The organism is Novosphingobium sp. PC22D, from assembly GCF_002556635.1.
In the GTDB taxonomy this organism is placed as follows: Bacteria; Pseudomonadota; Alphaproteobacteria; order Sphingomonadales; family Sphingomonadaceae; genus Novosphingobium.
On record NZ_MWMO01000016.1, the window covers coordinates 1 to 57,671 of the forward strand.

Annotated in this window: 56 protein-coding genes and 3 pseudogenes; 42 read left to right on the forward strand and 17 right to left on the reverse strand. The window is 58.2% G+C overall.

All coding sequences use genetic code 11. The annotated features are described in order from the left end of the window. The first annotated feature begins 92 nt into the window (after positions 1–92). The 5 genes from B2G71_RS19020 (at position 93) to B2G71_RS23815 (ending at position 10,366) form a co-directional block, all read left to right on the forward strand. Positions 93–1,460 carry a hypothetical protein gene (locus tag B2G71_RS19020; protein WP_240530235.1) on the forward strand — a complete coding sequence of 456 codons (1,368 nt, stop codon included), beginning with the start codon at positions 93–95 and terminating at the stop codon, positions 1,458–1,460. Further along, on the forward strand, positions 1,460–5,008 hold the full coding sequence (gene pglX / locus B2G71_RS19025) for a BREX-1 system adenine-specific DNA-methyltransferase PglX (protein ID WP_098108303.1): 3,549 nt from the start codon (positions 1,460–1,462) through the stop codon (positions 5,006–5,008). The genes B2G71_RS19020 and pglX overlap by 1 nt, the downstream gene beginning before the upstream one ends. Beyond that, positions 5,001–7,508, forward strand: coding sequence for a BREX-1 system phosphatase PglZ type A (gene pglZ, locus B2G71_RS19030; protein WP_098108304.1), 2,508 nt, complete (start codon positions 5,001–5,003; stop codon positions 7,506–7,508). Before pglX ends, pglZ begins: the two co-directional genes overlap by 8 nt. 7 nt (positions 7,509–7,515) lie before the next feature. Then, complete coding sequence (gene brxL / locus B2G71_RS19035) at positions 7,516–9,618, forward strand: BREX system Lon protease-like protein BrxL (protein ID WP_098108305.1); 2,103 nt, start codon at positions 7,516–7,518, stop codon at positions 9,616–9,618. A gap of 304 nt (positions 9,619–9,922) precedes the next feature. Further along, positions 9,923–10,366 (forward strand): hypothetical protein, encoded by a 444-nt coding sequence (locus B2G71_RS23815; protein ID WP_141521614.1) that lies wholly within the window; start codon positions 9,923–9,925, stop codon positions 10,364–10,366. A 36-nt stretch (positions 10,367–10,402) separates the two neighbouring features. On the opposite strand, the gene B2G71_RS19040 is transcribed toward B2G71_RS23815, so the two are convergent. The 3 genes and pseudogenes from B2G71_RS19040 to B2G71_RS19050 form a co-directional block, all read right to left on the reverse strand. Beyond that, positions 10,403–10,684 carry an addiction module antidote protein gene (locus tag B2G71_RS19040; protein WP_098108306.1) on the reverse strand — a complete coding sequence of 94 codons (282 nt, stop codon included), beginning with the start codon at positions 10,682–10,684 and terminating at the stop codon, positions 10,403–10,405. A 2-nt stretch (positions 10,685–10,686) separates the two neighbouring features. Beyond that, positions 10,687–10,977, reverse strand: a pseudogene (locus B2G71_RS19045) (type II toxin-antitoxin system RelE/ParE family toxin). Positions 10,978–11,020: 43 nt separating this feature from the next. Beyond that, a complete protein-coding gene (locus B2G71_RS19050; protein ID WP_098108307.1) occupies positions 11,021–11,632 on the reverse strand; it encodes a recombinase family protein in 612 nt (203 codons plus the stop codon). 93 nt (positions 11,633–11,725) lie between these two features. On the opposite strand from B2G71_RS19050, the gene B2G71_RS19055 reads away from it, so the two are divergent. From B2G71_RS19055 to B2G71_RS24565, 5 genes and pseudogenes are all read left to right on the forward strand, one after another. Continuing rightward, positions 11,726–14,629, forward strand: a complete 2,904-nt coding sequence (locus B2G71_RS19055; RefSeq protein ID WP_098108308.1) for a Tn3 family transposase — start codon at positions 11,726–11,728, stop codon at positions 14,627–14,629. Between the two features lie 36 nt (positions 14,630–14,665). Then, positions 14,666–15,094: a hypothetical protein gene (locus B2G71_RS19060; protein ID WP_141521615.1), complete on the forward strand. Its 429-nt coding sequence runs from the start codon at positions 14,666–14,668 to the stop codon at positions 15,092–15,094. Then, complete coding sequence (locus B2G71_RS19065; RefSeq protein WP_240530236.1) at positions 15,076–15,546, forward strand: hypothetical protein; 471 nt, start codon at positions 15,076–15,078, stop codon at positions 15,544–15,546. The genes B2G71_RS19060 and B2G71_RS19065 overlap by 19 nt, the downstream gene beginning before the upstream one ends. Positions 15,547–15,607: 61 nt before the next feature. Beyond that, a pseudogene (locus B2G71_RS19070) lies at positions 15,608–15,889 on the forward strand (transposase domain-containing protein); the annotation flags it as partial. Positions 15,890–16,273: 384 nt separating this feature from the next. Further along, positions 16,274–16,452: pseudogene (locus tag B2G71_RS24565) on the forward strand (IS630 family transposase); the annotation flags it as partial. 54 nt (positions 16,453–16,506) lie between these two features. Here the strand turns inward: B2G71_RS24565 and B2G71_RS19080 are convergent. Then, positions 16,507–17,850 carry a hypothetical protein gene (locus B2G71_RS19080; RefSeq protein ID WP_098108310.1) on the reverse strand — a complete coding sequence of 448 codons (1,344 nt, stop codon included), beginning with the start codon at positions 17,848–17,850 and terminating at the stop codon, positions 16,507–16,509. 236 nt (positions 17,851–18,086) lie between these two features. Here B2G71_RS19080 and B2G71_RS19085 point away from each other — a divergent pair, with 236 nt between their 5' ends. Further along, positions 18,087–18,353 (forward strand): hypothetical protein, encoded by a 267-nt coding sequence (locus B2G71_RS19085; protein WP_240530237.1) that lies wholly within the window; start codon positions 18,087–18,089, stop codon positions 18,351–18,353. Continuing rightward, on the forward strand, positions 18,353–20,380 hold the full coding sequence (locus B2G71_RS19090) for a hypothetical protein (RefSeq protein ID WP_141521616.1): 2,028 nt from the start codon (positions 18,353–18,355) through the stop codon (positions 20,378–20,380). The genes B2G71_RS19085 and B2G71_RS19090 overlap by 1 nt, the downstream gene beginning before the upstream one ends. 76 nt (positions 20,381–20,456) lie before the next feature. On the opposite strand, the gene B2G71_RS19095 is transcribed toward B2G71_RS19090, so the two are convergent. Continuing rightward, on the reverse strand, positions 20,457–21,452 hold the full coding sequence (locus B2G71_RS19095; RefSeq protein WP_098108312.1) for a glycosyltransferase family 2 protein: 996 nt from the start codon (positions 21,450–21,452) through the stop codon (positions 20,457–20,459). A 14-nt stretch (positions 21,453–21,466) separates the two neighbouring features. Further along, entirely contained in the window at positions 21,467–21,967 is a 501-nt protein-coding gene (locus B2G71_RS19100; RefSeq protein WP_240530238.1) for an acyltransferase, read from the reverse strand. A gap of 224 nt (positions 21,968–22,191) precedes the next feature. Between B2G71_RS19100 and B2G71_RS19105 the strand changes: the two genes are divergently transcribed. The 4 genes from B2G71_RS19105 (at position 22,192) to B2G71_RS19120 (ending at position 26,207) form a co-directional block, all read left to right on the forward strand. Beyond that, the gene (locus tag B2G71_RS19105) at positions 22,192–23,310 is read left to right on the forward strand and encodes an acyltransferase (protein WP_168176412.1); all 1,119 of its coding nucleotides are present in this window, start codon (positions 22,192–22,194) and stop codon (positions 23,308–23,310) included. Next, positions 23,307–24,782 (forward strand): flippase, encoded by a 1,476-nt coding sequence (locus B2G71_RS19110; protein WP_098108315.1) that lies wholly within the window; start codon positions 23,307–23,309, stop codon positions 24,780–24,782. Before B2G71_RS19105 ends, B2G71_RS19110 begins: the two co-directional genes overlap by 4 nt. Before the next feature lie 97 nt (positions 24,783–24,879). Beyond that, on the forward strand, positions 24,880–25,473 hold the full coding sequence (locus B2G71_RS19115; RefSeq protein WP_206049460.1) for an acyltransferase: 594 nt from the start codon (positions 24,880–24,882) through the stop codon (positions 25,471–25,473). Then, entirely contained in the window at positions 25,470–26,207 is a 738-nt protein-coding gene (locus B2G71_RS19120; RefSeq protein WP_098108316.1) for a glycosyltransferase domain-containing protein, read from the forward strand. The genes B2G71_RS19115 and B2G71_RS19120 overlap by 4 nt, the downstream gene beginning before the upstream one ends. Positions 26,208–26,226: 19 nt before the next feature. On the opposite strand, the gene B2G71_RS19125 is transcribed toward B2G71_RS19120, so the two are convergent. From B2G71_RS19125 to B2G71_RS23820, 6 genes are all read right to left on the reverse strand, one after another. Then, a complete protein-coding gene (locus tag B2G71_RS19125; protein WP_141521617.1) occupies positions 26,227–26,985 on the reverse strand; it encodes an SGNH/GDSL hydrolase family protein in 759 nt (252 codons plus the stop codon). Positions 26,986–27,013: 28 nt separating this feature from the next. Beyond that, on the reverse strand, positions 27,014–28,069 hold the full coding sequence (rfbB, locus tag B2G71_RS19130; RefSeq protein ID WP_098108318.1) for a dTDP-glucose 4,6-dehydratase: 1,056 nt from the start codon (positions 28,067–28,069) through the stop codon (positions 27,014–27,016). Beyond that, entirely contained in the window at positions 28,062–28,919 is an 858-nt protein-coding gene (gene rfbD / locus B2G71_RS19135; RefSeq protein WP_098108319.1) for a dTDP-4-dehydrorhamnose reductase, read from the reverse strand. Before rfbD ends, rfbB begins: the two co-directional genes overlap by 8 nt. Then, entirely contained in the window at positions 28,916–29,461 is a 546-nt protein-coding gene (gene rfbC, locus B2G71_RS19140; protein WP_098108320.1) for a dTDP-4-dehydrorhamnose 3,5-epimerase, read from the reverse strand. Before rfbC ends, rfbD begins: the two co-directional genes overlap by 4 nt. 12 nt (positions 29,462–29,473) lie before the next feature. Then, positions 29,474–30,343 (reverse strand): glucose-1-phosphate thymidylyltransferase RfbA, encoded by an 870-nt coding sequence (rfbA, locus tag B2G71_RS19145; RefSeq protein ID WP_098108321.1) that lies wholly within the window; start codon positions 30,341–30,343, stop codon positions 29,474–29,476. A 318-nt stretch (positions 30,344–30,661) separates the two neighbouring features. Beyond that, complete coding sequence (locus B2G71_RS23820) at positions 30,662–30,916, reverse strand: hypothetical protein (RefSeq protein WP_141521618.1); 255 nt, start codon at positions 30,914–30,916, stop codon at positions 30,662–30,664. Between the two features lie 142 nt (positions 30,917–31,058). On the opposite strand from B2G71_RS23820, the gene B2G71_RS19150 reads away from it, so the two are divergent. From B2G71_RS19150 to B2G71_RS19185, 8 genes are all read left to right on the forward strand, one after another. Beyond that, positions 31,059–31,991 (forward strand): M48 family metallopeptidase, encoded by a 933-nt coding sequence (locus B2G71_RS19150; protein ID WP_168176413.1) that lies wholly within the window; start codon positions 31,059–31,061, stop codon positions 31,989–31,991. Positions 31,992–32,080: 89 nt separating this feature from the next. Beyond that, a complete protein-coding gene (locus B2G71_RS19155) occupies positions 32,081–32,875 on the forward strand; it encodes a hypothetical protein (protein ID WP_141521620.1) in 795 nt (264 codons plus the stop codon). A gap of 32 nt (positions 32,876–32,907) precedes the next feature. Then, positions 32,908–33,525, forward strand: coding sequence for an O-antigen ligase family protein (locus B2G71_RS19160; RefSeq protein WP_168176414.1), 618 nt, complete (start codon positions 32,908–32,910; stop codon positions 33,523–33,525). Continuing rightward, positions 33,522–34,235, forward strand: a complete 714-nt coding sequence (locus tag B2G71_RS19165; RefSeq protein WP_141521621.1) for a hypothetical protein — start codon at positions 33,522–33,524, stop codon at positions 34,233–34,235. The genes B2G71_RS19160 and B2G71_RS19165 overlap by 4 nt, the downstream gene beginning before the upstream one ends. 157 nt (positions 34,236–34,392) lie before the next feature. Further along, positions 34,393–35,559 (forward strand): nucleotide sugar dehydrogenase, encoded by a 1,167-nt coding sequence (locus tag B2G71_RS19170; RefSeq protein WP_098108326.1) that lies wholly within the window; start codon positions 34,393–34,395, stop codon positions 35,557–35,559. A gap of 31 nt (positions 35,560–35,590) precedes the next feature. Beyond that, positions 35,591–36,607, forward strand: coding sequence for an SDR family NAD(P)-dependent oxidoreductase (locus B2G71_RS19175; protein ID WP_098108327.1), 1,017 nt, complete (start codon positions 35,591–35,593; stop codon positions 36,605–36,607). A gap of 354 nt (positions 36,608–36,961) precedes the next feature. Then, entirely contained in the window at positions 36,962–38,239 is a 1,278-nt protein-coding gene (locus B2G71_RS19180) for a nucleotide sugar dehydrogenase (RefSeq protein ID WP_098108328.1), read from the forward strand. Next, complete coding sequence (locus tag B2G71_RS19185) at positions 38,236–39,483, forward strand: glycosyltransferase family 4 protein (protein WP_098108329.1); 1,248 nt, start codon at positions 38,236–38,238, stop codon at positions 39,481–39,483. Before B2G71_RS19180 ends, B2G71_RS19185 begins: the two co-directional genes overlap by 4 nt. A 4-nt stretch (positions 39,484–39,487) precedes the next feature. Here B2G71_RS19185 and B2G71_RS19190 read toward each other — a convergent pair whose 3' ends face one another. Then, positions 39,488–40,027 (reverse strand): hypothetical protein, encoded by a 540-nt coding sequence (locus tag B2G71_RS19190; protein WP_098108330.1) that lies wholly within the window; start codon positions 40,025–40,027, stop codon positions 39,488–39,490. 380 nt (positions 40,028–40,407) lie between these two features. Here B2G71_RS19190 and B2G71_RS19195 point away from each other — a divergent pair, with 380 nt between their 5' ends. From B2G71_RS19195 to B2G71_RS24570, 14 genes are all read left to right on the forward strand, one after another. Next, positions 40,408–40,983 (forward strand): polysaccharide biosynthesis/export family protein, encoded by a 576-nt coding sequence (locus B2G71_RS19195; RefSeq protein ID WP_168176415.1) that lies wholly within the window; start codon positions 40,408–40,410, stop codon positions 40,981–40,983. 11 nt (positions 40,984–40,994) lie between these two features. After that, complete coding sequence (locus tag B2G71_RS19200; protein ID WP_168176416.1) at positions 40,995–43,220, forward strand: polysaccharide biosynthesis tyrosine autokinase; 2,226 nt, start codon at positions 40,995–40,997, stop codon at positions 43,218–43,220. A gap of 80 nt (positions 43,221–43,300) precedes the next feature. Beyond that, positions 43,301–44,491 (forward strand): glycosyltransferase, encoded by a 1,191-nt coding sequence (locus B2G71_RS19205; protein WP_098108333.1) that lies wholly within the window; start codon positions 43,301–43,303, stop codon positions 44,489–44,491. 271 nt (positions 44,492–44,762) lie between these two features. Further along, complete coding sequence (locus B2G71_RS19210; protein WP_098108334.1) at positions 44,763–45,332, forward strand: recombinase family protein; 570 nt, start codon at positions 44,763–44,765, stop codon at positions 45,330–45,332. Positions 45,333–45,454: 122 nt separating this feature from the next. After that, positions 45,455–46,276, forward strand: a complete 822-nt coding sequence (locus B2G71_RS19215; RefSeq protein ID WP_053556532.1) for an IS5 family transposase — start codon at positions 45,455–45,457, stop codon at positions 46,274–46,276. Positions 46,277–46,362: 86 nt separating this feature from the next. Next, positions 46,363–47,208 carry a hypothetical protein gene (locus B2G71_RS23825; RefSeq protein ID WP_141521622.1) on the forward strand — a complete coding sequence of 282 codons (846 nt, stop codon included), beginning with the start codon at positions 46,363–46,365 and terminating at the stop codon, positions 47,206–47,208. Positions 47,209–47,494: 286 nt separating this feature from the next. Further along, the gene (locus B2G71_RS19225; RefSeq protein ID WP_098108336.1) at positions 47,495–47,755 is read left to right on the forward strand and encodes an AbrB/MazE/SpoVT family DNA-binding domain-containing protein; all 261 of its coding nucleotides are present in this window, start codon (positions 47,495–47,497) and stop codon (positions 47,753–47,755) included. Further along, on the forward strand, positions 47,739–48,143 hold the full coding sequence (locus B2G71_RS19230; protein ID WP_168176419.1) for a type II toxin-antitoxin system VapC family toxin: 405 nt from the start codon (positions 47,739–47,741) through the stop codon (positions 48,141–48,143). Before B2G71_RS19225 ends, B2G71_RS19230 begins: the two co-directional genes overlap by 17 nt. After that, positions 48,140–48,382, forward strand: coding sequence for a hypothetical protein (locus tag B2G71_RS19235; RefSeq protein WP_098108337.1), 243 nt, complete (start codon positions 48,140–48,142; stop codon positions 48,380–48,382). Before B2G71_RS19230 ends, B2G71_RS19235 begins: the two co-directional genes overlap by 4 nt. Positions 48,383–48,409: 27 nt before the next feature. Then, positions 48,410–49,672, forward strand: a complete 1,263-nt coding sequence (locus B2G71_RS19240) for a hypothetical protein (RefSeq protein WP_098108338.1) — start codon at positions 48,410–48,412, stop codon at positions 49,670–49,672. Then, positions 49,632–50,210: a hypothetical protein gene (locus tag B2G71_RS19245; protein WP_141521623.1), complete on the forward strand. Its 579-nt coding sequence runs from the start codon at positions 49,632–49,634 to the stop codon at positions 50,208–50,210. The genes B2G71_RS19240 and B2G71_RS19245 overlap by 41 nt, the downstream gene beginning before the upstream one ends. A 26-nt stretch (positions 50,211–50,236) precedes the next feature. Then, positions 50,237–51,184: a site-specific integrase gene (locus B2G71_RS19250; protein ID WP_098108394.1), complete on the forward strand. Its 948-nt coding sequence runs from the start codon at positions 50,237–50,239 to the stop codon at positions 51,182–51,184. Then, positions 51,184–52,020: a GIY-YIG nuclease family protein gene (locus tag B2G71_RS19255; protein ID WP_098108340.1), complete on the forward strand. Its 837-nt coding sequence runs from the start codon at positions 51,184–51,186 to the stop codon at positions 52,018–52,020. Before B2G71_RS19250 ends, B2G71_RS19255 begins: the two co-directional genes overlap by 1 nt. A gap of 120 nt (positions 52,021–52,140) precedes the next feature. Next, entirely contained in the window at positions 52,141–52,488 is a 348-nt protein-coding gene (locus B2G71_RS24570; protein WP_229710496.1) for a hypothetical protein, read from the forward strand. A gap of 3 nt (positions 52,489–52,491) precedes the next feature. Here B2G71_RS24570 and B2G71_RS19265 read toward each other — a convergent pair whose 3' ends face one another. Further along, positions 52,492–52,839, reverse strand: coding sequence for a hypothetical protein (locus B2G71_RS19265; RefSeq protein WP_098108342.1), 348 nt, complete (start codon positions 52,837–52,839; stop codon positions 52,492–52,494). 85 nt (positions 52,840–52,924) lie between these two features. Here B2G71_RS19265 and B2G71_RS19270 point away from each other — a divergent pair, with 85 nt between their 5' ends. After that, entirely contained in the window at positions 52,925–53,491 is a 567-nt protein-coding gene (locus B2G71_RS19270; protein ID WP_098108343.1) for a UPF0149 family protein, read from the forward strand. A gap of 42 nt (positions 53,492–53,533) precedes the next feature. Beyond that, entirely contained in the window at positions 53,534–54,166 is a 633-nt protein-coding gene (locus tag B2G71_RS19275) for a hypothetical protein (RefSeq protein ID WP_141521624.1), read from the forward strand. An 18-nt stretch (positions 54,167–54,184) separates the two neighbouring features. Here the strand turns inward: B2G71_RS19275 and B2G71_RS19280 are convergent, their stop codons facing one another. Then, positions 54,185–54,652, reverse strand: a complete 468-nt coding sequence (locus B2G71_RS19280; protein WP_098108345.1) for a hypothetical protein — start codon at positions 54,650–54,652, stop codon at positions 54,185–54,187. A gap of 9 nt (positions 54,653–54,661) precedes the next feature. Then, a complete protein-coding gene (locus B2G71_RS19285; RefSeq protein ID WP_098108346.1) occupies positions 54,662–55,186 on the reverse strand; it encodes a helix-turn-helix transcriptional regulator in 525 nt (174 codons plus the stop codon). A gap of 677 nt (positions 55,187–55,863) precedes the next feature. Here B2G71_RS19285 and B2G71_RS23830 point away from each other — a divergent pair. Then, positions 55,864–56,556 (forward strand): hypothetical protein, encoded by a 693-nt coding sequence (locus B2G71_RS23830; protein ID WP_141521625.1) that lies wholly within the window; start codon positions 55,864–55,866, stop codon positions 56,554–56,556. On the opposite strand, the gene B2G71_RS19290 is transcribed toward B2G71_RS23830, so the two are convergent. Next, entirely contained in the window at positions 56,553–57,350 is a 798-nt protein-coding gene (locus B2G71_RS19290; RefSeq protein WP_098108347.1) for a hypothetical protein, read from the reverse strand. The genes B2G71_RS23830 and B2G71_RS19290 overlap by 4 nt on opposite strands. Before the next feature lie 130 nt (positions 57,351–57,480). Between B2G71_RS19290 and B2G71_RS23835 the strand changes: the two genes are divergently transcribed. After that, positions 57,481–57,669: a hypothetical protein gene (locus B2G71_RS23835; protein WP_141521626.1), complete on the forward strand. Its 189-nt coding sequence runs from the start codon at positions 57,481–57,483 to the stop codon at positions 57,667–57,669. Positions 57,670–57,671: the final 2 nt, after the last annotated feature.

Here is a 57,671-nt window from a genome sequence, read left to right on the forward strand (position 1 = left end):
CGTCGTCTTCATTCCCGTACCAATCCATCAGCTCGGGAGTAGCTTAGCATCCTGTCCAAGAAACCGGCACCACCTCTGCCTTCCAGGTCCTGGTGGACAAAGTCTACACCAGCCTGCCGGTCCTGCGCGGCGCGACCTACACCGAAGCTGACCTTGGGCGCGCAGGCTGCGTCGATGGCGGACTTTTTGGCGGCGAAGGCAGCGGCCTGACCGAAGCCGAGCAGGACGTATTGAACCATGCCCAAGCCCAGATGCGCCTTGGCACACGGGTCTCGGCCAAGGCTTTGGTCGAGAAATTCGGCGCCAAACCCTATGGCTGGCCCACCATCGCGGTCCTGTGCCTGACCGCGAGCCTTGTCGCACGCGGCAAGCTTGAGGCGCGCGCCGACAGCAGCGTGCTGGAAGGGGATGCCCTGATCCAGGGGCTGCGCAACAGCCATGCGCTTGGAAATATCCTCCTCTCGCCACAGATCGAATTCACCGCCGCCCAGATCCGAAAATCGCGCGAACTGTTTCAGGAGCTGTTCGATCTTCCCGCCTCGGGGAATGACGCGCGCAGTCTGGGTGCGGAGTGGCAGACGCAACTGCGCAAGCTGCTTGGTGATGTCGAGCAGGAGAGTCGCGCCATTGCAGCCTATCCCTTTGCCGCCGCCCTCGATCCCCTGCGCACCTTGTTGGATGGGATGCGCGATCAGTCTGCCACCTGGTTCATCACCGGCCCGATAGGGCAGGAAGACCAGCTTCTGGATGCAAAAGAGGATGTCTTCGACAAAGTCCGCAGCTTCATGCGCGGGCCGCAAAAAGCCATCTATGATGAAGTGCGTTCTTTCCTGACCAGGCAGGAACAGAACCTTGGCTATGCCGAAGGCACCACCTCCGACAAGCTGCGTCAGGTTCTTGAGGATCCGCAGTGCTACAAGGGCACCGCGATTCAGGAACTGAAGACGGATTTCTACGCCCTGAAGGAGCGTATCGAGCAAACCGTTCTGGCTGAGCGCACAGCTGTCATCACGGCGATTGACGAGGTTGCCGGAAAAGTCGCCCAGACTTCGGAGTTTGGCGCACTGCCGCCCGAACAGCAGGCGCGCATCCGCGAAGAGCTTGTATCGCGGAAATCAGGCCTAGCCGCACAGAGCCTGATCCCGGCCTTGCGCCATCTGGTGACTGAAGTGCGTTCCAACCTTCTGGCAGACACGCTGACGCGCATTGCTGAACTGACATCTGCACCAGCTCCGACGCCCGCGCCCCAGCCCGAACCTTCCGGTGGCGTAGCCGAACCTCAGCCAGCGCCATATGTGCCACCGGTACCGGCCAAGCCCCAATATATCAAGGCGCAGTCGATCACCGTCCCCTTCGCGAAAACCTATCTCGAAGATGAGGACGATGTGACCCGCTACCTTGATGAGATGAAAAAGACCCTGCTGGCCGAGATCGGCGCGGGCAAGAAAGTGATTGTCTGATGGATACCAACGCCCTGAAGAAATTTGCGCAAAGCGCGCGCAACCTGCTGATCGATCAGGTCACTGCCCGGCTGGACATGGTGCTGGCCGAAGGCGCAGCGGCTCGCCGCGAGCATCCCAAGGCGATTGCGAAGCTCGAGGCCGCCGCCAACAGCAACCGCGCCCACGTGATCGAGCAAGCAGCCTACACCTGGTTCAACCGCTTCACCGCGCTGCGCTTCATGGATGTCACGGGCCTGACCAACCCGCGCGTGGTGTCGCCTGCCGATGGCGCCACCCGGCCAGAGATCTTGGCGGAGGCGATGGCAGGCAACCTGCCGGATCGCGCCCGGCCTGAGATTGCCGAATATCTGAACGGTACACGCCCCGCCCATGATGGGCAGGCGGAGGCCTATCGGCTGCTGCTGATCCATGCCTGCAACGAATGGCACGGCGCGATGCCCTATATGTTCGAGCGCGCCGATATGCTCGACCGGGCCGAGGATTATACCGAGCTGCTGATACCCGACGATCTTCTGTCGCCGGACAGCATCCTCGCCCGCCTGCGCGAGGTGATGACCGAGGACGCCTGCGAGGATGTCGAGATCATCGGCTGGCTCTACCAGTTCTACATCTCGGAGAAGAAGGCCCAGGTTTTCGCGGGCCTGAAGAAGAACCAGAAGATCACGGCAGAGAATATTCCGGCGGCGACACAGCTGTTCACGCCGCATTGGATCGTGCGCTATCTGGTGGAGAACTCGCTGGGGCGGCTGTGGCTGCTGAACCGGCCTGGCTCGGGGCTGGCGGCGAAGATGGACTATTACATCGCGCCGGAGGAGCCGGAAACGGATTTCCTGCGCATTCAGCGGGCCGAGGATATCTGTATCTGCGATCCGGCTTGCGGGTCGGGTCATATGCTGACCTATGCCTTCGACCTTCTTTATGAAATCTATGCCGAGGAAGGCCATGACGCGGCCGAGATCCCAGGCCTAATCCTGCGGCACAACCTGACCGGCATCGAGATTGACGACCGCGCTGGCGCCTTGGCGGCCTTTGCATTGTCAATGAAGGCTGCGGCAAAGCTCGGGCGGCGACGGTTCCTGCGTATGGAGGAAAAGCCCGACGTAGTGGTGCTGCAGGATGTCCGCTTCCCCCCCGCTGAAATGCAGGACGTCGCCGCCGTGGTGGGCAAGGATCTGTTCACCGACGAACTGCGCGAGACCCTCGGGCAATTCGAGCAAGCGAAGAACTTCGGTTCGCTGATCGTGCCGAAGCTGCGCGACCCGATCGAGACGCTGCGACTGGTGGCGGCGCGGGATTTCGGATCTGACTTACTGCTGAAGGAAGTGCAGGCGCGCGTTGTAGCCGTGCTGAGCATGGCTGAGGCGCTTTCGCCGAAGTACCACGTTGTGGTGGCCAACCCTCCCTACATGGGCGGCAAAGGTATGAACGGAAAATTGGGCGACTTCGTTAAGGCCAACTATCCCGATAGCAAGTCCGACCTCTTTGCTGTGTTCATGGAGCGAGCGCTTGGGCTTTGCGCTAAGCGCGGCCTGATGGCGATGATAAACATGCAGTCGTGGATGTTCCTGTCATCTTATGAAAAACTACGCGGGACGTTGTTGTCGAATGCAACGATCTTATCCATGGCCCACATCGGCGAGCGCGGTTTTGATACAATTGGCGGTGTTGTAGTTTCGACAACGTCTTTCGTGATTAAAAATGCTCATGACGAGGGCAGGAGGGGTGAGTTTATACGCCTTGTCGAAGGCGATTCCGAAAGGGAAAAGGTCTTACAGCTGCGGGAGGCGATCCAAAATCCGAACTGCGGCTGGTTCTATCGCGCCTCGGCAGATGACATTGCTAAGATTCCTAGTAGCCCGATCGTTTATTGGCAAACTGAACGTTTCTACGAACTGTTTCGTACGCTAAATGGTCTCAGTCAAATAGCGAAGCCGAGGCAAGGTGCTACGACCTCAGACAATGACCGTTTCTTACGATCTTGGACCGAGGTCTCTTGTCAAAGAATCGGGTTTGGGCATGCAAACAGAGCATCCGCTGCTGCTGCCGCGCAGAAATGGTTTCCCTACAATAAAGGCGGAGAGTTTCGTCGCTGGTATGGGAATCAAGAATTTATCATTAATTTCAAAAATGATGGAGAGGAAATTAAGGAGTTCCATGAGGAACTAAATAAAACACGCCCCGGAGGTCGCCTAAAAAATCAAGATCATTACTTTAGTCAGAGCGTAAGTTGGTCGAAAATATCAACGGGGTCTTTTGCAGTTAGATATTTTCCTGAAGGGTTTATCTTTGATGTCGCCGGATCGGCCGTTTTTTTCGAAAGCAGGGAAGATTTTTCATATTTCACGGGGTTACTGAACTCCGCCGTAGTAACATCGGTTTTGCAAGCATTGTCACCAACTCTCAATTTTGAAGCTGAACATCTGAGTAAAATACCTGTTCTACCCGCTAAGAATCGAGCCGCAGCAGCATCGCATGCATCGGGAATCGTAGAAAGAATCATAAATTGCAGTAAGGCGGACTGGGACGATTATGAAACATCTTGGGATTTCACAACGCTGCCGCTGCTCTCGCCCGATCACCGGGCCGGGACGCTGGAGGCCAGCTACGCCAATCTCCGCGCCCACTGGCAGGACATGACTGACGAAATGCACCGGTTGGAGGAAGAGAACAACCGCATCTTCATTGACGCCTATGGGCTCCAGGACGAACTCACCCCCGAGGTGCCGATCGACGAAATCACTCTCACTTGTAACCCGGCCTATCGCTATGGCGTGAAGAACACCGAGGAGGACCGAGAGGCGCGGCTGCGTGAGGATACGGTCGCCGAGTTCCTCCACTATGCCGTGGGCTGTATGTTCGGGCGCTACAGCCTTGACGCGCCCGGCCTGATCCTCGCCAATGAGGGCGAGGGGATTGAGGAGTATCTGGCTCGCGTGCCGGAACCCAGCTTCGCGCCCGACCGCGACAATGTCATCCCGGTCCTCGATGCCGACTGGTTCGTCGATGACATCGTCACTCGCGCTCGCGATTTCCTGCGCGTCACCTTTGGCGATGCGAAGTTCCGCGAAAACCTTGCCTTTGTGGAAGCCGCCCTCGGCAAGGATCTGCGCAAGTGGTTCACGAAGGACTTCTTCGATTACCACGTCCGCCGCTACAAGAAACGCCCGATCTACTGGATGTTCTCCAGCCCCAAGGGCAGCTTCAATGCGCTGATCTATATGCACCGCTATCGGCCGGATACGGTCTCGGTGGTGCTGAACCAGTATGTACGCGAGTTCATCCACAAGCTGGAGGTCGAGCGCGCGCAGCTGGAGAAGCTGGCCCTCGATCCTGCGGCTACACCCGCCCAGCAAACGAAGGCACAGAAGGAAACGACCACGGTGATCAAGCAGATCGCCGAGCTGACCGAATGGGAACGCGATGTCGTCTATCCGATGGCGCAGCAGAAGATCGCCATCGATCTCGACGACGGCGTGAAGCGCAACTATCCGCTGTTCGCCGGTGCACTGAAGCCGATCAAGGGGCTGGAGGCTGCGGATGACTGACCGCATCACCGCCGGTCTGATGCGGCTCTATGAGGATCAGGGCCATCGCATCGTCTTCTGGTATGACGCCTCCCGTGATTTGCGCGAGGCGTTCGATGCGGTTGACCTGCCCGGCGTGACCAAGCTGGAGATCGCCAATAATGAGTTCGGCCTGAAATATCGCATGCTGCGGCGGGAGCCGAAGGCGCGCTTCCTGCTCTACAAGGACGGCCCCGAGCCGCCGATGGTGGAAAACTGGCTGCTGGATGTGCAACTGGCCAGCGCCGTGTTCCGCGCCGATCAGGCGGCGATCTGGGTGGCTGATTTGGGCATCCCGGCGAAACACGAAGCCGCCGTGCGCGACCACGCCGAATTCTACCGTTCGGGCAAGCGGCTGGAAGCGTTGCGCGCCATCGAGCGCGAGCGGCCATCGCAAAGCGCCAACGATGTCCGCCGCAAGATGCTGGCGGTCTGCGCCGGTGTGGATGGTGATCTCGATACGGTGATCGAGGCGTTGCTGGCCGAACTAGCTGACGGCCATGATGATGTGTTGAAGCTGGTGGATCGGGTCGGGCTGGCAGAGTTCTTCTGGAAGGAAGTGACAGCGCGTTATGGCTATGCGGCGGATGCGCCGGATTTTCAGGATTTCGCCATCACGCTGTTTTCCAGCGCTTGGGCGCGGGCCATGGGAGAAGCTGCCCCCCTGAACACCGATGCCGCGCTGATGTTCCGCCGCTGGAGCGCGTCGCGCCGGTGGGGTGAAGCGTTCGAGAAGCTGTCGGGCGATTATCAGGATGTGCTGAAGATCAGGGACAATCTGGCTTCCCGCGATTTCCGCACCCTCATCCCGCATGATCATTTCGAGGAAGTGGATCGGCGGATCGTCGTCGCCATCGTTGAGGGGCTGGCCCGACAGAGCCTGTCCGCGACAGATGTGCTGAAATGGGTGCGCGATCGCCGCCAGAGCCATTGGTTTAGTCGTTACGCGGATGTCTATCAGGCCATTGGCTATGCGACCGAGTTTCAGCAGGCGCTGGCCGAAGCTGATTTGACGATGATCAGCCTGTCCGATGGTGTGAAGCGCTATTCCACAAGTTGGTTCCGGCTGGACCAGCTTTATCGCAAGTTCATCTATCACATGCAGAAAAGCGGCCAGTCAGGGCTGCTGTCAGCGCTCTATGAGGCGGTTGAGAACCGCTACACCACGAATTTCGTGCTGAAGCTGAACGATGCCTGGCAGGATCAGGTTGCTCGTCTGACCGATTGGGTGGTTCCAGGCTTCCCGCGCCAGATGGATTTCTACCGGGAACAGGCCGCCGAGTTTCGCCGCAAGGACCAAAAAGTCGTGGTGATCATCTCGGATGCGCTGCGATACGAGGTTGCCGAAGAGGCGCTGCGAGAGATCCGCAAGCTCAACCGGTTCGATGCCGAGCTGAAACCGATGATCGGGGTTCTGCCCAGCTATACCCAGCTCGGCATGGCGGCGCTGTTGCCGCACCGGCAACTGGCGATCCGCGACGACAATGATCTGGTGCTGCTGGACGGTGAAAGCACCATGGGGGCCGCCGCTCGTGAAAAGGCGCTGGCGGCAGGCAGGGCAGGGGACCGGGTAAAGGTTCTGGCGGCAAAGGACTTCATGAATCTGGGATCGTCCGAGGGCCGGGATCTCTTCCGGGATCATGATGTCCTGTACCTCTATCACAACCAGATTGATGCGATCGGCGACAAGCTCGCCACCGAGGAAAATGTGCCGGCGGCGGCGGAAACGGCCATCGAGGATCTGGTGAAGCTGGTTCGCAAGCTGACCTCGGCCAACTTCTCGAACATACTGATCACCGCGGATCACGGGTTCCTGTGGCAGCACAGGGCTCTGGAGGAGAGCGGCTTTGCACTGGGCGAGCCGGAAGGCGAGGTGGTGACACGCAATCGTCGTTTCGTGATCGGACGAGGGCTCGGCAGCACGGGTGGTATGAAGAAGTTCACGGCCGCCGAGCTTGGCCTGGGTGGAGATCAGGACATCCTGATCCCCAACTCCATCAACCGTCTGCGCGTCAAAGGGTCGGGCAGCCGCTTTGTCCATGGCGGAGCAAGCTTGCAGGAGATCGTCCTGCCGGTGCTGCGCGTCGGCAAGCAGCGCAAGGAAGATGTCGGGCAGGTGTCGGTGCAGATCATCCCGCCGGCCCGTGCCCAGATCACCACAGGGCAGATCCAGATGACATTCTATCAGGCCGAGCCGGTGACCGATAAGCAGCAACCCCGACAGGTCCATGCGGCGATCTTTGCCGGAGATGGCACGCTCATCTCCGACGAAGTCGAGTTGGATTTCGATTTTGTGTCCGAGAACCCGCGCGAGCGCGAGCTATCGCGCGGCTTCCTTCTGTCCAAGTCAGCAGACGCCTATAACAATCAGACGGTCTTCCTGAAGCTGCGTACGCGCATCGGCAAGACCAGCCATTTCGACGATCACGCTTCGCAGCCCCTGCTGCTGAAACGCGGGATCAGCACAGACTTCGATTTCTGAGGTGCCGATGTCGACCCTTGATGACAAGATCAACGAGCATTTTGCCGGTTTCGTAGTCCGCAAGGACCTGGTGAAGGCCGTGAAGGGGAACGCCATCGTTCCCACCTATGTGCTCGAATACCTGCTCGGCCAATATTGCGCGACCGACGACGAAGCCTCGATCGCGACAGGCATAGAGACGGTCAAGGATATCCTGCGAAAGCATTACGTCCATCGGTCCGAAGCAGGCTTGGTCCAGTCGACGATCAAGGAGCGTGGCCGCTACAAGGTCATCGATCAGGTCAGCGTGGCGCTGAACGAAAAGACCGATGCCTATGAGGCGGTGTTTGAGAACCTCGGGATCAAGCGGGTCGCGATCGACAGCGCCACGGTTAAAGCGCATCCCAAGCTGCTAGTGACGGGTATCTGGTGCATCGCCGATGTGCAGTATGAGTTTTCGGAAGACAGCCGGATATCTCCCTGGATCATCGACACGCTGAAACCGATCCAGATCGCCCGCGTCGACTATGATGGCTATCGCGAAACACGCGGCAAATTCACCACCGACGAATGGATCGACCTGCTGATGCAGAGCATCGGCTTTGATCCGTCCATGTTCGGACGCAGGTCAAAGCTTTTGCAGCTGTTGCGCCTAATCCCATTCGTCGAACGAAACTACAATCTCATCGAGCTCGGGCCGAAGGGGACGGGCAAGTCGCATATCTATTCCGAGTTCTCACCCCACGGCCAACTGATCTCTGGCGGCGAAGTCACGGTTCCCAAGCTCTTCGTGAACAACTCCAACGGGCGGATTGGCCTGGTCGGGTATTGGGATGTCGTGGCCTTCGACGAATTCGCCGGGCGCGAGAAGACGGCCAACAAGGCGCTTGTCGACATCATGAAAAATTACATGGCGAACAAGCAGTTCTCACGCGGGGTCAACCCGATGGGAGCGGAAGCGAGCTTCGCCTTCGTGGGCAACACAGAGCACAACGTTCCATGGATGCTGAAGAATACTGACCTGTTTGAGGCGCTCCCGCCGCAGTTCCATGACAGCGCGTTTATCGATCGACTGCACGCGTATTTGCCTGGGTGGGAAGTAGGCATCATCCGGGGCGAGATGTTCACTTCCGGCTATGGCTTCATCGTCGATTATCTCGCCGAAATCCTTCGACACTTACGCGCCGAGGACTTCTCACACCGGCCGGATCAGTTCTTCACCGTACCTGTTCAGACCCATATCCGGGACCGCGCGGCGATCAACAAGACGATGTCCGGGCTTCTGAAGCTGATTTTCCCGAATGGCGGCGAGACGGAAGCGGAAGTCGAAGAGCTTCTGAGATTTGCTATTGAATGCCGCAAGCGAGTGAAAGATCAGCTCTTGCGAATCGACAGCACTTTCGAGACGGCCAATTTCTATTACATTGCTCAGGATAGCTCAAAGCACATTGTCACGACGCTGGAGGAAGAGGAGTTTTCTCAATTATACCATCGGCGATCTGTTGGTCATGGCGAAGCAACCGGAGTACAGGAGAATACAGCGCCGGCTGAAGTTCAGCCCGCCAAGGTCCGAACCCGTTCTGAAACGCCAGCAAGCAACGCCTCCTCAGCGATTATCCCAAAGCCTGGGCATGTCGTCTTCGCCGAGAACCGCAAAGGTGTCAGTTTCGACAAGATCTTTGGCCCTTGGACGGATGGGGCCAAAAGGATCATCATCACGGATCCTTATATCCGCAAGTTCCATCAGGCGCGCAACGTCATGGAACTTATCGAAATGCTGATCCGTCGCAAGCAGCCGGAAGATCAGGTCTCAGTCCATCTCGTCACCGCAGCAGAAGATGTAAACATTCAGGAGCAGCGGGAATGTCTCGACGGGATCGCGGACGCTTGCACGGGCACGGGCATTGAATTCACCTGGGCCTTTGATGGAAGCGGAACGCTGCACGCCCGTGACATCACCACTGATACCGGATGGAAGATGGTTCTGGATCGAGGGTTGGATATCTTCCAGCCAACACCCCGCAAATTGAATGGCTTCTCCCTTGGGGAAAGAATGCAAGACCATCGTATGGTTCGCGGCTTCTATGTGACCTACGTTGAGAATCCTGTGATAAACAATGAACCGTTTTGAATTGTGCCGCCGCAGCGGGCGGGAGCAGAGTGACATGCCCCACCTCGCTGCCGGTTTTAGTAAAGATCGGACGCCGAGCGCGCTGCGCTGTGCGGTGGAGGGCAGCGGGACAGCACGTGGGGCCACATGGCCAAAATCGCAGCTTCGGTCCGGCGGGGCCATGTTGGGGGCGTCACATAAAACGAACCATCCAGTACCAAGCCAACAATTTTTCAGTGCCACGCACCATGCTAACAAATTCGGCTTGCGGCACCTCCGAAGGCACGACATCTGTCGATCTATTCGACATTGACCCGAGGGAAGAATGGCCGACGCGATAGGACCGCAGTTATTAAAGCGAGCGTCTGAAGGTGAATTGGATGCTGTCCTTGCACTCAGCACACGGGAAGAACTCGATCCACTTGTGCAAATAATTACGTCTAAATTGACAAATTTTCTGGTCGTCGATTCATCTTATGCAACTCACAATCCCGACCATACTAAATATCACACAGCGATTGGCAAAGAACTTCGTCTCTATGGCGGCAATACGATAGCCAATATTGGGCGCGGAGGAGAAGGCCCTGCATACGATGAACTCGTGTCCGACGTTTGCAGGAAGTTGAAGATTCCCTTCGAGAAAGGGCAAACCCTCCAAAACGAGTCAAATCTGCTCGATATATTTCTTGAGCAACGATGGCTCGCACTGACGCCAGTCGAGCGAGAACAATTGGCCGCCAATGCCCGAGAAAGGGGTCAGTTCCGGTAGAGGGCGAAATGACACCTTAAGCGCCGTCTGCGCAAATCAGGCCGCCACGGCAAGGCGCACGCCGAATGCCTTCATTACGCGCAGCAGGGTGCCCAGCGTCGGGTTGCCGTTGTCGCTGAATGCCCGGTAAAGGGCTTCACGGCTGATCCCAGTTTCGCGGGCTAGCGCCGACATCCCATGCGAGCGCGCAACGGTGCTGAGAGCACGCAGCAGTTCCTCAGTGGTGCCATCCTCGAGGTAGGCGTCGAGATACGCCGCGATATCCGCCGGGGTGTTTAGTACCTCGGCCGCATCCCAGGGCTTGGTTTCGAGTGTCATCGTCAAACCTCCTTCGCCATGGCCTTCGCCTGATCGATATCCCGTTCCTGCGAGCCCTTGTCGCCGCCGCACAACAGGATCACCACGACATCGCCGCGCCGGGTGTAGTAGACCCGGTATCCCGGCCCGAAGGTAAAGCGCAGCTCGCTCACCCCGTCACCGACAGACTTGGCGTCGCCGAAGTTGCCCTGAGCGATACGGTCGATTCGTTTGGCGATCCGCGCCCGCGCCTAGACATCCCGCAGCGCCGTGAGCCAGTCGATGAACTTGGCAGTGCGGAGGACTTCGATCATGTCAAGTATAATGCACAGACTAGGATGACATGTCAACTATATACTACAATGCCGATCCGTCCCGGTGGCGACGCACAATCGCCGTGACCGTGTTCTTGCTGATCCCAAGATCGCGGGCAATCCAACGATAGCTGCGTCCGGCTTCTATCGCCTCGATGACCCTGGGGGTCAATCGATCCGATTTCGGACGGTCTCCAGGTTGACGGCCCAGTTTGCGTCCGCGCGAGCGGGCTGCGGCCAAGCCGGATTTGACCCGTTCGCTGAGCAAGTCCCTCTCGAACTGGGAGATGCCCGCAAGCAAGGTCGCCATCATCCGTCCATGCGGGGTATTGAGCTCGAAGGTCATGCCGCTCATGGCGACGACCGAAACTCTCCACCCCGCAAGGACGTTGAGCGTATCGAGCAGGTCCTGTGTCGAGCGCCCCCAGCGGCTGAGTTCGGTGACCAGAACGGCATCGATCTTTCGGGCCTGCGCCAATTGCATGACCTGCTTGCGGGCGGAGCGACCAGCTTTCATGCCGGAAGCCGTTTCAGTGAACGTGGCGATCACCTCAAACCCGCCACGCTCGGCGAAACCGGTCAGGTCGAGAAGTTGGCGCTCGCACGACTGGTCCGAGGTTGAAACCCGGGCGTAAATGGCGGCGCGTTGTCCCAATTGAACCCCTTCGGATTTCCGGCTTGCAAAGCCGCAGAAATGCTGGTCCGAACTCCGTCTCAAACAGACTAATGATCAAATGGGACGGAGGCAATGACCCGGCGTACTATTCTCACCGACCGCCAGCGATCTGCTCTGTTTGCCCTGCCAACCGATGATGCACAGTTGCTACGGCACTACATGTTGGCCGATGACGACCTCGGTCACATCAACGAGCGCCGCCGCCCAGCAAATCGAATCGGTTTTGCATTACAGCTCTGCGCCCTCCGCTTTCCTGGCAGATCATTGAACTCGGGCGAAGTCATTCCCCAACCGCTGCTAGCATTCATCGGCGCCCAATTGGGCATCCCAGCAGATGCATTGCTGACCTACGCAGCGCGTCGACAGACCCGCCAGCAGCACATGGATGCGCTGCGCCGGATTTACGGCTACAAGATGTTTACCGGGCGGTGCGCTCGGGATTTCAAGGAGTGGCTTTCGCGGGAGGCGGAAGAGGCACGGTCCAACGAGGATATTGTCAGGCGCTTTGTGGCTCGCTGCCGGGAGACCCAGACCATTCTGCCGGCCATCACGACCATCGAACGGCTCTGCGCTGACGCGCTGGTTGCCGCCGAGCGGCGTATCGAAACCCGCATCGCTCGCCGGATCGACGGTGAGATGCGCAAGCGAATGATCGCATTGCTGACGGAAACGATGCCGGGAAACATCAGTCGCCTCGTGTGGCTGCGCAAATTCGAGGTCGGCAACAAATCGACTGCGGCGGGCCGCTTGCTCGACCGGCTCGAGTTCCTTCAAGACCTGAATCTGCCGACGGCCGTACTGAAAGGCGTGCCCGTGCACAGGATCACGCGATTACGCCGGCAGGGAGAGCGCTATTTCACGGACGGGCTTCGCGATATCACGTCGGACCGCCGCATTGCCATCCTCGCCTGCTGCTGCGTCGAATGGGAGGCTGCCATTGCGGATGCCGTAGTCGAAACCCATGAACGGATTGTTGGCAAGACCTGGCGCGAGGCGAAACAACTTCACGAAGCCCGGATTGGCGATGCCCGTTCAGCGGTGACGGAAACGCTGCGCGGATTTACCGCCATCGGCACCGCCATGATCACGGCCCGCAATGATGGCGTACCGATCGAGACAGTTCTTGGCCGGATACCGGAATGGGGCCAGCTTGATCAGCTGGTGGCGACCGCGGCGCAGTTGAGCACCACCATGGCGGATGAGCCACTCGCCCATGTCGGGATGGGCTACCATCGGTTCCGTCGTTATGCACCGCGCATGCTGCGTTGTCTCAGGATCGAATGCGCACCGGTGGCCAAGCCCTTGCTGGCCGCCGCCATGAAGATCAGGGATTCCAGGCCGCCGGACAGGGCGGAACCGGATTTCTTGCGACCGAGTTCCAAATGGCGCCGACACCTGAAGAACCAGGATCGGGACGACAACCGCTTCTGGGAGGTCTCGGTCCTCTTCCATCTGCGCGACGCCTTTCGCGCTGGCGACATGTGGTTGGCGCATTCGCGCCGCTACGGCGACATGAAGCAAGTACTGGTACCGATGGCGGCCGCCCAGCAGGAAATGGCCCAACTGACCATGCCGCTCGATCCGCACACATGGCTTGCCGATCGCAAGGCGAGATTGGCGGCCGGTCTGAAACGTCTTGCCGCAGCCGCCCGCAACGGAACCATTCCTCACGGCAGCATCGAAAATGGCACGCTGCGGATCGACCGGCTGACCGCCAATGTGCCCGATAAGGCGCACGAGCTGATCCTCGATCTCTATCGCCGGCTACCAACGGCGCGGATCACTGACATCCTGCTCGAGGTCGACGCGGCCACCGGATTTACCGAGGCGTTCACTCATCTGCGCACAGGCGCGCCGTGCGAGGACAAGATCGGTTTGCTCAACGTGCTGTTGGCGGAAGGACTCAATCTGGGTCTGCGCAAGATGGCGGAAGCGTCGAACACTCACGATTACTGGCAGTTGTCGCGCCTGGCACGCTGGTACGTCGAGAGCGAGGCCATGGATCAGGCACTGGCGACGGTGGTTGCCGCGCAGGGGAAACTGGACATGGCCCGCCATTGGGGATTTGGCACCACGGCCTCGAGCGACGGTCAGTTCTTCCCTGCCGCCCGTCAGGGAGAGGCGATGAACGCGGTCAATGCGAAGTATGGCAATGACCCCGGCACCAAGAGCTACAGTTCGGTGAACGACCAGTATGCGCCATTCGTTTCCCGCCTGATTCCAGTGACGGCAAGCGAAGCACCCTACATCCTCAGTGGCCTGCTGGCGAATGACGCGGGCAGGCTGGTCCGCGAGCAATACGCCGACACGGCGGGCTACACCGATCATGTCTTTGGGATGAGCGGCCTGCTCGACCGCCGCCTTGTCCTGCGCATTCGCGATCTTCCGTCCAAACGGTTCTATGTGTTCGACCCCACCGCCACCCCGACCGAACTTCGCAAGCTGGTTGCGGGCAAGATCAAAGAAGATAGCATCGTTGCCAACTGGCCCGACTTGTTTCGCGCGATCGCCACCGTCAACTCGGGCCGGATCGAACCCCACCAAATGTTGCGCAAGCTCGCTGGCTATCCACGCCAGAGCAATCTGGCTGTGGCCTTGCGCGAGGTGGGCCGCATCGAGCGAACGCTGTTTCTCATCGATTGGATCCTTGATGCCGACATGCAGCGCCGCGCCCAGATCGGGCTGAACAAGGGCGAGGCGCATCATGCCTTGAAAAATGCGCTCCGGATTGGCCGCCAGGGCGAAATCCGCGATCGCACCAGCGAGGGGCAGCACTTCCGGATTGCTGGCCTGAACCTGTTGGCTGTCATCGTGATATACTGGAACACCTTGCACCTGCACGAGGCCGTCGAAGCCCGGCGCCGGGATGGCCTCGATGTGCCGCCTGAATTGCTTGCCCACATTTCGCCCTTGGGTTGGGCGCACATCCTGCTGACCGGTGAATATCGCTGGCCCAAGGACGAGGGGCCGGTGTAGGCAATATCCAAATGGAGATACCGGCAAGGCATTGCGATGGCAAAAGCAGCGACTAAACTGCCCGGCGACAGGGTGATCCGCGCCCTGCTGGCCAAACACGATTGCCCGGTTGGCTATCACGAGGTTCGCACCCGACTGTTGGGCGCCATCGCCAGTCCCGATCCGGACGTGAAGCCCATGACGGTGATTGCCGACCTTTGGGGCGGCGAATTGCCCGAATTTGATAGTATGGAAGACGCCAATGAACTGCTTGGCGCGCTGGTGATGGGGCTCTGGAACGAAATGTCGGCCCATCAGGATCCCAAGGTTCCGTTCAGGGCCATGCCGGTGCCGCTGGAACCCACCGCGGCCAATCTCGGCAATTTTGGCCTGGTGCGCAGTCAGGAGGCAGAAGGGTTTGTCGAAGGGCTGTTCAACGGAGCGGACGAGGCCGGCCTTACCGCGCCGTGGCCAACTCGACATTGAAACCCACGCGGGAAATCGACGCCGAACAACGGCTGCGCGAGAAATTGCGCAAGATCGAGGCCCTGTTTGCCGGGGCGGCAACCGCCGGTGAAAAGGCCGCGGCGGGCGCTGCCGCTGAGCGCATACGGCGCCAATTTTCCGAAACAAAGTCGCGAGAAAAGGTTGAGGAGTTCAAGTTTTCCATTTCCGACCCATGGTCGCGCCAATTATTCACCGCCCTGTGTCGCCGTTATGGGCTGCGTCCGTTCCGCTACACGCGCATGCACCGCCAGACGGTCATGGTTCATGCCCCTGCCAGCTTCGTCAACAACACGCTGTGGCCGGAATTTCAGGAACTGAGCGACGCGCTCAGCGCCCACCTGATGATCATCACGGAGCGGATCATCCGCGAGGAGGTTTTTGCCACCACGGGCGAGGCCGACGAAATCCCCGAGCCAGCGCGTCTGCGATAACAGCGGCGCTTGACAGTTCGCTTAGGGTGTCATTCCGCCCCCTACCGAAACTGACCCCCAATTGCTCGCCTACACCCAGGACGGCAGGCTGGAGATCGACAACAATCCGGCGGAGAATGCCCTGAGGGGCATCGCCGTGGGCCGCAAGAATTGGATGTTCGCCGGCGCCGACTGCGGCGGGGAACGCGCTGCGGCGAAGTATTCTCTACTGGAGACAGCCAAGCTCAACGGCGTCAATCCGCAGGAATGGCTGGCCGACGCGCTCGACCGCATCGGCAAGGGGCATCCGATCAATCAGATCAATGAACTACTGCCTTGGAACTGGACTACCGGGCAAACGTGAATGAGCATTTCGGGTGGGAAGAGGACGGTAGTCAGTCGGTCTCTTCAATGCGTATGCAAGCTCGGAAAACGCCACTCTCCGTGTCCCGCCGATGCCAGACTTCGACGACATTTTAGTATTTAAAGTATCCTGGCGGAGTGTCGATCGAAAGATATTCACCAATGCGGGGCACGAACTCGAACTCCGCCGTGAATAGCGGTTTTAAGGCGTCTTCGTGGTCAAAGGCTTCTACGGTTGGCATGACGGCATGCTACGCAGGCGCGGGAATGTCTGCAACGGGGCGTTTTCTAGCGCCGACGTTCAAGGCCGGACGCTTACGCTTGACCCAAAACCCGCTTTGCGGGACATACCTTCACCCGGGTCACTTCTCAGCGGAAATCTAAAGTCCACCGATCAACGGCAGAGCTCGAAGCCGATATCATCGCCTTCATCGCGCCCCACAATGAATACCCAAGCCTTACAAGTGGGTCATATCCGCCGACGACATCCTCGTTCCCGTCCGGCGATTCTGCCAGAAGACAACGAGCAGAACTTCGGATTTAGGTGATTGGGCTCAAGCCTGAGGAGGGTCTCACCCCGCCGACGGTCAAGCTCGGACGCTTACTGATAATCTGCGGTTATCGCGATCTACCGTGGGTTAAATCGGGCTTTATTGGAGAGAGTGCGGCGGATAGCGAGAGGCCGAGGACGGAATAGAACCAGGCTGTAAATCCGCCGAAAATGGCTACGGTAAAGACCAGCAGGGTCATCATGAACAGGCTGCTTGCAAGCCCGACCGAAAGCATTCGATCATCTTCTGACCGGCGAATACCGCGCATTGCCAAGAGCCAGATAGTTGGGATGACGGTACACAGGATCAGTACGGGGGCAAGAAATCCGTGTCGCACGGCAAGCAGGAGCCAGTAATTGTCGATACTTTCGACCATCCAGGGCAGGCGTTCGTACGATGTAAAGCCGATGCCGAACCATGGGTGCTTGAAGACCGATTGGGTACCGTATTGCCAGATCAGCTTTCTGTAGAACGCTGTTTGGGGATCAAGTGCATAACGGCCGAGAATGGCGATTACGCCATTTTTGGATCCGAACTGCAGAACGAAAAGCGGGATTCCTGTGATTAGCATGAAGCGCCGCCAGCTCAGGAATGAGGTGATGCGTTGGATTCTATCGTAGATCATGAAGATCAGGAAGAGGAAGAACGACAGGAAAGCTGTTGAACTGACGGTAAAGAAGGCAGTGAGGCCGGCCGCGATGCCTGCGAACATGGGCCATCCGCGCAGGCGTGACATGGCATAGATCGTCAGGCTGCTGACGAGATAAAGGCCGGCAAGGATGGGGTGAGGGAAACCGCCGCTGGCCCGTAAGAGACCGAAACGAAACCCTTCGTAATCGCGCGAGGCTGCGACCACGCCGCCACTTTCGAATTGCGGAAGATTGCCAAAAATAGCCGAGGCCAGCGGTTTGACGATGGCCGTATGGCTGATGGATTCCACGACAAGAAGCGCACCGGCAATAAATATGCCGGGAGCAAACAGGATCAGGGTGCGTCGCAGATCAAAAAAGGATGTGATCGACATGCGGGCGAGCAGATAGGGTATGGCCATATCGAACACGATCGCCACAGCGCGCATCGTGTCGGCGACTGTTCCGTAATAGACTGCGAACGACAGCACCATCCAGGCGCAACCCAGCAGCACTCCGGCATCAGCAAGGTGGACGCGGAACGTTCCGCGCAAAAGGTGTATCAGGATCCAGGGCAAGAGCAGGATCGAGAGGATGCGTGGAGCATACAGGTATTGGCCGCCCAGCAGGACGTGAACTTCGCTGGGAAGCAAGCTGGCGTACAGGATGCATACGAGTGGCCAGATGGGTTGAGCGGCAGCGACTTGGACTGACAAGCCACGGCCAGGCCCTCGGAAAGAGGGGGGGCTCTCCAAAACGGCGTCAGGGTTCAGGCTGGCCATCTACATCTACGTATTGTCATGTCTGGACCGTGCCTAAAACGCATGAAATTCGCAAGGCCTATAAGAAAGCCAGGAGGTTCACTCTGGGTATATCTTGATGGAATATGAGGGGCCTACATGACGGGATGGCCATCATGGATTCTGTGGGGTTCAGGCTGCCACATTTCACTTTCCTACACTTATTGATCTGCGTTAAACAAATGTTCTTCATATGTTCCATTCATGGAGGCTTTAGCGTGCAAGATTCTTACAACGGTTATGCCAGCAGCCCGATGTCACCCGCGGAAAATTGCTTTGCCATCATACCCAGCGATGCGCTCGAACTCGCCGAGGCCACCAAGGGGCTTTATGTCGGGATGGGTGGCGATGTGACGTTGAGGAGCCTGCACGGGCAGAGTGACGTTAAGTTTGTAAATGTGCCGAGCGGCGCCATCCTTGATGTTCGTGCACGGGCTGTCCGTGCAACAGGAACGACGGCATCCGGCATTGTGGGCCTCGCCTGATGGGACGGCGCGGCTTCGGATTTTTCGGACGATACCGCGGGATTGCTGAGCTTGGCGGCGGCGGCGGTTCTTTCATCTCCAGGATTAGTCCTGCATCAGCGTGGGATGGAACGGCGGGCACAGGCTTTGCATCGGCTCCGGTCGATCCGCCACGCACCACTGCAAAGCCTGCGATTCACCTTATCGTGCCGCCTCGCCAGGCCTTTACCGATGAACTTCTGGTGGGTGTCTATGCGGGGGCCAATGACAAGGGCTCCTTGTTCAACACCATGGGCCTGCAGTGCGTGATTGCCCATTACGAGGGTAACCGCGTCATCATCAATGCGCCGACGATGCGTACCTTTGCTGATGCGGATGGCCGTCCTGTCACGTATTTCGGATGGTGGATAAAGCTTGCGCACAATGGCACTCATGGCCTTACCAATCTTTATTTCGAAGCTATTGCACGCGATACAACGATGCAGAACCGGGTGATCGGGCCGTTCCTGTTTCTGCCTTCGGCTACGCTTTATGACTATGATGTCGAAGTGGCGGCTTCTCAAGATGAAGTCGCCGGAGTGCGATACAAGACGGTGGCCAATGCGATGGCCTATTTCAAAACAAAGTTGGCCCAGCGGCCACGCATACGCATGACTGAAGCTTTTTCAGGCGATCTCGAGAGCCCATCCTCTCCTTATGTGGCAGAGGGGTACTGTACGATCGAGGCGACAGCGCCGGTACTCATCCACAAAACGTACGCTGATCGTGCCGAATTGCGCCTGAAGTACGATCGCGTTCGGTTTCGGGGCGGCAACATTACTTTCGATATGCGCCACATTGCCCGCCTGAGGCCATATAACACCGGCAATTTCCAGTTCGACGGCGTACACTTTATCCAGTCTGGCGGGCGTGACGAGCTGTGGAACAAGGGTGACCGGCCTGCGGCTCACCTTGTATCTTATGTGGAAAGCAAGGAATCGCCATGGTTTACGGAGTGCACCTTCAGCAACACCGCGAACTCGGTGATGCAAAGAGCTTATGCGCGCGGCTGCGCGTTCAATACTGTGGCTCCCGACCTTGCCGATGCCTGTCTGCTACTTCTGGGCTGTACCATCAACGACCTTGATAATACGGTATCGCGCACAGAAATCGATGCGTTGCAGGTGCATTATACGGGCGTCGGCGCTTCTGCTACGCTCGCGCTTTCGGGTACTCTGGGTTCCAATTCCCGGACGTTCACGGCCAAGGTCGACGGTTCGGTCGTGGGCACGTTCGTCGTCGGTGGCACTTCTGCCGATTTTGCCGCTGACACCAATTACAACGTTGCAGACGTGGCTGCCTGGATTAACGCGCTGGAGAGCTGGACTGCAACTTTGCTCGATGACACGCGAAAGGCGGTACAATTGGGACTGCCTGATACGAACGGTAACAATTTCATCGATACTGACGTCAAAACTCGTCCCACCATGCTGGTCACTCAGTTCGATTTCCATCCGGATATCATGCAACGCACCAGCGTAGACGAGAACGTTATCGTGGCCGATAATGTCGGTTACAACCTTGTCGCTCAGTCTATATTCCTGAACCTTTACCAGTTGTGCGACATGCTGATTGTCAACAATGCCTTCGCGGACAAGGCGGGGGTGACGACATATTTCAGCCAGCTTGCCAGCAATCATCGCCATGTTGTGATAGCACACAACAGCCTGGCGACGCAGGGTATCTTGCTGCGCCCGGACCTAGGGTACAGCGTGGACGGGTATTGCTTGATAGCCAACAACGTGTTCGCGAGCATGGAGTGGTGTGGCACTCCGATCACCACGATCGCCATGCACAACAATCACCTGCACGAGAAGGCGCCAATCCCTCCTTATGCGACAGGCACGACGGTGGGCGGTGACGGACATACCTTGTTTGTCGATGCCCTGAACGGCGATTTCAGGCCTGCCGGCGCCTTGCTCACAGACACCAAGAAACCGATCATTGCTTACGATGGCCAGCAAAGATCACGCCTGAGTGTCGCGTCGACAGTCGGGGCCATGCTCTGACATGAATCTTCCGTAACCGGGCCGAACCCCAAAGGGCTAGGGCGGTTACGGGTTTTTCAGCAGGAAATACGCCTGTTCAGCTTACTGCACCGCGTGAGGGCGGGCCATTGCGCCAGATGGCGCGTCGCTGCCAAGCAAGAGACCACTGTTCAGCCTGTCCGGCATAGCGTTTGGACACACGCGCGAACATCGAATAGACAAAAGCACGCCAGCCTACCCAGAACAGGCTCATAAAGCGGCCGTAGGGTCTCCAGAAGATAGGGAAATGTCTTTGGATTAGGCCGATCCGACTGCCCAGGACATAGACGATCTTGTTGGCGAAAAGTGTAGTGCTGCGCCCGCCGAAATGCACGATGGTGGCCTCGGGCGTCATGTGCGGACGGGCTCCTAAGCTGGCGGCACGGGCGCACAGGTCCGCTTCTTCTCCATACATGAAGAAGGCAGGGTCGAAGCCGCCCAGTTTGTCCCAGAAGGCCTTTTCGATCAGCAGAAACGATCCTTGCACGATGTCGACCGTGCGCTCGCTGCTACGATCCCACCCGCCGTAGCCTTCGGGGTTGAGCCATGCCGAATTCTTGAAAACGTTTGCCAGGCCTGTTGCCATGCAGGTCACGCTCCATGGCGTGATCCGCCCCCAGCACGATGTGGGATTGAGCGTGCGATCTTCGAACAGGGTCCGGCCACCCCAAATTTTTGCATCAGGCGTACGTTCTGCAAAGGCGACGAGGCGATCGATGGCATGATCGAGAACGAGAGTGTCGGTATTTAGGAGCAAGACATATTTGCCCCGCGCGCGTTCCACTGAAATGTTGGTGGCTAGTGCAAAGCCGTGGTTTTCTTGTTCTGCCATCAGCACGACCTGGGGAAATTCGCGGGCGATTGCCTCGGCCGATCCGTCGTGGGAACCATTATCCACGCAGATAACCTCGAACGGGGTATCGCTTGTCTGCGCGAAGACCGTTCGTATGCAGTCCAGCGTCATCTCGCGCGTGTTCCAGTTGACGAGCATGACCGAAACCTTTGGGCCATTCCCGGCCGGATCATTCAGGATTGTGGGGTCATCAGTTGCCATGGATATCACTTGCTTCAACCCTTGCCGAGAAACTTGTCGGGCATGGCGCCTGCGTCAGGGTCAGCAGCTCTTAGTGCGCGCTCTGTCTCATCAGCATTTATAAAGCGGCCGTAACGTCCGACTTCGATATTGCTTCGCAGGATTTTTGCTGGGTTGCCGGCCACGACTGATCGCGCGGGTACATCTTTGGTGACGATGCTGCCTGCGCCGATCACACAATTGTCGCCGATGGTGATGCCGGGCAGGATGAGGCTGCGCCCGCCTATGAAGCAATTCTGGCCGATTCGGGTGTGGAGGTAGACGCCGCGTGTCCGATCATGTGTTAGGATGCGTGCCTGAAAGGCGACGTAGCTGTGGGCGCCAATATGGACACCCTTTGGGAAAGTCAGGTCCAGTTCGCATGACAGGGACAGCTGGGCGGTGGGGTCGATGTCCATGCCCCAGAGCCGGGTAAAATAGAGACGCCGCGCCTTGGTGAGCGTATTGCGAAATCCGGCCAACCGGTTGAGCGTCACCTTTAATTACCTTCCACGTCTTTTCAGGCCGCAGGTCCGGCGTTTATGGGATGCCAGACCTGGCTATGAGAGACAATTGTGCGGTTGCAAAATAACCACAATTATTCTGGAAGCCCAGGGTAGTCCCGGGCATCGACTTGTAATACGTATACGGCATGATAAAACGTCGCAAGTGAATGTTTCCGCTATCGGGAGCACTATCGTATCGGAGCGAAACATTGGGCTTGTTGCAGCGCATCAATCGCGCCGTGCCATTGGCGCAGGCTTATGCTGCTGTCGGCAAACATGCCCCTGGCTTTGACACGCTTCGCGTGCTGGCGGCCAGTGCCGTTGTCTACCATCATTCCATGGCTCTACAGCATGATATAGTGCGTGACGACTGGCTGTTCCGCTTGGGTCAGGGGTATACGACTCTAGGCTTCCTGGCGGTCTGCGTTTTCTTTTGCTTGAGCGGCTTTCTGGTGACACCGGGTCTGCTCAAGGACGGAGATGTGCCCAGCTATCTGTCGCGGCGGTTTGTGCGGATTATGCCGCTGCTTGTCATCGTGGTTGTGACCACGGTCTTTGTGATCGGACCAATTGCCACGCATCTGCCGGCACACGCTTACTTCTCCGATTATCACACCTGGCTCTACCTCAAAAATGTGACCACCTCGCTTAGCCTGGAACTGCCGGGCGTGCGCAATCAGGTGGGGGGAGAAGAAGTGAATGGCGCCTTATGGACGCTGCGCTTCGAGTGGTTGTGCTATCTGGCCCTGGCCGCCTTGGCGCTAGCCCGGCTGCTTCGTGTTCGTATGGTCGTTCTCCTGTGCTGGCTCGCGGCTGAAGCGATTGCCATTATGGGATACCACGGGCAGGCAGCTCCTACTGGAAACGGCGTGCTGTTCTGCCATCTTTTCAGCTATTTCGGGGCTGGAACTTTATTGTGGCTGTATCGTGAACATGTTCCGGTATCCCCTGTGCTGGGGATGGCGGCGCTCGTGGCGCTGCCTCTCTCGTGGGTCCTTGGCTTGGGCGTCGTCATCGCACCGGCTCTGACAGCTTATCTGGTGGCGAGCCTGGGCCTTGTGAAATGGCCTTGGTCAACTTGGCTTGCGCGTGCCGACACTTCCTTTGGAATTTACCTGATGCACGGCCCGATCATGGTGCTGATACTGGCATTCTGGGCCCCGCCGTACTTTGCCCTTCTATTCCTTGTGACTATGGCCCTGGCGCTTCCTGCCGCGCTGCTGTCGTGGCATCTGATTGAAAAGCCGGCATTGGCGCACAAGGACATCCTCGCCAAATTAGCCCGGCACGCGCTGGACATAACGCCCCTGAACAAAGGCAAGACTGCACGATGAGCACCAAGCGTCATACCATGTATAATCTGGGCGGGGCGCTGGCGCCTGTCCTGATGATGCTTGTCACTGTGCCAGCCTATATCCACCTTGTCGGCGAGGCACGGTATGGCGTGCTGGCGATCGTATGGGTGCTGACTGGCTATTTCAGCTTCTTCGACTTCGGACTTGGCCGGGCGACAGCCTATGCCATCGCCCGGCACAAGGACTCCAGCGACGAAATACGCGCCCAAACGTTCTGGACCGCGCTGCTCGTCAATTGCATATTCGGTCTTGTCGGCGGACTTGTCCTGTTGGTGGCTGCGCCGCTGTTGTTCAACAAGGTTTTCAACCTGACGCCTGCCTTGCGCGCTGAACTGGCGCCGGTTCTGCCATGGCTTTCGCTTTCTATCCCACTGCTGACGTTTGAAGGCGTGTTCACTGGCGCCCTGACCGGGCGCGAGAAATTCCTGTTGCTTAACGTGCGCACGATCATCGGCACGGCCATCACACAGTTTCTGCCAATTCTTTTCGTCTGGGCGATTTCCCCGTCGCTTGCAGTGGCCTTGCCGGCGACGATCCTGGCCCGTGCGATCAGCGTTGCGTTGCTGGCCGCGATCTCTTTCAAGGCGGTTCCGGCCGGATGGAAGCCCATGTATGGCGGGCGCGCCATGATGAAGGACTTGCTCGGCTATGGCGGGTGGGTCAGCTTCAGCAGTTTTCTCAACCCGTTGATCTCCAATCTTGACCGTTTCCTGATCGCCAGCCTCCTGACGCCGCAGGCCGTGGCGCATTACGTGGTGCCATTCCAGCTGGTGACGCGCGGCTCGGTCTTTTCCAGTGCCTTGTCCAGCGCCTTGTTTCCGCGCATGGCCCGCCTCGACAAGAATGAAGCGCGTGATCTGGCTTGGCGGGGTATCCGCATCAATGGGGCACTGATGGCGATCCCGTGCATGGTCGGTATCCTGATCATGCAACCTTTCCTGTCCGTATGGATCAATCCGGGCTTTGCGGCCCAGTCCGCGTTGGTAGGACAGATTCTGGCCCTGTCCTTGTGGTTGAACGCGATGGCGTTGATCCCGTTCAACCTGCTTCAGGCGCAGGGTCGCCCGAAAGAGACGACAGCAATCCTGATTATCCAGGTCATTCCGTTCGTGCTGACGGCGGTTCCTGCCGTAAAGATGGTGGGCGTGGTCGGAGCTGCACTGGCACGCAACGTGCGCTCGCTTGCGGATGTGTCGATGCTGGTCCAGCGCACCGGGCTGCTTGGCCGTACGGCGAAGCTGGCGGCAGCGCCGCTGGTGCTGATCGTTGCCACGATCGCTTCCGCGCGGTTTGTGGGTGTGGACAATTCGGCAGGTATTCTTGCCGGTCTGGCCTTGCTGGCTTTGGCGGGGGTATGGGTCTGGACGGTCTGCCCGGAAGTGCGGCAGATTACCCGTCTGCGCTCGATGCGGCTTACCGACCTGCGCGCGATCATGCGGCCGCAGCCCTGATCGCGATGCTGCAATCCAACAGAACGAGGACACAATGGCGATAAAGGGGCAGGTCAGGGCAGATGGCGTGCGACCACGCGGGGCTGCAGGCCCAGCGGTGAAGCGTTCACTGGCCACCCGGATACTGCGCAAGGTACGGCGCGATCTGCGCTATTATGGTTTGCGTGCGCACACTGTCTGGTTTGCGGCAACCCGTGGGGTGAAAGTGGGCAAGGGGACCCTGATCTTCCCTGGTGCGCGAATGAGCAAGATTGGCGGTGGCACGATCCGGATCGGTAGCTACTGCGTATTTCACCATGGCTCGTTGCTGGCGACATATGGAGGAGACATCCATATCTCCGACAGGGTATCGCTTAACGACTATTCTATTCTTTATGGGCACGGTGGGCTGGAAGTGGGCGAAGGTGCGCGGATTGCAGCGCATACGGTGGTCATCCCGTCTAACCATGGTATTGATGCCGACGAACCGATCTGGATGCAGCCAATGGCTTTGCGTGGCATCGTGATTGGCAAGGATGTATGGATGGGGACAGGCGTACGCGTGCTGGATGGCAGTGTAATCGCCGATGGCTGCGTTATTGCCGCAGGCGCGGTCGTACTGCCCACGCTCCAGACCGAGCCTATGGGCATTTATGGTGGTGTTCCAGCTCGCAAGATTTCTTCCCGCATCCGTTCACAGGACCCGTCGTGACCGAACAGCCTATCGTCGTCTACACCTGCATCGCCGGAAAATACGATAAGCATCTTATGCCGGTAGAGCCGGTGCCGGGTGTGCGTTTTGTATGCTTCACCGACAGCACCGGCTATCTCAAGGCATCAGGCTGGGAGATCATGCCGCTTGCAAGCCCGGCGCGGCTGACGAGCGGGCACGACATCAACCGCTATCACAAGTTCTTCCCGCACCGGATATTGCCAGATACCAAATGGTCGATTTACATTGATGGCAACATCCGCTTCGCAGGGGACTGGCACGCCATGATCGCGCGGGTCCGCGATGCAGATGCAGGGTTGGGCATGTTCTGGCACCCGGATGGCCACAACCTCGCCACCGAAATCGCAGCCTGCAACCGCTATGATAAGTTCGATGACCGCGACCGTACGATGATCGATAGCCAGATAGCCTTTTATGCTCGGCATGGCATAGACCAGGGCCTGCCTATTCCGACCAATAACGTGATCGTGCGCGATCATGCGGCGTCTGGCCTTGAGCTGGGGATGAGCCTCTGGTGGTCGCAGTTGTTCGAGTTCACCAAGCGTGACCAGATCAGCCTGCCCTTCGTGCTCCGTCAATCCGGTCTGTGCTGGCAACCGCTCGACGGAGAGGGCGGTATCGATCGCGCCTTGTTGCAGGTAGTGTGGCACCGCCCGCCGCTCCGCACGCGAATTCGCAAGCGGTTGCGCCGGCAGTTCGGGATCAAAGGATAACGCAAGGGCAGGGTAGCTGTCAGCGCGCTTTCCTGCCTGCGTCCTTGCCACGTATCTGGATGCGACTTGCCAGCCATGCCGCAAGGCGCTGGTGTGCCCTGGCCGTCAGGTGCAGCGCGTCATACGACAAGTAAGGCCTGCCGGCTTGCGACCCGGCGAAAGCCTCCATCGGATCAGCGAACTGCGCCCGCGCCCTGATGGCTGCTTCACGCGCGGCAGTGCGGTAAGGCGCGACACGTCGCTCCATGGCAGGCGATCCAGTTGGGACAGGGGCCAGGACCAGTACTTGGGCAGTGCCATGTTCGCGGCACGCCCCGATCAGCCGGAGGATATCATCGGCAAACCGGGCCGTGCCGACCGGGTGCCGGGTTCCCAACCACCCACGCGATGCTGCATCATTGCTGCCGAAGGCGATCACGCACAAGTCAGCGCCTGCAGGAACGCGGTAGCGCTCCTGCCATGCCCATACCGTGGAACCGCTGCGACTCATGTTGCGCACGGCAATGCCGTGTCCCAGCATATGCCCTATCCGCGATGGCCAGTTGGGCGCACCACCGATCCGACTGGACGTCGCGTTGCTATCGCTGATGACCAGTATCGTGGCACCGGGCGCGAGTGTCAGCGACGGGCCGGAGAATGCGGCGGCAAGGGGAGGGTGGGGCACCATTTGGGTGCCGCCGGACATCCACTGCGGAATTTCGCCCAGACTCCAGCACAGTCCCCCGGCTGCGGCCAGCACTAGTGCGCTGCCGGCCGCAAGTCCGCGAACCCGTTTCATGCTGCCCCAGAGATCCGGGGCGGGCACTTCACGCCTTCAGTAGTGGCTTCCACCATGCCTCATTATCGAGATACCAGCGCAAAGTGTTGCGCAGGCCATTTTCGAAATCGTGCCGGGGTACGTAACCCAGCTGGGCCCGAGCTTTGGATTCGTCGATGGCGTAGCGGCGGTCGTGGCCCTTGCGGTCCTCGACAAACGTCTTGAGCTCGCTGGTTGCGCGCCCCTTGGCGGCAGGCGCATGGGGATAGCGTTCGGCGAGCCCCTCAATCTCGGCAAAAGCCCGGTCGACCTCGGCGCAGATGCGGTCGATCACCGTCATGTTAGGCAGTTCCTCACCGCCACCGATATTGTAGGTCTCGCCCGGTGTGCCATTCAGCAGTGCTGCCTCGATCCCCCGGCAATGGTCTTCGACATAGAGCCAGTCGCGCACGTTCATACCATCGCCGTAAATCGGCAGCGGCCTGCCTGAAAGCGCGTTAAGCATGAACAGGGGTATGAGCTTTTCCGGATAGTGGTACGGCCCGTAGTTGTTCGAGCAATTGGTTGTGGTTACCTGCAAGCCATACGTATGGTGATAGGCGCGGACAAGATGATCGGACGCTGCCTTCGACGCGGAATATGGGGAATTGGGCTGATATTGGGTGGTTTCAGCGAAAGCTGGATCGCTTGGACCAAGCGATCCGTAAACCTCGTCGGTTGAAATGTGGTGAAAGCGATGGTCGCGTTCTCTACCATCGTCTAGCCACACCTTGCGCGCTGCCTTGAGCAGGCTGTTGGTGCCCAGAATGTTGGTGTCGATAAATGCATCCGGTCCGGTGATCGAGCGATCGACATGACTTTCTGCTGCGAAGTGAACGATGGTTGCGATGCCATGTTTGCGGAGCAGTTTTTCTACCAAGTCGGCATCGCGGATGTCGCCTACGATCAGGCTGGCCTGCTCGACATCGGCGATGGTCGAGCGGTTTCCTGCATATGTCAGGCAATCGAGCACAATGATCGCATCATCGGGGTGCTGCTGACCCCAGTAATGTACAAAGTTACCGCCAATGAAGCCGGCGCCGCCGGTAACGAGCAGATTAGGCAAGCGCGCTTTCCTCTTTTAGCATGGTTCTCAAGTTGATCCGCCAATGCGGTGGACGATCGTGCAGCACGTCGCGCGTCGCACTACTGTCAAGCAGCGAGAACGCGGGACGTGCTGCCGGAGTAGGATAAGCGCTGGCCGGGATCGGTATGATTGCGACATCACGTTCCAGCAGGCCAAGCGCGCGGCTCTCTTCATGGATTGCAACGGCAAAGTCGTACCAGCTGGCGACACCGGCATCGCTGTAATGGAATGTTCCGCGAGCGCCTGCATCAAGCAGGCCAAGCAGTGTGGCGGCAAGGCCTGGGGCATACGTGGGGGCACCGATCTGGTCGGTCACCACGCGCAGTTCGTCACGCTCGCGCATGAGCCGGAGCATGGTGCGCACAAAATTGCCACCGCCCGCAGCATAAACCCAAGCCGTCCGCACGATAAGGGCATCCGGCCCGGCAGCATCCTCACCAGCAGCCTTGGTACGCCCGTAAGCGGAAATCGGATTGCGAACGTCTTGCGGGCGATACGCGCGCGATGACGATCCATCGAACACGAAATCGGTCGAGACATGAACAAGCTGCCCGCCTGTCTCGCGCAAGGCCTCGGCCATGGCGCCCACCGCGCCAGCATTGACGGCTAGGGCGACATCTTCTTCGGACTCTGCTTTATCAACCGCGGTATAAGCCGCTGCGTTGAACACGACATCATAGCGCCCGGCCCGTACCGTCTCGCCCACTGCACGGGTATCGGCAAGGTCGAGGGCATTCCTGTCAACGGCATCGACCTGCCAGGTGGCAGGAACCAGGGAACAGAGCGCCCGACCTAGTTGACCGGATGCCCCGGTAATAAGTGCCTTCATGCAAAGCCCTCGACGTTTGCCAGAGAAGTGCCGACTTTGTCCTTGGCGGAAATCTGGATATCCATCCCCTCAAGCGGCCAGTCGATTCCGACGTCAGGATCGTCCCACGCCAGGCTGTGTTCGTGTTGCGGCGCATAAGTTGAGGTGCACTTGTAGAGAAAGTCGGTATCGTCTTCGAGTGTCAGGAAACCGTGGGCGAAACCTTCCGGCACCCAGAACATGCGCTTGTTGGCGGCACTCAGTTCGACGCCTACCCACTTGCCGAAATTCGGCGAAGAATGGCGAAGGTCTACAGCGACGTCGAAGACCGCGCCATTGACTACCCGCACTAGCTTGCCTTGCGGCGCCGGGTTCTGAAAATGCATGCCGCGCAGCACGCCCTTGCGCGAACGGCTGTGATTATCCTGCACGAAATTCAGATCGAGTCCGGCCTTGGCGAACAGCCCGGCATTCCAGCTTTCCATGAAGAAGCCGCGTTCATCCCCGAACACTTTGGGTTCTATGATCAGCGGGCCGGGAATGGTGCATTCGACGATGTTCACAAGAACCGCTCCTTACCCCAGCAATTGCATCAGGTATTCGCCGTAACCGGACTTGCGCAAGGGTTGCGCAAGGGTTGCGAGCTTCTCACTGCTGATGAAACCCTGCCTCCAGGCGATTTCTTCAGGGCAGCAGATTTTCACGCCCTGCCGTTCTTCGGTGATGCGCACATACGTTCCGGCATCGATCAGGGAGGCATGGGTGCCCGTGTCAAGCCAGGCATATCCTCGCCCCATGATCTGCACGTTGAGCGCGCCTTCATCCATGTACAGCCGGTTGAGATCGGTAATCTCCAGCTCGCCACGCGGTGAAGGCTTCAGATCGCGTGCGCGGTCTACCACTGTACCGTCGTAAAAATAGAGCCCTGTCACGGCATAATTGGATTTGGGTTCGGCCGGCTTTTCCTCGATGGAGCTGGCCACGCCATTCTCGTCGAATGCGACAACGCCATATGCGCGCGCATCCTTGACCCGGTAGGCAAAGACGCTGGCGCCTTCGGTCTGTGCATGGGCGCTGTGAAGAAGGGCAGGCAGGCCATGACCATAAAAAATATTATCGCCCAGGACGAGGGCGCTGGGTGCTCCAGCCAGAAAATCGGCGCCGATGTGGAAGGCCTGAGCCAGCCCATCCGGATTGGGCTGAATGGCATAACTGAGCGAGAGGCCCCAATCCGAACCATCGCCCAGCACTCTTTGGAACTGGTCGCTGTCTTCAGGCGTCGTAATGATCAGGATTTCGCGAATACCCGCCAGCATCAGTGTACACAGCGGATAATAGATCATCGGCTTGTCGTATACGGGCATAAGCTGTTTCGAAATACCGCGGGTAAGCGGATAAAGCCTCGTTCCCGAGCCGCCTGCCAGAATTATTCCCTTGCGTGTCATTCACCTGATCCGTTGCACGACCTTAGCCTTGCTGAATGCAAGACAGCAGCCATCAATTGATTGTCATCCAGTGACATTGCAGCAAGGCTAACCTCGGTCAACCGGCTACAACAAAACCTGTAAAATACTTAGCTTATGCCCCTAGAGGGCATGTGACGCAGATATTTCAAATGGCAAGCGAGTTGTGTCGCTCAAGTCCTGGCGCAGACACCAAATCGGGGCCGTCTCAGCAAAAGCGTTCCTGGATGCAAAAAAGGCGCCACCGAATGTCCGGCAGCGCCTTTCTTATAAATCGAGATCGTCTGGAATGCCGCAGCCTCAGGCAGCGCCGGCAGACTTTCCGCTGTCAACAGCCTGAACGATGCCATAAATGGCAGCGCCACCGGCTGCGACGCCAATAATGCCAAGAACAAATGCGTTTGCTTTGTTCTTACCCTTGACGGATGCAGTCGAGTGCGAGCCGTAAGCGACATTAGCCGAGCTGGCCGAAGCCTTGGTGCCAGCCTGTGCAGCGAGTGGTGCAAGAACAGTAACGGAAGCGGCAGCAATAGCCGCAAGAGCACGAAACTTCATAGGAAGTACCTCCATACAATTTTTGGCTGGAATGCCTCTTGTTAGATTTCTGTGTACCGCAGTGCACCATAAAGTGCAAGGAGTTATACCTAGTTCCAGGCGATCATCGCATTCTGGTGAAAACCGGAGAGAGTTCATACGAATGCCTAAATTTCTCAATGTATTGATCTGTTTTTCAAATGTTGCTCTGCTGGTCATTTTTTTTGGCCCCTCAGCTTTATGGGCTTCTCCTGGCGAATCATGGCCAGTCGCCCTGCACAATGCGATGCAACGCACGGCCGATGTCGAATGGCGGCTCCGCCAGGCCGCCGGAAACATGTGTTCGGGAACCGACGCGGCCACAGGTCTCGTCATGGACAGCCTGGATGCTTATGGCGCGGGGGATCGCTCTATGGTTGTCGAAACCCTTGGAATGTCAGATCTTGCGCAAGTGGCCGGCGTGGCCAAAGGCAGCCCTGCCGCGCGCGCTGGCATCGTGCCGGGCGACGCCCTGATCGCCATTCAGGGCCGTAACATCGGCAGCGAAGACAATTACCCTGGAACCACACTCGCCGTGCGTGTCCAGGCTGCGCTGGCAGCTCTTCCTGCCGGTCAGCCCGTATCCATAACCCTACGCCGGGGCGCGGCTCCGATCACCGTGAGCCTGACCCCTGCGCGCCTGTGCGCAGCACATATTTTCGTTACTACTGAAAATCGCCTGAACGCCTACACCGACGGCAGTAACATAGCGATCCCGGCTCGGATGGTGGACTTTACCCGTTCTGACGATGAATTGGCGGTTCTGGCCGGGCACGAACTGGGCCACATTATCGCGCGTGACGAACAGACCTCCAATATAGCGAAGCGGCGGCGGATCGAGGATCGCGCAGATGCCACAGGCAGTGACCTTGCGTCCTGCGCCAGCTACGACACCCGGTCAGCGGCGGCGTTCTGGCGGCGCCTTGAAAAAACCCAGCCCTTGCGTTTTCTGGCTATAAGGATGCAAAGCACGGGCAAAGTCCGGGCACAAAACGTGCGTGACCGCCCCATTCCAACCCAGTGTCCCATCACCGGCATTCCGGCACTGCGTAAATAGAACACAGTGCTTGAAGTCCCCCGCTCCGTTCCTTATCCGTGCGATCCTGATACGATGGTCGTTCCGCCACGAAAGGGTGCATCCATTCTGTGACCCGAACCGTTCATAAATCAACAGCAGACGCAAAGCCGGTCGCGATATCCGGTGCCGAGCGTTCTTCAGCGTATGAGATGTCGCCTCCTGTCGTGAAACCGTTGCACGATCCGGCCTGGCATCTTGCCGGCCTCGTTGCGATAACCTTTGCCTTTGGCGGTGGCGGTGTTGGCGCAGGTGCGGCCAACCTCGTTGCTCAGCTTTGTGCCCTGTTGGTCATGGCATTGCACCGTCAGGCATTTGCCCGGTTTTTCCTGCGCAAGCCCGACGCGTTCACTGTCCTGGTGGCCGCAAGCGTTCTGCTGCCCGTGCTGCAACTTGTACCATTGCCGCCTGCTTTGTGGTCGGCGTTGCCGGGCCGTGACATGGTGGCGGTTTCCCTTGAAAAAAGTGGTGGATTGGGCTGGTATCCCCTCAGTCTTGACACGGCTTCGACGCTGACCGCAGCTATCGGAACTTTGGTTCCACTCGTTCTTGTCGTTGTCGGCTCGCAGTTGGCTCCGCCCCGGCTTTACTGGCTTGCCAAAGTGGTGGCGGGACTGGGGGTGGCCACCATGCTGTTTGGCACGATGCACGTGCTCAAGCCGGGCTTCGGGAACCTTTACAGCACGTTGAATTCAGAAAATTTAGATAGCGTGATGCTGGGCACCCTTGCTGATCGCAATGCCTGTGCCCTTCTGTTCGGCGGGTGCCTGATGTTCCTGATCGCGCTGCCCCAAGCACATCTGGCGCCATGGGCAATCCTGTCGCGGATTTTCGGCGCGGTCCTGCTGCTAGTGGGGGTATCCTGACCCAGTCACGTAGCGGCATCGCTTTGCTGGTAGTGCCGCTGGCCCTGTTTGCCTTGCTGGCCATTCAGGCAATCCAAGGTCGCCGGCACGCAAAGAACAGGGCGCCTGCCGGGTTAAATCCAGTGATGCGTACCATCTGCATCGTTGCAGCTGTCGGTGTGCTGGGCCTGGTTGCCATGGTCTCTTTCGGGCACAGTCGGATCGCAACGTCGCTGGAGCGCTTTGATAGCGCTGGTGACGGCAAGCGCGCCGAAATGCGCGAGGATGCCCTGTCATCTGCGCGCCACTATTGGCCTGTTGGAGCTGGGATGGGTACGTTCGATACGGTTTTCCAAGTCGATGAATCCCTCGAATACCTGAGCCCGCGCCGGGCAGGACGAGCCCATATGGATTACTATGAACTGGCGATCGAAGCCGGGATTGCCGGATTGATCCTTGTCGCCTGCTGGTTCATCTGGATCCTGACTGCCACTTGGCAAGCTTTGCAAAAACTGAACTGGATGGCCCTTGCGGGCGCAGGCTTCATGGCCTGCTGTGCCGCGCAGTCCATGCTTTCGTTTCCGCTACGCAATCAGGCTATGCTGGCCATGGCGGCGCTGGCTGTTCTGCTCGTGCGCCTGGGGCTGCGCGATAAAAAGGGCCGAGCATGACTCGTTGGCTGTGGTACGTTTTTACAGCGATGCTTGCGCTGGTCGCCACAGGTGTCGAGCTTGATCGCCAAGCTCGGCGCGACCCGGAGCTTGCCGCATGGGTTCCTGCACCTTTCCGCAGTTTTGCGCAGGCGCAGATGGTGGTAATCAGGCTCGAGCGCGGCGAGCATGAGGCTGCCATACGCGAAGCCGATACACTTGTCCGCCGCCGTCCGATCCCGGCAGAGAGCCTGTTTCTCCTCGCCCTGGCCCATTATGACGCAGGCTCTGACGGGGTGGCAAGTCAGGCCCTTGCGATCAGCGGGGAGCGGGGTTGGCGCGTGCCACAAGTTCAACTGGCCATGATCCGCATTGCGCTGAACACTGGCGCCATCGACATGGCGGCGTCCCGCCTGCTTGCGCTCTGGTCGATTGGTGTCGACCCGCAGCTTCTGGAAAATTCGACCCGCGCGGTGCTTGCAGCTCCAGGCGGCCCTGAGGCCTTCGGCAAAATTGTTGCGGAAAGCCGGTTTATGCAAGATGCCGTGCTGCGCTCGGCCGGCGGGTATACATCCTCCGGCAATTATGCCCGCATGGTTCATGCTGCCATTGCGCAAGGCGCTGAATTCGACTGCGCCGTGCTTCAGATGAATATTCGCAGCATACAGCGCGAAGGACATAAAGATGAAGCCCGCATGTTTATGGCCCCATATTGCAAAAACAGTACATAGCGCGAATATCTTATAATTTTTCATCTACATCAACAAGGTAATTTGTGATATATTATTTCAAAGGAAATAAAGTGTTGCATTTTCCTGCGTGGCCAATGGGATTGCATGATCCTGAACTTCGAAATCACAGAAATGTGACTGGCGTGAGTATTTCTGAATGAATATTGCAATATTTGGTCTTGGCTATGTTGGCCTGTCAAACGCCGTCCTACTTGCGCAGCACAATACGGTCGTAGCGGTCGACATTTCGGACGAACGTGTTGCAATGCTCAATGCCCGCCAATCACCCATCATCGATGCCGAACTGGAGGACTTTCTCGCTACGCGCTCGCTCGACCTGACAGCTACACTCGATGCACACGCAGCACTGGCTGGTGCGGAATATGTGCTCGTCGCCACGCCAACCAATTACGATGTCGAAACTAACAAGTTCGATACGTCCTCGGTCGAAGCGGTCATACAACTCGCCAAAACGGTCGCGCCTGAGGCGACCATCGTCGTCAAGTCGACAGTCCCGGTCGGCTTCGTCAAGGACGTCCGCCAGCGCCTGGGCGCCGGGCAGGTTATCTTCAGCCCGGAATTCCTGCGCGAAGGACGCGCCCTTTACGACAACCTCCACCCTTCCCGCATCATCGTGGGGGAGCGATCGGAGCGCGCCCGCATTTTCGCCGATTTGCTTGTCCAAGGCGCACAGAAAACCAATATCGATGTCCTGTTCACTGACCCCGACGAAGCCGAAGCGATCAAGCTTTTCGCAAATACATATCTTGCGATGCGCGTAGCCTTCTTCAACGAATTAGACAGCTATGCCATCGCAGGCGGTATCGATACGCGCCAGATCATCGATGGCATCGGGCTCGATCCGCGCATCGGCACTCACTACAACAATCCCAGTTTCGGCTACGGCGGCTATTGCCTGCCCAAGGACACCAAGCAGCTGCTGGCCAACTATTCCGAAGTGCCACAGAACCTGATCCGTGCGATCGTGGATGCCAACCGGACCCGCAAGGACTTCCTGGCTGACCAGATCATCGCACGTAAACCTGCCCTGGTCGGTGTGTTTCGCCTTGTGATGAAAGCGGGATCGGACAATTTTCGCCAGTCTTCGATCCAGGGCATTCTCAAGCGGATCAAGGCCAAGGGCATCGAGACCGTCATTTACGAGCCGGCCATGAGCGAGGACAGCTTTTTCGGATCGCAAGTCATGCGCGATCTTCAGGCGTTCAAGCAAAATTGCGACATCATCATCGCCAATCGCATGTCCGATGCCTTGTCTGATGTCGAAGACAAGATATTCACGCGCGACCTTTTCGGGTCAGACTAATGTCAGCCAACACACAGCAAGGACTAAGCGAATGAACCATAGCAACACGGTGTTGGTAACAGGTGCCGCCGGTTTCATTGGTGCGGCCCTGACCCAGGCTCTCATGCGTCGCGGTCAGCATGTCGTGGGCATCGACAATCTCAACGACTATTACCCGGTTTCGCTCAAGCGTGCGCGGCTAGCCCGCATCGCCGAACAACAGGGCGAGGCCGGGCAGTTCCGCTTTATCGAGATGGACTTTTCGGACCAGGCAGCGCTCGACAATGCGCTTTCAGGGGTCGAGTTTTCCGCCATCGTCCATCTGGGCGCGCAAGCGGGCGTGCGCTATTCGCTGGAAAACCCCCAGGCCTACGTTGCGTCCAATCTTGCAGGCCATGTCAACATGCTTGAACTTGCCCGTGCGCGGCAGGTCGCGCACATGGTTTATGCCAGCTCCAGTTCCGTCTATGGCGGCAATGCCAAACTGCCCTTTGCGGTAGACGACCGTGTCGACCATCCCGTCTCGCTCTATGCCGCCACCAAGCGGGCTGACGAACTGATGAGCGAGACTTACGCCCATCTGTTCCGCATCCCCCTTACGGGTCTGCGCTTCTTCACCGTATATGGCCCATGGGGCCGCCCGGACATGGCGATGTGGAAATTCGCTGAACGCATGTTCTCAGGCCGTCCAATCGACGTCTACAACCATGGCGAGATGCGCCGCGACTTCACGTATATCGATGATATAATCGCTGGTGTTCTAGCCTGTCTCGACCGCCCTCCCACCGATGATCATGCGCCCAAGGCCGGTGGCAGCACGAAGCCTCACGCACTCTACAACATCGGCAACCACAAATCCGAACAGCTTATGCGTCTGATCGAAGTGCTGGAGGATGCCTGCGGCGTGAAAGCCAACATTAACATGATGCCCATGCAGCCGGGCGACGTACCTGCCACTTATGCCGATATTGCTGCACTTACGCAGGATGTCGGATACGCCCCCACCACCCCGATCGAAACAGGCGTCCCGCACTTCGTGGACTGGTTCAGGAAATATCACGGGGTGTAAAAGGGGGGGGGGCTTGTTGCCTGCAGAATGCACGTGGCAGCGCTGTAGCGCGATGTCGCGCTCAGCAGCCTGTCCGCAGGAGAATGGCGCAGCCTACGGGATGTGCGGTGGGTAAAGGCCATTGATTATGCGTATAGGCCAATTCCTGTCGAGGGGGACACCAAACTGGTCATTAGCTATATTGCAATGCAGCAAAAATGCGTTACACCGAATTGAGTGACTTTACGTACTCGGGGCAGCATAAGCCAATGGCCGATCTTCTGGATTGGCAATGCGCGCTGAAACCGTTTGCAGATGCCATTTAATTCGAAGAAAAACTCGCAATTTACCTTTCGAACATGGGGTTAGAACGTCTTGAAAGTTGTCATTTTCGGACTGGGCTATGTCGGTTGTACAGCCGTCGGCTGCATCACTAGCCAGGGCCACAGCGTCATCGGCGTCGACGTCAGCGCAGCAAAAGTCGAAGCGCTTAATGCCGGGCTCTCGCCTATCCGCGAGCCTGGCCTTGCCGAACTGATCGCCGCAGCCAAAGAAAATGGGCGGCTTTCAGCCACGGTCGAAATTGGCGATGCGCTGAATGATGCCGATATCGCTATCGTCTGCGTCGGCACTCCCAGTGGCGTCGATGGCGCCCATAACATGAGCTATATCGCCCAGGTATCGCGCGCAATCGCGGCTGCCATCAAGCCCAACCGGGCAGAAACAGGCAAGGGTCCGTTGACCGTCGCCTATCGCTCGACCATGCGGCCCGGCACCGTCGACATGATGATCGCGCCGATCTTTCGGGCCGCGCTTGGTGATTCCTTCAAACAAGGCGTCGAACTGGTCTACAATCCTGAGTTCCTGCGCGAGGCAACCGCGATAGAGGACTACTTCAATCCGCCCAAGATTGTCATCGGCACGCACAACGGCGGCCCCTGCGCGACGATGGACGCCTTGCACGAAGGCATTGAAGCCCCCATTTTCCATGTCGGCTACCGCGAAGCCGAAATTACCAAGTTCGTCGACAATACCTGGCATGCGGTAAAAGTGGCGTTCGCCAACGAGATCGGTCGTGTCTGCGAAAATCTCGAGATTTCCGCAAGCCAAGTCCACCAGATCTTCGTCTCGGACACCAAACTCAACATCTCGCCCTATTATACGCGCCCAGGGGGCCCATTCGGCGGCTCGTGCCTGCCCAAGGATGTGCGTGCGCTACAATATATCGCGGGCGATTCAGGATCGAACACGCATCTTGTGGATTCCCTCCTTCGCAGCAACGAAGCCCACAAACACCACCAGTTCCAGCGTGTAACGCAAGGGCTGGAACCGGAGGCCCGGATCCTGCTGGTCGGCCTCTCCTTCAAGGCGGATACCGATGACCTGCGCGAAAGCCCGGCGGTCGACATGGTGCGCAAACTGCTTGACGCTGGTTACCGCGTCTCGGTCTACGACCCCTCGCTCAAGCCTGAGAATCTGGTCGGCCAGAATCTGGGCTATGCCTATGCTTTCCTGCCGACCATCGACACTGTTCTGGTCGACAAAGCCACCGCTGAGAAGGGCAACTACGATGTGGTCGTTGCCACCAATCGCACGATCAATGACCTGATGCTCGGCGATCTTCCGGTTATCGACGTGAGCAAGATCGCGTGAGTGTAGCGCCCCGCTCCGACGACTTCGCGTTCCCCACCGAAATCGCCGGCCTGCCGCTGGCTGGCAAAAAGGTGTTGATCGTGGTGGAAAACCTGCCGCTGCCGTTCGACCGGCGCGTGTGGCAGGAGGCGCGCACGCTCAAGGCAGCGGGGGCCACGGTTTCGGTGATCTGCCCCAAGGGCAAGGGTTACGAAAAAAGCTACGAGGAAATAGACGGGGTCCATATCCACCGCCATCCGCTGCCGATCGAAGCGTCCGGCGCGATGGGCTTCCTGCTCGAATACGGCGCGGCACTGTTCTGGGAAACGGTGCTGACCTGCAAGATCAAGTTAACCCGCGGGATCGACGTGATCCAGGGCTGCAATCCGCCCGACCTGATCTTCCTAGCCGCGCTGCCGTTCAAGTTGTTCGGCGTGAAATATATCTTCGACCACCATGATATCAATCCCGAGCTCTACGAAGCCAAGTTCAACAAGCGCGGATTTTTCTGGAAGTTGATGGTCCTGTTCGAGAAGTGGACCTTCAACGTCGCCGATGTGTCGATGGCAACCAATGAGAGCTATCGCAAGATCGCGATCGAGCGCGGTGGAATGAAACCCGAAAACGTCTTCGTGGTCCGTTCAGGCCCTGACCTGAGCCGGCTGAAGAAAGTGCCCCCCGTGGAAAGCTGGAAGAACGGGCGCGCCCACATGGTCGGCTATGTCGGCGTGATGGGCGAACAGGAAGGGATCGACCTGCTGATCGATGCTGTTGGTCATATCGTCAACGACATGGGACGGCACGATATCCAGTTCTGTCTTGTGGGCGGAGGACCAAGCCTTGAAGGTCTCAAGGCGCTGACCACACAGCGCGGTCTGTCCGACTACGTGACCTTCACCGGCCGCGCCCCTGATCAGGACTTGTTCGAAGTGCTCTCGACGATGGATTTGGGCGTCAATCCTGACCGGGTAAATGCGATGAACGACAAATCCACCATGAACAAAATCATGGAATACATGTCGCTTGAAAAACCCATGGTACAGTTTGATGTCACGGAAGGGCGCTTTTCAGCGCAGGAGGCCTCACTCTATGCCAAGGCGAATGATCCGCGCGATATGGCCGAAAAGATTGTCGAGCTGATCGATGCCCCTGAACGCCGCGCTAAAATGGGCAGGCTGGGACGCACGCGCGTGGAAAACGAGCTTAGCTGGTCGCACCAAATCGCGCCCCTTTTGGCAGCCTACGGCAAAGCGCTGGCCAAGTGAGGGGTCAGTGATGCGTGCGATGTCCCCATGCAGGAAGCTTTGTACGATGCACATAGTAAGCCGAGCCAATGCCAGCAGCTAGCGTACAGCCAAGATCGAGAAACCAGTTTAGGTGAAAAGTGCCGAATAGAATTTTGTCGGTCGTATGCCAGGACACCGTGCGCGCGAATGCAAGTGCGGCCATTGCCCAACAGGCAGCAGAAACGATCGACACGCAGGAAAATCGCGCAGGCGCCTCCAGGAAACGGTAGCCCTTGTAAAAAGCAAAGGCAAAAAGCAGCAAAAAGCCGAAGATGACAACCGGCTCTTGGAAAGATCGACGGTCCGCATAACCGCCAGCATGAAGGAGCCTGCCCTTGAGAATATCATGCAACATCTCCTCGGCGCCCATAGCTCGCGATAAAACAAGCATTGCAAAGACAAAAGCGGTAACCGCGAATGTGCGGCCGTCCGCTTTTGCCCCGCGGCGCACCGCAGCATTTCGAGCCATAAGGCAGGCTACGATCACCGCAGCATACATGATAATGGCAATAAAATTCAACATGTTGGGTGATCCTGGATATGCCGTTCATTCAAGATGATAACAGGCCGGCCATCCTTAGCAACGACATGGAGGGAATGGAATGCGATATCCCGCCCTGCAGACAGGACAGCCCCCATTCTCCAAGCAGCGGGCGCGCAAAAGCAGGATACGTGCTTTCCCTTATTACGGTCCCTTAGGGCGGTTGCACCCGCCTATCGATGTGACTATGGCTTGTCTCATAATCTAGAGGTTCGGGGTAGATGGCGTTACACATAAACCGGGTTACGCCCGGAGTAGTTCTGGCAGCCGGTCTGGCCGTCTTTCTCACAGGTTGCGGGTCAACGCCCAAACCCGTCATTGGTCAATCCGTCGCTCAGATTTCGCCGGAGCTAGGACAGGAAATGTTCCAGTCCGCCCCTGTTGGAACCGCAAAACTGGGGCCGGCAGACGTTATCTCGATTACCGTGTTCCGTGAGCCCGATCTTTCGGTCACCAATGCCACTGTGGATGCCGATGGCATGCTTGTATTGCCACTGATCGGTTCAGTGCACGCCGCCGGAAGCACGCCTGGCGAATTGGCCAGCCTGATCGAACACAAGCTTGCAAACACCTACCTGCGTGACCCGCATGTCAGCGTCAGTATCAGTTCGATCGTGTCGCATAAGGTGACTGTCGAAGGCGCCGTGACCGATCCTGGCATTTACGACCTTCTTCCTGGCACCAAACTGTCCGGCGCGATTGCCATGGCCAAAGGCCCTTCACGAGTGGCAAAGCTCAACCAGATCGCCGTTTTCCGGCAGTCCGGCGATGCCATGTATGTGGCCCGCTTTGACTATAACGCCATGGAAGCAGGGACTATGATCGATCCCGTCCTTCAACCAGGTGATCGCATCGTATTCGGCACCTCTGCACTGTCGCAAGGTTGGCAGGACTTCCTCCGGACAGTCCCGCTGATCGGCGTCTTCACACGTTTGTAATGGTGTCCCCGATGAACCAGATCATGTCCGATACCAATTCCGCGCCGTCCGGCAACCAGTCCAGCTGGATGGATCGCTATCTTCCGGCAAACGCCAATGGTGCCGATACAGACCCGCTGGGTGGCGACCATTCTCTGATCAACATCGCCACGATCCGCGGCTTCTTCTGGCGCCAGCGTTTTATCCTGTCCGGTGTGCTCGCAACCGTGCTGGTAATCGGCTTCATTGCGACCATGCTGATCAGCCCTTCCTACAAGGCGACAGCCACGGTGCGGATTGATCCCGCCCATGAGTCGATCATCGAAGGCCAGGAACTGAGCAATCAAATAGTCGGTCGCCCGGTAGACTATATGGGCACCTTGGCAGCAGTCGTCAAAAGTCGCACGATCGCACTGAAAGTGGCCCAGCAACTCAATCTGGCCAACAACTACGCGTTTCTGGATATCAAAAGCGGCGACGACCTTGCCGCGCAGACCAAGACCGCAGCTCAAAGCCGCGAAAATCGGGCTGCCGCCATCCTGCAAGCGCACGTCGACACACAAAACAGCGTCGGCAACATCATGGAAATCAGCTACATGGCAGGCGATCCTGTCATCGCAGCCAAAATCGCAAATCGTTATGTCGATGCGTTACTTAAAAATGATGTCCAAGTTAGCCTTCAAAAAAATACTTATGCTCTCGACTACCTGAGCAAGAAAATTGAGGAGGTTCGGCAAAACCTGTCCACTTCCGAACGCAATTCGATTTCCTACGCCCGGTCCGCCAAGATCGTCTCGCAGTCCCTGCTTGGCGGCACAAACGACCAGTCCTCCGGCGCTGCCGCAGCACCGCAGACCGTCGTTGCCGCCAATCTCGCCAGCGTGAATTCCACCTATACCGATGCGCGCGCCAAGCGAATCGAAGCAGAACAGCGCTGGAACTCTGTGAAGTCCATTCCCGCTGCAATGCTTCCTGAAGTCCAGGCAAACGGCACCATTCAGGGCCTGATTGGTGATCGCTCCAGAAAACTGGCAAATCTGGCCGAGCTAAAGTCGCGTTACGGCCAATCCTACCCTCAGGTGCGCGAACTGACGAGCGAGATCGCAACGCTGACGAGCCAGATCGACAAACTGAGCAACGACATCAAAGCCGGCATCCGCCAAGAATATCAGATCGCACAGAGCCAGGAGCAGGCCCTGGGCAACGAGCTGAACAATGTCAGTAATGCCACGCTGGATGAGCAAGATCGCCGGGTCCAGTTCAATCAGCTTGATCGTAAGGCAAAGTCGCTCGCCACTCAGCTCGACAGCTTGCTTGACCGCTACAACCAGATCGCAGCTGCCGCCAATATCCAACCCGGCACAATTTCCCTGCTCGATCCTGCGACAACGCCTTCCCGTCCGGCTTCCCCCAACTTGGCCAAGAACCTCGTTCTGGCGCTGGTCCTGGGCGTAGGTCTGGCCGTGGCACTTGCCGTAGCAGCCGATGTCCTCGACGATCGCCTCCATTCGGTCGACGAGATCCAGCGGAAGCTGGCTATCAAGTCGCTTGGCGTTACGCCCATGATCCGCAACTACAGCCCGGCTACCTACAACAAGTCGCTGAGCGAAGCGTATTCGTCCGTAAGGGTGATGCTCGACTTCATCCTGCCAAGGCCGAGGCACAACATCATCATGTTTACCTCAAGCCAGCCAGCGGAAGGCAAGACCACGACCGCAGTGGCAATCGCAAAGCAGTATGCAGGCCTTGGCCAGCGCGTACTGCTGGTCGATGGCGACTTGCGCAGGCCAAGCATCCCCTATCACTTCGATGCACCTCGCTCGAAAGTAGGCATCGTCGATGTCCTGCTTGGACAACTTCCCCTGAATCAGGCCCTGATCAATCAGAAACAGGCTAATCTCGACGTTCTGCCGATCGGTACCATTCCGAACAATCCGGTAGATATTTTCTCTTCGCAAAGGATGGTCGAATTTCTCGCCGAAGTGCGCGATGTCTACGACCTGGTCATCATTGACTCCGCGCCGGTCATGGGCCTTGCGGATGCCGTTCTGCTCGCGCGGCTCACCGATGGTGTCGTCTTTATCCTCGACGCCGAGCAAGCACACCTGGGCAGCGCAAAAGCCGCAATCCGTCGCCTTCGTCAAGCGAACGCCAACATGCTGGGTACGGTCCTCACCAAGTTCAATGCACGGGTTGCAGGCGAGGGATACTACTATTCCGATTACTATTCCTACGGCACCGAGGATGAGAAAGCCTGAAGGGTGGATGAGGTGCGCCATCCGCTTCCCCAGTCGGTAGCGCACCCTGCCCTTGCAGGCGCTTGAGACAAGGAGCGGATATGACGCTGCCGATTGTCGTGCATCTGTCAGGCGATTTCCCGGATACTATAGATCGCAACAAGACAAGGGTCATCGAATCCCTTCTCGACCTGACCGAGCAGCGGTTCGAGCACACCGTTTATTCCATCAACCGGGTGGCGATCAGTCCTGTCTCGGCGATCACGGACTTCATCCGCACTCTGGGCCGCCCGCGCGGCCAGATTGATGACTGGCAACGATTTGAACGTGGCGTGGCCCTGGGTTACCGAGCGCCGGGCCGCGGCCTTCTGCATGCGACCTACCTCAAAACGGTAGCAGTACAGATCGCGGACCAGCTGCAGGCTAATCCACCTGCGCTGGTCGTCGGCCACAAGCTAACAATCGAGGGCATAGTCGCACGCAATCTTGCGCAGCGCATCGGCCGCCCTTACGCCATCACCATTCAGGGGGACACGGACACCAAGATCCTTGCTGCGCGGCCAGACCTCAAGGCCCTTTTCGCGAAGATCTATCACGGTGCCGCACATGTCTTCTGTTTCGCGCCCTGGGCACTTATCGAGATGGAGCGGCGCCTGGGAACAAGGGACGGCCCCGTCACTGTGCTGCCCTGTCCGACCGAACTGGATAAACCTTTGCCCCCCAAAGGCGCAGGCCGCGATCTCATCAGCGTTTTCCATCTGAAGAACTGTCACCGCAAGAACCTAGCTGGCATGGTCGGGGCAATGAAGATCCTGGCAAAGAGCGCACAACAGACGGGGCTGGTCGTTTACGGTGGCGGCAGTGCAGCAGACGAGCAGGCCGCCATGCGCATTGCGTCCGTCACTCCCTCAGTGCGCCTGGGCGGTGCTGTAGACCGGGCACAAATGCCGCTGCGGATGAACGAGGGGGTCGGCTTTGTGCTGCCTTCACGGCGTGAAACCTTCGGGTTGGTATTCATAGAAGCATTGTTCGCCGGGCTACCCATCATCTATCCGCAAGGGCAGGCCATAAGTGGATATTTCAAGGATGCCCCTTTCGCCCTCGCCGTCGATTCCTGTGATACAGCGGCCATCGCCCGCGCGATGGCAACACTGGTCCACAAGGAAGGCGAGCTCAAGGCAGCTTTGGCGGACTGGCAGTCAAGCAGTGACGCACGACGTTTCCAAAGACCCTCGATAGGTGATGCCTTCGCTCAAGGGCTTCTCAATTCAATTGTCACCTCAAACAGGTGAAGTGGTTGAGGTGGCCCTACCTTTCTGGACAGGTTTGCGGCCAGAGTAATCTCAAGTCGGCATTATAATATCGCGAGTGTGACCCCGGGATGCCGCAGAAAGGCGAGTTGCGGCTTGCGTTCGTTTTGCCATGCTGATTTCCGTCCACAAAAGGTCATCTGCGCCTATGGACAGCGGAGAGTAAAGAGACACAGTATGTGGACGCATTTGAATGAGACTGAGTGGTCGCTTTCAAAGCGTCCACAGAACGACCGTTTGGGAGACGTACGGCATGGGCGATATTCTGGGCTATGCCCGCGTCAGCACCGGCGATCAGGACGTGGCGGGCCAGACCATGCGTCTCGAGAAGGCCGGCGCCATCAAGGTGTTCACCGACGTCATGTCGGGCAAAAGCATGGAGCGCCCCGGTCTGGCCGAGCTGATCGCCTATGCCCGTAAGGGTGATACCCTGGCGGTGGTCCGCCTCGATCGGCTCGGGCGCTCGTTGGCCGAATTGCTTGCCACGGTTGAGACGCTGCGCGGCCAGGGCATTGCGCTCCTGAGCCTTGAGGAAAAGATCGACACATCATCGGCGGCCGGCGAACTCATCTTCCATGTGTTCGGGGCGATCGCCCACTTTGAGCGGCGGCTGATCTCCGAGCGGACCCGGGACGGCATCGCGGCAGCACGCGCCAAGGGCAAGCAGCCTGGCCGTCAACCGCTCGACATGTCCAAAGTGAATGCCGCCATCAAACTGGTTGAAGCCCGCATCTCTCCGACAGAAGCGGCTCGGCAACTCGGCATCGGCCGATCGACCATCTATCGCGAAATGCGTAGGATGGGGATTGAACGGCCCACCTGATTAGGCGGCACGTTCGTTCGCACCTGTCGTTCGCCGTTCGTTCTACCTTAGCGTTGTTTAGCGTACTTTCCACGCTATGCCCTCATTCAGGAGGTTTTGCGAAGAACTTCCGGAGATCAGCGATGTGGACCGATACCACCCGCGCGCATCATTCGCGCAAAGGCCTCGCCCTGCCAAGCGATTTGACCGATGGTGAGTGGGCCGTTCTGGAGCCCTTTTTCCCGCCGCCATCGCAGACTGGGCGGCCTCGCAAATGGCCAGTCCGGCGCATTGTCGAGGCGATCCTTTACCTGCTTCGCGGCGGGTTGCCCTGGCGGATGCTGCCCCCCTGTTTTCCGCCGGCCTCGACCGTGCAGCGCTGGTTCTACTTATGGCGCGATGCGGGCCTGTGGGAACGGATCAACCATTATCTGCTGCAAGACCTACGCACCGCCCAGGGCCGTGAGGCTTCGCCCAGTGCCGGTGTAATCGACAGCCAAAGCGTCAAGACGACCGAAAGCGGAGGTCCGCAGGGCTATGATGCAGGTAAAAAGATCAAGGGGCGCAAGCGTCATATCGTGACCGATACCGAAGGTAATCTGGTTCATGCCGTGGTCCACACCGCCGATATCCAGGACCGTGACGGTGCTCCGCTGCTGCTGGCCGAGATCGTCCGCTCGTTCCCATGGCTGCGGCACGTCTTCGCCGATGGCGGCTATGCCGGGAAGAAGCTCAGGGGTAGCCTCGCCCGGCTCGGGCAGTGGACCATCGAGATCATCAAACGGTCCGACAGGGCAAAGGGCTTCGAAATCCTGCCGCGACGCTGGGTGGTCGAGCGGACATTCGCCTGGCTCGGCCGCAACCGTCGCCTTGCAAAGGACTTCGAACAGACCCTCGCATCGGCCCGCTGCTGGCTGTTCACCGCTTCCGTCCAGCTCCTCACTCGACGCATCGTACGTCTATGAAAATACAGCCGATAGTTTCGAGTCAGACTCTGTAGAGATTATTCACACGTCGTGAATTTAAACCATTAGATGAGAATGGGGTGCAAATGAATAATAGAATATTTACAATCATGGCCTGTTCTGCCTTGATAACGGCTTGCTCTAACTCACCAGACGCCATGCTCAAGAAAGGTGACCCCAAGGTCTGCGCCTCGGACGAGATTCTCGAGCAAGTATATAGTATTGTTAAAGATAATGCACTGTATCCGACCAATGTAAATATCTCCCCCGCTGAGTACGAAAGTAGCAAGCAAGGTTGGATCAGCAAACTGAAACTCAGTGCCGATAATGTCACAAGCTCATCAGTCGACACAGGAAATCAAAAGATTTCGTGCTCTGGAACGCTTACTTTATCAGCTGCCGATATAGGTGAAACTGTTAGCGCGCCTCTTGAGTTTGAGGTGCAGGCCAATCAGTCAGATCAAAGAAAACCGATCATCGTGGTTAACATGGGGCCGATTCAAGGACATATTTTCTCGATCCTGACCTCGATCGCCAAACCGGATTTTGACGCCGCTCAAGATAAGCTTGACGCACAGGAAGATGCATTAGTTAAACAGGATGAGGATTTAGTCCGCGACACTCCAGGTGCTACCGAGAAATTGCAAGCGAGATCTAGAGAAAATCTAGTCGCAAATTTATTCAGCGAGCAGGAGCTGGCCCTTATAGATCGGATCTACCTCTCTCATATGATGTGCATGAGTACGGATGCGCGTAACCGCGACGCTTTCTGCCGGAAAGAAAGAAGGCTGAACAAGGAAGCTAAGGAAGCAGACTTGTGCAGCACGGCAGGCAATGAATGGTATCACTGCTCGAAGGAAGCCGAGTTACAGCAGCAGCGCGACGCTCTTCAACAGCCCGAAAACGCAACCCCCTCAAATTCTTCCGAGTAGTGCCAAGAGGGTCGTCATACCTTGAAGGCCACTTTCAAAATGGTCGTCCGTGAAAAAGCCCGCGATGTCGCTGGCGCGTGTGCGCGTGGGGTTTCCTAAAGATTTGCGATGCAGTCCAATCTTCAGGGAATCTGAAGCACGAAAATTTTGCCACCACCTATGTCCGATAACATCCCTTATCGGACATAGATGGTGCGTCCTAAATTTGCACCAATCCTGTTTTGTTCTGGCGTATAATCGCCATGTGATGTACGTTGTCCGTCCGCAATCAGCCAGGACATTCGCCATGACCATGCACAGCGTCAAGATCACCAGCGACGGGCGCATCCAGATACCGGCCCAACTGCGCCGGGAAATGAACCTGCGTGCCGGTGAGACACTTAATCTCGAACTGCACGATGGGACGCTTTCGGTGCGGCGCCCCTCCAAGACCCTGGAACGCATCCGCGCCAGGCTGGCGCCTTACCTGGCGCCGGACGCGGATCTGCAGGGCGACCTCAAGGCCATGCGGATCGAAGATGCGCAAAGGAATGCCGGGCGTGGCTGACAAGATCCTCGACACCTCGGTGCTCGCCGCCTTCGTCCTTGGCGAACCTCATGACGTGGACGAGAACGAGCTCCTCGCCGGCGCCTGCATGTCGGCGGTGAACCTCGCCGAGTTTCGCGCGGTCCTGGCAAAAAACGGCGTGGCCGACGAAACCATCGCTGCAACCGTGCGAGACTTCGCCTTCAAGATCCTGCCTTTTGGCGAAGCCGAAGCGGACATCGTTGGCAGGCTGATCGGGCCGGCGCGGAAATTGAACATCGGCCTCGGGGACTGCGCCTGCATCGCCACGGGCCAGATCGAAGGTCTGACGATCTGGACCGCCGATCGCGACTGGCTGAAACTCGAGGCGCCCGGCGCCGAGATCAAACTCATCAGGAACCAGACATGACCCGTCCCGCCCAGGATATCGAACTCGTGGCGCTGATCCGGCCCGGATCGGCGCTGGCGAGGAGCTGGAAGCTCGCCAAGCCGACCTACGGCATCTACCAGTACGACAAGGCCTTCGATCGCCATGAGCTCCGTTTCGGCGACGGCGCGTGGCAGAATCTGGAGCCCGAGCACATCCCCGACCTGGTGCTGCTCGAAGCCTACGGCACCGAACTGGTCGAGCGGCTGTTCGACGACTGATCCCGGCTGACCTCAGGAGCGCGCGTCATGACCCTTGATGAAGACGACGACGATCACGGCTATGCCATGTCCGCGCATGTCGCGGCGCTGATCGAAAGCGAAGAAGACGAGGAGGCCACGGTCCGCGCCTTCATCGCCGACATCTTCACGCAGCGAATCCGATCGCACCATGCCCGCGCCATGGAAGGCCCGCGGTTCTCCGAATGTCTCGACCGCTTCATCGAGCGCGCACCGCAGATCATCGAGGTCGTCGTCATCACGATCGGGGTCGAGAGCTTCTCGATCCAGCAGGTGCAGCGCATCACCGACGATCTTGTCGAGCTCGAGGATCGCGAATTTGTCGCGCGCTATGGCCTCGAGGAGCTGTTCGCGGCGCTGACCGAGGCGCAAGCCGCAGGCGAACGCGATCCGGAGACACCCTACGAGGCCCTGGCCCGTCACCTGCGGCCCGACGATCCCGCTGCCGGCGCCCGCGAGGTCGACCAACTCATTCTCCTGGTGAAGCGGTTCCGCGGTGCGCAACACAACCGCCGGCAGATCGTCACGCTCGCCGCACCGCTCTTCCTGGCGATCGGGCTGACCAGTCTCGGCCTGCCGGCGCTCTTTCACGCCATCGAGCCGGCAACGCCCTTACCGCTTCCCACGCCCCCGCCGGGCGCCGCGACCGTCGTCTTGGCGCTCGGTGTCGGTCTGCTTTGGCGCATCTTCCAAGGGTCGGACGTGATCGATCCACCGCTTCCGGCGGCCGCCGCGCAATGGCTGGCGGCCCATGACCGGGACTATGGCCTGCGCTCTTGGGATGAGCTCTACTGGCCGACCGCAAAGCGCCTGGCGTGCGAGCGCACCTTCCTTGGGTTCGATTTCTGGAAGAAGGTCCCGCCGCCGGAAAGCGAGTGGCCCGAGATCCGCTGTGCCGACCCCGAATGGGATTATTGGGAGCATGGCCCCGGCAAGCCGGTGAGCGCGCGCTACTACCGGCCCTTCATGGCCCGCATCGAGCGCTGGGATCATCACGCGTCGCGTGTGCTTCTGGGCTGCCTGGTTCTCGTAATCGGCGCCGCGCTCGCGGACACTGTCTGGAGCATCCTCTCCCGCGATCATATCGGCCTGTTCGCCAATCCATCGTTGAAAGTCGGGGTTGTGCTGGTCGCAATGCTTCTGACGTTTGCGCTCGCGCATGGCGGTTTGCCACGGCTGCGTTGGCTTCCCCGCGCCCTGCGCCGCCACTGGTTCGGACCGCTCCCGGCCGATGCCGAAGCCTATCGCGACTATCTGCTCGGCCGGACCTGAGGCAACGATCGTGACGGGGGATTTTTCAGAGATCGCGCGGCAAGCAGGCGCCTGGATTGGCCCGATCGGCGGTCTGGCCGGCCTCTACACGTTTCTCGCTTCGCTCCACCGCCGGCGCCTGCGGGTCGCGGTCGATTATGTCAGCGGAACCGATCTCAGCGGCTCCTGGCATCGCTTCACGGTGACCAACCGCTCCGATCTCACCCTGACCTTTCGCACCATCGGTCCAGCCTGGTTCCTGAGCACGCCGCTCGGCCGCCAGTTCCTCGGTTTCACGTTCGATGCCGAAGACAATGATCCGCCCTTGACTATCCTGGGCGCCCACACTTCGATCGAGTGGCACATGAGCGATGACGACTGGCAATTGGCTTCTCCCGCGCGTCTGCGCGACCGTGCGCATCTGCGCGTCGGTGTCGAGATACCACGGCTTGGGCGTCTGGCGTGGATCAAACCGCGCCGCCCGACGTCCTGGGATCTGTCGCTGCGCGAGCGCACCATCCATCGCCTCTACGGCCTGTGGGGCGCGAGCCTTCCGTGAGCGACGAGCTGACGCCCCTGCCCCCGATGGCGACGTTGTCAGAGCGCCTCCACGCGGAAATCAAGACCGCGCAGGAGACGATGAAAGCCGCGCACGCCGGCGCCACGCTCCGCGCCTATGCGTCCGACTGGGTCAGCTTCTGCGAATATTGCGAGGAACGAAATTTCGAGGCGCTCCCCGCACACCCCGATGTCGTCGCGCTCTACCTCGAGCGGCAAGCCCGCGAGGGAATGAAGACGTCCACCGTCGGCCGCCGCCTCGCCGCCATCAATCGCTACCACCGCGATGCCGCGCTCGCACCGCCCTCCGCGCGCGACGCCGCAGGCACGATCACGACGATGCTGAAAGGCATCCGGAACACTTACGGGAGCAAAGTCCAGCAAAAGGCCCCGGCCGAGGTCGACATCCTCACGGGCATGCTGGCTACCATCGAGGGCATGGGCCTGCGCGCGGTGCGTGACCGCGCCATCCTGGCGATCGGCTTCGCCAGCGCGCTGCGCCGCTCCGAACTCGTCGCCGTGCAATACGAGGAGATGTCCTTCGTGAACTCCGGCCTCCGGATCTTCATTCCCCGCTCGAAAGGCGACCAGGGTGCGCAAGGCACGACGATCGCGGTGCCCAACGGCCGGTCGATTCGACCCGTAACCCTGCTGCGGCATTGGTTGCACCAAGCCGGCCATACCGAGGGCCCTGTGTTCCGCCGCCTCACCCGGTCCGACACCCTCACCGATGCGCCCATGACCGACAAGAGCGTCGCGCGCCTGGTCAAAGCGGCTGCGGCGGCCGCCGGCCTCGATCCCGCGCTCTATTCGGCACATTCGCTCCGTGCCGGCTTCCTGACGTCAGCCGCCGCATCACGCGCGAGCCTTTTCAAGATGAAGGACCACGCGCGGCACAAATCGCTCGATACCGTTGCGGGTTACGTGCGCGACGCCGCCCTGTTCGACGATCATGCCGGAGACGAATTCCTTTGATGCTGCTCTTCACAGATCTCCTGGCCAAGGCAGGCTTTAGCCCGGCCGACGTGCGGCTCCTGCGTCACCAGACAAAAGGCCCCAACGGCCGCACGCCCTATCTCTTGTGGCGGGATCAGAAACCGGCCTTCGAAGACTACCAATGCGTACAATCGACGCATAATCGCACCAGCCTCGCCGCGCCCATTTGGGCAAGCTTCGTCGCTCCACCTACGGGCGGCACGCTGTTTGCCGGACTCTATTCGGCAAAGCGTATCGGGCACGCTGGCGAGCACTGGATCGATCCCTTGCACGGCGTCCCGGGCAGCACACTCACGAGCCACGCTCTCGATCGCTACGAAACCGAACCAATTCCGGACCTCGCCGACTACGCCGGCCGGCTCTGGATCGATTGGGGATCCGGAACCCGTTCGTGGGTCCAGCGCGCGGACCGCCAAAACAAGACCATTTGCGAGTTGACGCGCGCGTTTCGCGAAGACGCCTTCCCGGGTTACACGCATTTTCTCGCGCGGATTTCTGAGCTTCAGGGCTTGCCGGCGACCTGGGTGACCGCTCTCAGTGCCGCTCGAGGCGTCTACTTGCTCACGTCATCAAGAACGAAGGAGCAATACGTCGGCTCGGCGACTGGAGCCAATGGGTTTTTTGGACGCTGGCTCAACTACGCGCAGGACGGTCATGGTGGGAATCTCGGCTTGAGGAGCAGCGAACCAAGCGATTATCAGGTCAGTATCCTCGAGGTCAGCGGATCCGCCGCTACTCAAGACGATATAGTAGCCATCGAACAGCTCTGGAAGCGAAAGCTTCAAAGCCGGAAAATGGGGCTCAATCGCAATTGAGCTGCTCCGTCCTTGACCATCACCGGCATTCGCAACGAATAACCCTTCCCAATGCACCCATAGGCACCGGACCACCCCCACGTCACAGATCGTTCTTTTTGGGACTCGTGGGCTGATTCCATGGTGAATTTCGTCGCTCAAAATGAGACTCGCGATTGTCGTCATTCGATACGTATCCCGGATCTGATCCGGACGAAGATCGCTCGCGGTGCAACCAGCGGCGAGTGGCCCGCAGCTCACTTCCGACTTTCTCGTCACCGCCTCTACATGCTACATCGACGTATGGCACACGAACTCGATGACATTCGAGCCCAAACCGAATGCCCCAATTGCGGCATCGTCATTTCGGTGAGCTACAAGACCCTTCGGCTTGCACGAACGGTGGAATGTCACGGATGCGGCGAGACAATTTCGCTGATCGACGATACTCCGATCAGCACAATCCAGAAACTGATCGACAACGTTTGACGGTCACGAAAGCGTTGGTCGTTCATAGACCGGAAACTGCCCGAGGTTGGATAGGGCGGATTGCCATATGTCGATCGGAATTGCGTCTGGCAGCTCAAACTGGATTGCCTCCGCGAGCTTCCCCCAAACCTGTTCCTCTTCCGCAACCAGCACCATGCGCTCGTCCCTGAAACCAAGGGCAAGAACAAGCATCGTTGATTGCTCGACAGGTATCCTCGCTGCTTGGATGTCGCTGACCGCGTCCCAAGGTTCGACCCACGTGCGTTCACCGTCGTGTAAGAACACGCCGTCGGTGTCGACATTGATGATCCGCACGACAGGGAGCGATGATGTGGCCGTCGATTCCGTCATGATTCTCCGACTCCTGACAATCCGATTCTAGAAGGCTATAATTGAGGCAGGCGCACAAGGGCCTCTGCTATGGAACGTTTTGCATATGTCATGGGACGATATCGAAATTTGGCGCGCGGACGCCCCTTTGACCCGCCCCAGTTCCTCTGCGGTCGACGGATTTCTCACAGGTTCAATACTTTCATTCGATGAAAGTGACGACGACGCCACCATCAATGCGATCATCGGGGCCGCGGAAGCAAGTGCGCCTGCGAACAAAAAACAAAAGCTGGCCGCCGAACATCTTGCCCATCGCCTCGATGAAATCAGGCGCGCGCTTTCTGACGAACGTAACAGCTATGCACCAATGCTAACGCTGCTCGATAACGGTGACTTCGACCTGACAGAATGGGCTACCGGTTTCCTGGAAGCCGTGGGCCCGGATCTCGACCTATGGCTATATCTGTTGCAGGGAAAACGCGAAGCAGGCCAGTTTGGCCTCATTGGCGCGCATGCTGCAGGTCCGATGGGACAAGCCGCCCGAGAATGGATTGCCAAACACGAAGATCACGACCGGCTCAACGATATCGTCTTGAGGCAATGGGAATTCATTCCCAGTCTTCTGCGAACGCTCTATCGCACGAGACTTGCAAATGCGGCCAACTCCAGATGACGCTGCAAACCTCTACATCGCTCACGTATGCGGAGACACACCTTGCCGCCCCGCTTCCGACGCCACCGGCCAAAACCCCTCACAGATTTCGTCGTTTCGTTTGATGCAGCCCGGATCGAGCACGTCATCGCGGCGAACGATATGCGAGACGATCTCCCACCGCTTGTGGTAGCAACGCAGATAACGGCATGCGGTGCAGATTTCATGCACAATACAGCCCACCAGCTCAGCATACTGGCGGGCGACATAGATAGCGAAGTAGCCGCCTTTGAATCGCTCGTATTCTGCGCTTACCGGACCCGCATCGAGTTCAGTTCCATCCCCACGGCAATCGATCCACAGCAGATCACATCAATCTTCCAAGACGGCTTCAACCTATGTGTCGACGCCGTCGAAGAGAAATTGAACCGGCCAATTCGCGCGCTGTTTCAACAACGCCTTTTGCAATATGCCCAAATCGATCACCCAGCACGGGCCCAAGCGGACAAGTTGTTTTCACAGCTCTACGCCGCCGTCAAAGGGGCTTCAGAACCGATCGCTGACTACGGCAAGTGTGATCTGAGCGAGCGCGACATGAGGACGGCCACATTGTTCGTTAACGCATTCTCGATAACGGTGCCGGTTGAAGCTGCAAAAGCGATCCAGGGAGCACTATCCCACCGCGGCTTTGTATAACCCTGCGGCGGCCTCCCATTAATGTCGAAACTGATCCCAGTCTTGCCAGTCAGCTCCAGACGTCCCGCGCTTCACAGCTTGAATGTGAAAGGCCGTCGCAAGCACCATCAACACCACAACGATCGCCGTTGGCGTCGAACGGGTGATGGCATAAATCTGCTGAGCCATATCCAGTGATACCCAACGCGCAAAATGCGCACCGAGGCTAAGCAATTGAAGTGCAGTCGCCCAAAGCGGCCAAATTCGGCGCGCATTAAGCGCGAGAATGCCAAACCCGGCGAAACCCACGACGTCGGTCACCAGTGACCCGAGGTCGACAGCGTCGAAGCGGCTACTCCGCATAAATACCAAAAGCGAAAACTGCAGAACCGCCATCGCCACAACAGTTGCCGCACCCAATCGCTCAGGAACGCCTCCCTTCCAAAGGATAAAAATCAAGGCGACGACGAACGCGACCCAATAGATTTGCCTTAATTCTTCAAGCACCGATGTCCCCTAACCCGGCGTAAATAGACGCTGCAGCGCGTCGGCAACGGCTAAGCTCGACAGCAACATGAGCGAAATGAGTACGGCGATAACGAAAACCAGGACCACCCGCCCCGGCTTCCCGAATCTGTCGTCCACCCAATCCAAGCCGGCCCCATCGCGGTTCGAAATATCAAGCCAATCCCGATATGGTCGAAAACGCCGAGGCTTGGGCAAAACAAACATCGCTTGAGCATCAACGATAATCTCTCCTGTGTCGGCCCCCGTGACCGAGGAGTCCACGCCGAGCGTTATATGTGTGCTTTCTCCACATATGCTGGTCGCCTCTTCAAAGAGACGCGCGGTCTCTTTTCGGTTCGACGTACCCCATTTGTCCCGAACAGCCATAATCCGCTGATCGACGGTATTTGGCGATAGCCCAAGCTCGCGGGCGATCTCTTTCGTCGTTTGATGATGACTGAGCAAAACAAGCACTTCCGTCTGCTTTGACGTCAATTGCGCCAGCAAATCCTGTGCCTTCTGGGGGGTCAGCATAATGCTCGAAATCCAACAGCGTCATCCCCGCGAACGCCGTTCACGCTCCCGCCATGTCGCAAGATATTAACCAAACGAAGCCGCAATGCTTGGTCCTCATGTTCCCGCGCGCGCCATTTCCTATCTTCATTATGGCATAAAACCACATATGAAAATTTTGTAATAGTGGTGGTTTTTTCATATGCGCCACCACCATAGGTCAAATCACTGCACTAATTTTTGGCGTTGATCTCCCATTATATCATCGCGAACATAACACTGAACCCCGACTGCCGGGGGATTGGATTGGACCGCCGCGGGCAACGACGTGCCTCGACGTTCCCGCACCAAAGTGGACAACCGCAACATGTCTCAGGCGATCCCGGAATTCGAAGATGCTCCAATTCCTTTTACGCCTTCCTTAAGGCACGAGGGCGTTCCAGACGTGCACTTTTCGGACCTTAAATCTCTGCTTTCAGCATTCGACGACTTCGAGCGAACCCAGGACACTCGGGGCTTGCCTCTCGAAGCCCTTGAGACGACATGCCAACGCATCCTGGACGCTGACCCATTTGAACCCCTCGCTCTAGCGATGCGCCGTATTCTAGGCCATGCAAGAGAGATCCTCTCGCTAGGCTCCTGATCTGACTCACATAGCTGATGCTTGGCAACGAGAGACGGTATGCTAACCCGAGCGCATGACCATCAATCTCGAACTTGAATCGTTCTATCGTGAAGCCTCCGAAGGCCTCTTGCCGTCGCGCGATCCCAAAATAGAACGCATGAAATGCCAGATCGCAAACTGCGAGCTGGCGATCGAGCCGGTCAATCCGACAAAACTGGCAAAGATGAATGATGAAGGCGAGGAATGGGGTAACGCCGCGTTCGCAACACTACGAGCAAACGGCTTCATCGACCACCATTCTGGACATTTCACATGGACGCGCTTGGACAATGAAAGTCGCGTTCGCGAATTTGAGATTCTTGCTGCAATCGAAGCCGTCGTGTTACTGCGGAGCCAACGCCTCGACATGGAGCCACTTGTTCCATCGTTGGAAAAGCAAATTGAGTTAATCAGGAGTCAGACCGGACGAGCGCACGCGTTGGAAACCTGTGTTCAAGCGCAAATGCTGCTACTCATGCTTGTCGCATCTATGAATGCGACCGAACTATTCCGTGAATATGCCTCGTTGGCCAAATCGAGTTGGGTTTACGCCTGGTCTGCTTCACTAGGGGCAAACGCAATTGAAGCTATGTGCTCTCGTGCAGCCGATATTGTGAAAGCCGTAACCAATCACGACGGATTAGCGGCCGCACGGGCGGTCACAGCCCTGCGCGGCGTTCACCTCGACACTCAATGCGAGGGAAAATCCGGCGTCCCTTTGGCCTAAACGCTAGCACTCACAACATAGGCCTGGGCCGCGTCTCCGGTCTCCACCAGCGGCAACATTATGGGGTGAGCAAGGTGGACTAGTGGGAGTGTCCTGGCCCTCAAATCGGCTTCCCGCACGCGATTGTGATCGGCTATTCTCGATCGATCCAGGATGATCTCCTCGCCGCCAAGCAAAACTTCAGTGATCGATGCTCGGACACTCAGCCATATCGCGATGAGATCCAGTCGCCCATCGGGCAAGCAAAAACCCGACGCCGACCGCAACTCGCGCAACCAAAGCAACCCGCCTGCATCAGCAAGAAGATTCCAGAGAATTCTGAAAAAGGCCTGAGGCAAGAGACGATTAGCTACCTCTCCGATCGTCCGGCGCTCGCCTGCACCAAAGAGCACGGCCAAGCACTCCATCGATTTGAGATAATAGCGCTCATCGCTGAATGCCCAAGCGTTCATCTCGCCGGCGAGCTGGACGAACTTGGCCAATCGATGACCGCTCTCCCGTAACAATCTCGTGCAGCAAATTTCGACGAAAATCTCCAGACGATCGACCCCTGCTTCGATCATGCAGGGCGTCCACAACACGGGCGAAAACGATTTGTGCTGCTTTCTGAGGTAACCGTCGGTCGCAAGCGCATTGAGAACGCCAAGTATAGCGCTGTTTGAGAGTCCGCTTTCAGCGGAGAACTGTTTGGTGACCAAACGCTTCTCCGCGGCGAACTCGCCAGCGAGGAGACGCCGGCGTAAGTCGAGATAGAAATTGAGCGGCTTGTCGGTCGGCATCATTGCCTCAGTCATGGTCTGCAATCCGTAACCGCGATACCGGCTCACTGGCAAGGGCTGCCATACCTCCATTCGATTTGAGTACCACAGCTCCAACTGGATTTTTGGGCGAAGCTGTGGTACTCAAATCGAAAGGATGAAAATCATGTATGCTCCTTATGACGGCTCACCGGAAGGCAATGCGCTCGGATTGCTCTTAGATGCCGAGCGAGATCGCATTGCAGATGTTATGGTTGATCCCTTTGAAACGGCAGATGTTGAGCCTTCGCTTCTTCATCTCATCGTTTTCGTCGTAGCGGCAATCATCTTCCTAGCCCTTTGTGTAATTTACTAAGG

Bases quoted from the DNA above. Each gene is read 5' to 3' on its own strand.
- B2G71_RS19190 (WP_098108330.1), bottom strand. From the start codon at position 40,027: ATGTTGAATTTTATTGCCATTATCATGTATGCTGCGGTGATCGTAGCC.
- B2G71_RS19040 (WP_098108306.1), bottom strand. From the start codon at position 10,684: ATGACACTCGAAACCAAGCCCTGGGATGCGGCCGAGGTACTAAACACC.
- B2G71_RS19200 (WP_168176416.1), top strand. From the start codon at position 40,995: ATGAACCAGATCATGTCCGATACCAATTCCGCGCCGTCCGGCAACCAG.
- B2G71_RS19230 (WP_168176419.1), top strand. From the start codon at position 47,739: ATGCCGGGCGTGGCTGACAAGATCCTCGACACCTCGGTGCTCGCCGCC.
- B2G71_RS23830 (WP_141521625.1), top strand. From the start codon at position 55,864: ATGACCATCAATCTCGAACTTGAATCGTTCTATCGTGAAGCCTCCGAA.
- brxL (WP_098108305.1), top strand. From the start codon at position 7,516: ATGTCGACCCTTGATGACAAGATCAACGAGCATTTTGCCGGTTTCGTA.
- B2G71_RS24570 (WP_229710496.1), top strand. From the start codon at position 52,141: ATGGTGAATTTCGTCGCTCAAAATGAGACTCGCGATTGTCGTCATTCG.
- B2G71_RS19080 (WP_098108310.1), bottom strand. From the start codon at position 17,850: ATGGCCAGCCTGAACCCTGACGCCGTTTTGGAGAGCCCCCCCTCTTTC.
- B2G71_RS19235 (WP_098108337.1), top strand. From the start codon at position 48,140: ATGACCCGTCCCGCCCAGGATATCGAACTCGTGGCGCTGATCCGGCCC.
- B2G71_RS19090 (WP_141521616.1), top strand. From the start codon at position 18,353: ATGGGACGGCGCGGCTTCGGATTTTTCGGACGATACCGCGGGATTGCT.
- B2G71_RS19240 (WP_098108338.1), top strand. From the start codon at position 48,410: ATGACCCTTGATGAAGACGACGACGATCACGGCTATGCCATGTCCGCG.
- B2G71_RS19095 (WP_098108312.1), bottom strand. From the start codon at position 21,452: ATGGCAACTGATGACCCCACAATCCTGAATGATCCGGCCGGGAATGGC.
- B2G71_RS19150 (WP_168176413.1), top strand. From the start codon at position 31,059: ATGCCTAAATTTCTCAATGTATTGATCTGTTTTTCAAATGTTGCTCTG.
- B2G71_RS19245 (WP_141521623.1), top strand. From the start codon at position 49,632: ATGCCGAAGCCTATCGCGACTATCTGCTCGGCCGGACCTGAGGCAACG.
- B2G71_RS19195 (WP_168176415.1), top strand. From the start codon at position 40,408: ATGTTCCAGTCCGCCCCTGTTGGAACCGCAAAACTGGGGCCGGCAGAC.
- B2G71_RS19110 (WP_098108315.1), top strand. From the start codon at position 23,307: ATGAGCACCAAGCGTCATACCATGTATAATCTGGGCGGGGCGCTGGCG.
- B2G71_RS23820 (WP_141521618.1), bottom strand. From the start codon at position 30,916: ATGAAGTTTCGTGCTCTTGCGGCTATTGCTGCCGCTTCCGTTACTGTT.
- B2G71_RS23825 (WP_141521622.1), top strand. From the start codon at position 46,363: ATGAATAATAGAATATTTACAATCATGGCCTGTTCTGCCTTGATAACG.
- rfbA (WP_098108321.1), bottom strand. From the start codon at position 30,343: ATGACACGCAAGGGAATAATTCTGGCAGGCGGCTCGGGAACGAGGCTT.
- B2G71_RS19215 (WP_053556532.1), top strand. From the start codon at position 45,455: ATGTGGACCGATACCACCCGCGCGCATCATTCGCGCAAAGGCCTCGCC.
- B2G71_RS19210 (WP_098108334.1), top strand. From the start codon at position 44,763: ATGGGCGATATTCTGGGCTATGCCCGCGTCAGCACCGGCGATCAGGAC.
- B2G71_RS19290 (WP_098108347.1), bottom strand. From the start codon at position 57,350: ATGACTGAGGCAATGATGCCGACCGACAAGCCGCTCAATTTCTATCTC.
- B2G71_RS19255 (WP_098108340.1), top strand. From the start codon at position 51,184: ATGCTGCTCTTCACAGATCTCCTGGCCAAGGCAGGCTTTAGCCCGGCC.
- B2G71_RS19055 (WP_098108308.1), top strand. From the start codon at position 11,726: ATGACCCGGCGTACTATTCTCACCGACCGCCAGCGATCTGCTCTGTTT.
- B2G71_RS19285 (WP_098108346.1), bottom strand. From the start codon at position 55,186: ATGCTGACCCCCCAGAAGGCACAGGATTTGCTGGCGCAATTGACGTCA.
- rfbD (WP_098108319.1), bottom strand. From the start codon at position 28,919: ATGAAGGCACTTATTACCGGGGCATCCGGTCAACTAGGTCGGGCGCTC.
- B2G71_RS19250 (WP_098108394.1), top strand. From the start codon at position 50,237: ATGGCGACGTTGTCAGAGCGCCTCCACGCGGAAATCAAGACCGCGCAG.
- B2G71_RS23815 (WP_141521614.1), top strand. From the start codon at position 9,923: ATGGCCGACGCGATAGGACCGCAGTTATTAAAGCGAGCGTCTGAAGGT.
- B2G71_RS19060 (WP_141521615.1), top strand. From the start codon at position 14,666: ATGGCAAAAGCAGCGACTAAACTGCCCGGCGACAGGGTGATCCGCGCC.
- B2G71_RS19170 (WP_098108326.1), top strand. From the start codon at position 34,393: ATGAATATTGCAATATTTGGTCTTGGCTATGTTGGCCTGTCAAACGCC.
- B2G71_RS19205 (WP_098108333.1), top strand. From the start codon at position 43,301: ATGACGCTGCCGATTGTCGTGCATCTGTCAGGCGATTTCCCGGATACT.
- B2G71_RS19165 (WP_141521621.1), top strand. From the start codon at position 33,522: ATGACTCGTTGGCTGTGGTACGTTTTTACAGCGATGCTTGCGCTGGTC.
- B2G71_RS19175 (WP_098108327.1), top strand. From the start codon at position 35,591: ATGAACCATAGCAACACGGTGTTGGTAACAGGTGCCGCCGGTTTCATT.
- B2G71_RS19225 (WP_098108336.1), top strand. From the start codon at position 47,495: ATGACCATGCACAGCGTCAAGATCACCAGCGACGGGCGCATCCAGATA.
- B2G71_RS19270 (WP_098108343.1), top strand. From the start codon at position 52,925: ATGTCATGGGACGATATCGAAATTTGGCGCGCGGACGCCCCTTTGACC.
- B2G71_RS19265 (WP_098108342.1), bottom strand. From the start codon at position 52,839: ATGACGGAATCGACGGCCACATCATCGCTCCCTGTCGTGCGGATCATC.
- B2G71_RS23835 (WP_141521626.1), top strand. From the start codon at position 57,481: ATGTATGCTCCTTATGACGGCTCACCGGAAGGCAATGCGCTCGGATTG.
- pglX (WP_098108303.1), top strand. From the start codon at position 1,460: ATGGATACCAACGCCCTGAAGAAATTTGCGCAAAGCGCGCGCAACCTG.
- B2G71_RS19125 (WP_141521617.1), bottom strand. From the start codon at position 26,985: ATGAAACGGGTTCGCGGACTTGCGGCCGGCAGCGCACTAGTGCTGGCC.
- pglZ (WP_098108304.1), top strand. From the start codon at position 5,001: ATGACTGACCGCATCACCGCCGGTCTGATGCGGCTCTATGAGGATCAG.